Here is a 57,326-nt window from a genome sequence, read left to right on the forward strand (position 1 = left end):
CGTCGGGGCCGGGCGTGGGCACGTCGACGGTTTCCAGGCGATAGTCTTCCGGGCCATGGCAGACCACGGCCTGCATGGTTTTCGGGATGCTCGGGGCGAGTTGTTGCGGTGTGCGTTCGGTGACGGTGGACATGACAGGACCTCACGACATAAAGATGGAATTACTGAATGCTGTAGCCGCCATCGATCACCATGTTGGCGCCGGTGATCATCTGCGCGGCATCGCTGAGCAGGTACAACGCCAGCCCGGCGATTTCTTCAGGCAATGCAAAGCGCCCCGCCGGGATCTGCAATTTGGCCCGCTCGCCCACTTCACCAGCCCAGGCTTTTTTGCCCAGGGCGGTTTCGACGATGGTCGGGGAGATGGCGTTGACGTTGATCTGCGGCGCCCATTCCATGGCCAGGACCTTGGTCATGCCGACGATGGCCGCCTTGCTGGCGCAATAGGCGACGTGACGGTCCAGGCCGATGACGGCGGCCTGGGACGCAAGGTTGACGATGCGCCCGCTGCCCTGGGCGAGCATGTGCTTGGCGCACGCCTGGGCCACGAAGAAACTGGCTTTGAGATTAATATCCAGGGTGGTGTCCCAGGCGCTTTCACTGACCTCGATGGCCTTGTCCAGCAGCACCACGCCGGCGCTGTTGATCAGGTAATCCAGGCGTTGGAAGTGTGCGAATACGCGGTCGATGGCGGGTTGTATCTGGCCGGTCTGGCCGAGATCCACGGCGATGCCCAGGTGCCCGCTACCCAGGCTGGCGGCAACTTCAACCACCGCCGGGTCGCGATCCAGCAACGCCACGCGGGCACCGCGTTCCACCAGCAGGGTGGCACAGGCCAGGCCGATGCCGGCGGCACCGCCGGTGATCACCGCACAACGGCCACTGAGGTCGAAGGCTTGGTTCCAGAAACCAGACATGAATAACTCCATTTTCGAAAACGGTGAAGATCAAAATGTGGGAGGGGGCTTGCCCCCGATAGCGGTGTAACAGTGATAAATCAGGTGGCTGATACACCGCTATCGGGAGCAAGCCCCCTCCCACAGTTGACTGTGTTTCAAGCCACTGACTACTTGCCGCCGCTGACTTGCTTGTACAGAGCATCCGCATTGGCATTGGTCACCGGCACCCATGGCAGGATGTAGTTCTTGGCCGTACCGTCGCCCCATTTCACGTCCTTGGCATAGCGCTCCCAGATCACCGACTGCGGCTTGTAGTCCTTGCCGGCCAGGGCGCGCAGGGCCACGTCCAGCGCGCCTTGGGACTGGGCCTGGGCGTCCTGGAGGAAGGTGGTGACTTCATCTTTTTTCGCTGCCTGGATCGCATCCGGCATGCCGTCAATGGAGGTCACGGGCACGTCCTTGGCTGCAAGGCCGTGGGACTTCAGGGCCTGCACGGCGCCCAGGGCCATGTCATCGTTCTGTGCGATCACACCGTTGATGCCCTTGGGGTGAGCGTTCAGCCAGTCTTCGGTAAGGGTCAGCGCCTGGGCGCGGTCCCAGTTGGCGGTTTTCTTCTCGATGATCTTAATGTCCGGATGTTTGCCCAGCACTTCCAGCTCGCCTTTTTCCCGGTCGATCTGCGCCGATTGGCCAATCGGGCCCTGGATGATCACCACGTTGCCCTTGCCGTTGAGCTTGTCGACCATGGCCTGGGCCTGCAGGCGGCCGCCTTCCACGTCGTCATTACCGACATATGGCACGTTGGCATCGGCTACTTTCGTATTGGAGGCGATGACCACTACGTCGTTGCTCATGGCGGCCTTGACGGTGCCGACACCGGCCTTGGTATCGATCGGCACGAACAGGATCGCGTCGTAGCGTTGGGTCACCATGTTTTCGATCTGGTTGTTCTGGGTCAGGGCGTCGTAGTTGCCGTCAAACACGGTCAACTGCACGGTGCCATCCTTGACCGCCGGATGTTCCTTGAGCTCACGCACCCAGTTCTGCATGAACTGGCCCTTGAGGCCGTAGACGGCTGCGCCGATCTTGTAGGTCTTGCCATCGGCAGCCATGGCGATGCTGCTGGCGAGCAGGGAAAGGGCCGCCGCAGCGGCCAAGGTGGTACCCAGTTTCATAAGTCGAACTCCAGTTATTGTTATCGGTCGTTCTTCAGCGTTTTTTCTTGCGCCACACGTCGATCAGTACTGCGAACACGATGATCAGGCCCTTGGCGACCTGTTGGTAATAGGAGGACACACCGAGCAGGTTCAGGCCGTTGTTGATCACGCCGATCAACAGCGCACCGAACAAGGTGCCGACGATGCTGCCGGTGCCACCCGACAGGCTGGTACCGCCGATCACCACCGCAGCAATTGCGTCCAGCTCGTAGGAAACCCCGGCTTGGGGCAGGGCAGAGGTGGTACGTGCCGACAGCACCACGCCGGCCAATCCGGCGAGCAGGCCCGAGACCACGTACACCGAGAACATCACCTTGCGCACACCGATGCCGGAGGTGCGTGCGCTCTTTTCATTGCCGCCCACCGCGTACACATAGCGCCCGTAAGTGGTGTAGCGCAGCACCATCCAGAAGATCAGTGCGACCACGGCGAAGATGATGATCGGCACGCCTATCGGGCCGATCTTGCCGATACCCAGGGCCAGGTAGGCGTCGGGCAGGTCGGTGATAGGGCTGCCGTCGTTGAGGATAAAGGTCATGCCCCGGGCGATGCTGAGCATGCCCAGGGTCGCCACGAACGGCGGGATCGACAGGTTGGCCACCATAAAGCCATTGACCACGCCGAGCATCGCCCCGGCAAACATCCCGGCGCTGACCGCCGCCAGCAGGCCGTAACCCTGGGTGGCGACCATGGCGCTGCACAGCCCGGCAAACGCCAGGATCGAACCCACAGAGAGGTCGATGCCCTTGGTCAGGATCACATAGGTCATGCCCACGGCGAGGATGCCGTTGATGGAAGTCTGGCGCAGGATGTCCATCCAGTTGCGCCAGGTCATGAAGTATTCGCTGGAAAACGCCATCACCACGCAGAGCAGGATAAACACCAGCGGCAGGCCGAAGCGGTCGAGGGACAGGCGCAGGCGGCTGCGTGGGGCGGTAGTAATAGGTGCGGCGATGGTTTTGGCATTCATGAGGCAAGACTCAACAAGGCTTCCTGGGAAAGGGCGGTGTCGGTGCTGATGGTCACCAGCCGGCCACCCTTGAATACGGCGATGCGATCGCTCAGGTGCAGCAGTTCCGGGGCTTCCGACGACACCACGATGGCCGCGCCGCCAGCCCGTACGAACTGGTCGAGCAGGCGGTAGATCTCCTGCTTGGCGCCTTCGTCGATGCCGCGGGTCGGTTCGTCGCAGAGCAGGCACACCGGCTCGGTGGACAGGCATTTGGCGAGAACCACTTTCTGCTGGTTGCCGCCGCTCATGGATGCCACCGGCAAATCCAGGGAGCTGGTCTTGATCTGCAAGCGCTTGACCATGTCCTCGGCCAGCTGGGTTTCCTTGCGTGCATTGATCAGCGACCAGCTCGATAAGCGCTTGTAGGCCGACAGCGCAATGTTCGACAAGATACTGCCGGTCAGTACCAGGCCACTGTCCTTGCGGTCTTCGGTGACCAGGGACATGCCCGCGTCGATGGTGGCCTTGGGCATGCCGATCGGCATGGGCTTGCCTTGCAGGGTGACGCTGCCGGAGTCCGCCACGGTCAGGCCGTAGATGCAATTGAGGAACTCACTGCGCCCGGAGCCCATCAGCCCATAGATGCCGAGGATTTCGCCTTGGCGCAGTTGCAGGCTGATGTCGTGGAACTCGCCGTTGCGGCTCAGGCTGTCGACTTGCAGGCAGGTGTCGGCGGCGCATTCGCGGCCCACCTTGTGGTCGATGCGCGTCAGCTCCTGGCCGACGATGCCGCGCACCAGGTGGTCGCGGTCGATATCGGCCATGCGCCCGCTTTCCACAAACGCGCCATCGCGGAAGATGCTGTACTCATCGGCGATCTGCGCCAGTTCGCTCAGGCGATGGGACACATACACGATGCCGGCGCCACGGGCGGTGAGGCGGCGAATGGCCTTGAACAGGGTCTCGGCCTCGCGCTCGCCGATGGCCGAGGTGGGCTCATCCATGATCATCACCTGGCAGTCATGGCTGAACGCCTTGGCGATTTCCACCAGTTGGATCTGCGCCACGCTCAAGCGGTGCATGGGGCTGGTGGCGTCGACCTCGAATTCCAGGCTTTCCAGCAGTTCGCGGGTACGCCGATTGAGGGTCTTGCTGTCGACGATGCAGCCGGCGCGGCGTGGTTCGCGGCCCAGCCAGATGTTTTCGGCGACGGTCATGTAGGGGATGGGTTCCAGCTCCTGGGTGATCATCGCGATCCCCGCCGCCAGGGCTTCACTCGGGCGGTTGAACTGTACCGGCGCACCGTTGAGCAGGATGCTGCCGGCGTCACGCTGGGTGATGCCCATCAGGATGCTCAGGAAGGTCGACTTGCCGGCGCCATTGCCGCCGCACAGGGCGTGGACGCTGCCGGCCCGCAGAGAAAGGCGCCCGTCACGCAGGGCGGGCACCCCGGCGTAAGCCTTGGCGACGTGTTCAGCCTGGAGCAGTAATGGCGTGACCATCGGCGTGTCCTCGTGCTGTGAATTCTTATTAGGTCGCACAGTCATGTTTCGCTGTGAGCATATGTGTATCAAATGAAATTCTGATCAGTCAATCTCTTTCACTTAAAAGCGATGATTCTCATCTTTAGCGGCAATATTGGCTTTTAAAGCCGCATTGATTGGAAGGTCAGTTAAATGGCGCTTGACAGAAAGGGCAGATTGCCCGCGAAATGACTGAGCGAAATTTCAATGACTGATCATATGATCAGTCCCAAACAGGATTACGGCAGCGGAGCCAGACGCTATGAACGCACCTTTCCCGGTGGCTATCGGATGTGATGAAGCGGGTTTTGAGCTTAAAGAGCTGTTGAGGCGCCATATCGAAGCGCTGGGTTACCCGGTGACCGACTTCGGCACTCACTCCACCGCGCCGGTGCTTTACCCGGACATCGCCCTGGCTGTGGCCAATGCCATCAATGCCGGGCAGCAGCGCCTGGGCGTGCTGGTGTGCGGCACCGGGATCGGCATGGCCATTTCGGCCAACAAGGTCATGGGTATTCGTGCGGCCCAGGCCCATGACACCTATTCGGCGGAGCGTGCGCGCAAGAGCAACGATGCTCAGATCCTGTCCATCGGTGCACGGGTGATCGGTGCAGAACTGGCCAAGAGCATCGTCACTGCGTTCCTGGCCTCGGAGTTCGAGGTGGCGCGTTCGGGGGCCAAGGTCGAGCGCATCAACGCGATCGAACGCGATGGGCATCAGTAGTGGACGGCACGGGGCAAGAGTCGGGAGAATGCGCCTTTGACGCCGAAACGGAAGCCCGTCCCCATGAGTGACAGTACCCAGCGCATGGCCAGTGATATCGATCAGATGACCGAAGTGGCGATGCTCTATTACCTTGAGAACGTCACTCAGGAGGCCATCGCCAAACGCTTCGATCTGTCGCGGGCAAAAGTCAGTCGCCTGCTCAAGCGGGCCCGGGATGAAGGTATTGTCGAGGTGCGCGTGTTGCAGCACCCGGCGATGAACAACGAGCTGGAGAGGGCGCTGGTGGAGCGCTTCAAGCTTGACCGCGCCTTGATCGCCGTCGACCACAGCGACCCTGACACCCAGCGCTCGGCGGTCGCCAGCCTGGTGGCCAACTACCTGAACAAGACCCTCGGTGACGGCATGATCGTCGCCGTCGGCATGGGGCGTAACGTCGGCGCGGTGGCCGACAACGTCTTTCTGCCGGTGACGCGCAACTGCACGTTTGTGTGTGCCATTGGCGGTTCGCTCAAGGCCGGCGAGTACATGAACCCCGACCACATCTGCCGGCGCCTGGCCCTGCGCTTTGGCGGCGAGAGCGAAAGCCTGTACGCCCCGGCGCTGGTGGCCAATCCGGAACTGCGCGGCGTGCTGATCAATAACGACACGGTGCGCTCCACCCTCGACCGTGCGCGGCGAGCCGACATTGCCCTGATCGGCATCGGTGACATGAGCGAGAACAGCAACATGGTGCGCATGGGCTGGTTCTCGCCCCAGGAAATCGCCCAGGCGCGGTTATCCGGCACCGTGGGGGACATGATGGGCTATGACTTTATCGACATTCACGGCCAGCCCGCAGTCAACACCATCCAGGGCCGGGTGATCGGGTTGACCGTGCAGGAGCTGTTCCGTATCCCGGATGTGGTGGCGATTGCCAGTGAAAACACCAAGGCGGCAGCGACGCTGGGGGCGTTGCGCTCGGGGGTGATCAATACGCTGGCGACGACGGTCACCAATGCCCACACCATCCTGGCACTGGATGATGCCACCCGAAAGTCCTGATACCACACCGTTCCAAATGTGGAATGGGGGCTTGTGTGGGAGGGAGCAAGCCCCCTCCCACATTGGTTCTGCATCGGCTGGAAGACAGGTTTTGTAATAGTTTTGCCCTGTGGGAGTTTTATGTTTGGGCTGTAGGATTCAAGTCCTTTTGTCATTTCAGGACTTGCATGAACACCCTCTCGGAGCCTCCCAGTCGTCTTTCCCCAAGACAACCGCTGTCGCTGTTCCCGCTGAAGCACCCCGTATTCCGTCAACTAACCTTGTCCCGGTCGTATGACCGCACTTTGCCGTGCCCGGCGTTCTGAACACTTTAAAGACAGAGACTTTGTAAATGGAATGGTTAGCGGATCCAACGGCCTGGCTCGGCCTTGCGACCTTGATTGTGCTGGAACTGGTGCTGGGTATCGACAACCTGGTGTTTATCGCGATCCTGGCGGACAAGTTGCCGCCGGAACAGCGTGACCGTGCGCGGTTGATCGGTTTGTCCCTGGCGTTGCTGATGCGCCTGGGCCTGTTGGCGAGTATTTCCTGGTTGGTGACCCTCACCCAGCCGCTGTTCGAGGTGTTCGACAAGAGCTTCTCCGGTCGCGACCTGATCATGCTGTTTGGTGGTGTGTTCCTGTTGTTCAAGGCCACCATGGAATTGCATGAGCGCCTGGAAGGCCATGTGGCCCAGCACAAGGGCAGTGTGGCCTACGCCATGTTCTGGCCGATCGTGGCGCAGATCGTGGTGCTGGATGCGGTGTTCTCCCTCGACGCGGTGATTACCGCCGTGGGCATGGTGGACGAACTGGCGGTGATGATGATCGCGGTGATCGTCTCCATCGGCCTGATGATCGTGGCGAGCAAGCCGTTGACCCGCTTCGTTAACGCCCACCCCACGGTGATCATGCTGTGCCTGGGCTTCTTGATGATGATCGGTTTCGCCCTGACCGCCGAAGGCTTGGGCTTCCATATTCCGAAGGGCTACCTGTACGCGGCCATTGGCTTCTCGATTCTGATCGAGCTGTTCAACCAGATCGCCCGGTCGCGGCGCAAGAAGTCGGCGCAGGGTGTGCTCCCGGTGCGTGAGCGTACCGCCCATGCGGTGATGCGCTTGTTGGGTGGCCGCAGCCTGGCGGTGGAAGAGGTGGGCGAAGAGGTTGCCGACCTGCTGGGCGAGCCGGATGCCGCCCAAGGTCCGCTGTTTGACCGACGCGAGCGGGTGATGATCAGCGGTGTGCTGCAACTGGCCGAGCGGCCGATTCGCTCCTTGATGACGCCTCGGGCCAAGGTTGACTGCATCGACCTGGCGGATGATCCCGAGGCTATCCGCCTGAAGTTGATGCATTCGTCCTACTCGCGCCTGCCGCTGATCCGCAATGGCGCGGTGGATGAGCCCTTGGGCTTTGTGCACAAGAAGGAGTTGCTCAAGGAATACCTGGCCGGCAACGAGCCGAACCTGGAACACCTGGCGCGCCGGGCGATCAATCTGCTGGAGAGCTTTTCGATCCTCAATGCCTTGGAGCAGATGCGTCAGGAATCCACTCACATCGCCTTCGTGATCAACGAGTTCGGGGATTTCATGGGTGTGTTGAGCATGACCGATATTCTGGAATCCATCGCCGGTGAATTGCCCGATGCCAGTGAAATCGAAGGCCCGGACATTGTCGAGGAGGGCGCGGGCTTTCGTGCCAATGGTGCCTTGAATCTTAATCAGGTGAGCCGACGCACCGGCTTCAAGGCCGTGGCGACGGAAGATTACCAGACCCTGGCCGGCCTGGTGATGAGCCTGTTGGATCGCTTGCCGGTTGTGGGCGATAGTCTTGAATACGAGGGGTGGCGCCTGACTGTGGCCGCGGTGGAAGAGCGGAGGGTGACGCAGGTTTGTTTGTCGCCGCTTACGGCCCCTTGATCTGAAGGCGAGCGAACCGCTTGAACGCGTCTTCAAGCGCTTGTTCGCCGAGTCCGGGAACGGTTTCCTGAAGCTGTTGATCCTGGTAGATCAGCAGCATTGGAATCCGATCCACGCTTGGATGGCGCGGTGTTTCGGCGCAATCAAGGATCATGATCTTGACCTGGCCTTCGTACCTCTGGCTTATCCGCATGAAGCGTGGCATCGCATCAGTGCATGCCGCGCAACCATGGGAAATGAATACAACGAATACGGGCTGCTTCGTATCGAGTTCGCGGTCAAATTGCGCCTTATCTGCGATCACCGCATTGACGTAATCCATCGGGCATCTCCCTGTCACTCCTTGGCTTACGCTAAGTCGGAAAATCGTCCAGGTCTACTGTCAACCTTCACAGGTCTGTTTTCACGCGCCTTGCATCTGGGGCGTCATCCAGGCACCCAGATAGGTGCGCAGTAACACCGTTGTGGGGCGTTGCGTAGCAAAACCCTACGCCTTCGGCGCAACGCCGTTAAGCGCTTTAATACCTATCTTACTGAACCATAAAGAGTTTCCCGACAGCATATTTTTCCTCCCGTGGCTGTGGCACACTTTCTGCTGTCTATTCCGTTGTTACATACCAAGTTCCGGTATAGCGGAATACACAATCCCTGGAGTGCTTGTCATGCATCACCGACCTTCCGTATTCAAAGCGTGTGTTTTTCTTGTTGTCGCATCGGCTTCCTTCACAAGCATGGTGCAGGCGGCGGACAGCAAGCTCGATGACGTGCTCAAGCGCGGGCACCTTATTGTGGGTACAGGCAGTACCAATGCGCCGTGGCACTTCCAGGGAGCGGATGGCAAGTTGCAGGGCTTCGATATCGACATCGGTCGCATGGTGGCCAAGGGTTTGTTCAATGACCCGAGCAAGGTCGAGTTTGTGGTGCAGTCGTCCGATGCACGCATTCCCAACCTGCTCACCGACAAGGTTGATATGAGCTGCCAGTTCATCACCGTCACCGCCAGCCGTGCGCAGCAAGTGGCCTTCACCCTGCCGTACTACCGCGAAGGTGTTGGCCTGTTGCTGCCGAACAACAGCAAGTACAAGGAAATCGAAGACCTGCAGGCGGCGGGCGATGACGTCACCGTGGCTGTGCTGCAAAACGTGTATGCCGAAGAGCTGGTGCACCAGGCGCTGCCCAAGGCCAAGGTCGACCAGTACGACAGCGTCGACCTGATGTACCAGGCTGTGAACTCCGGTCGCGCCGATGCCGCCGCCACCGACCAGTCTTCGGTCAAATACCTGATGGTGCAGAACCCTGGCCGCTACCGCAGCCCCACGTACGCCTGGAGCCCGCAAACCTATGCGTGCGCGGTCAAGCGCGGCGATCAGGACTGGCTGAACTTCGTCAACACCGCGCTTCACGAAGCCATGACCGGTGTGGAATTCCCCACCTACAAAGCTTCATTCAAGCAGTGGTTTGGCGTGGACCTGCCAGAACCGGCGATTGGTTTTCCTGTGGAATTCAAGTGATCCGCAACTATAGGGGCGTGCCTGAACACGCCCCACTCAGGTACTGCTGACCATGAACTATCAGTTGAATTTTGCCGCCGTCTGGCGTGATTTCGACACCTTGCTGGCGGGGCTCGGCCTGGGCCTGCAGCTGGCCTTGCTGTCGATTGCCATCGGCTGCGTGATCGGCCTGCTGATGGCGTTTGCCATGCTGTCCCGGCACCGCGCGTTGCGCATCCTGGCCTCGGTGTACGTGACGGTGGTGCGCAATACGCCGATCCTGGTGCTGATCCTGTTGATCTACTTTGCCTTGCCGTCCCTGGGGATCCGCCTGGACAAGATCCCCTCGTTCATCATGACCCTGTCGCTATACGCCGGTGCCTACCTGACCGAAGTGTTCCGCGCCGGGCTGCTGAATATTCCCAAGGGCCTGCGCGAAGCCGGGCTGGCCATCGGACTTGGCGAGTGGCGGATCCGCGCCTATATCACCGTGCCGGTGATGTTGCGCAACGTGTTGCCGGCGCTGTCGAACAACTTTATCTCGCTGTTCAAGGACACCTCCCTGGCCGCCGCGATTGCGGTGCCGGAGCTGACCTATTACGCCCGCAAGATCAACGTCGAAAGCTACCGGGTGATTGAAACCTGGCTGGTCACGACTGCGCTCTACGTGGCTGCCTGCTACCTCATTGCCATGCTGCTGCGTTACCTCGAGCAGCGTCTGGCGATCCGTCGTTAAGGAGGGTTTCCATGTACGAATCCCCCAGTTGGCTGCATGAATTATGGGTCGCCCGCGATACGCTCTGGGCCGGCTTCCAGGCCAGTGTGTACGTGTCGGCCCTGGCGATTATCTTTGGCACCCTGATCGGCATCGTCGCCGGGTTGATCCTGACCTACGGCAAGTTCTGGATGCGCGCGCCGTTTCGCCTGTACGTCGATTTGATCCGGGGCACACCGGTGTTTGTGCTGGTGCTGGCGTGTTTTTACATGCTGCCGGCCCTGGGTTGGCACATCAGCGCATTCCAGGCCGGTGCGGTTGGGCTCACGTTGTTCTGTGGCTCCCATGTGTCGGAAATCGTGCGCGGCGCGCTGCAAGCCATTCCCCGTGGGCAGCTGGAAGCAGGCAAGGCCATTGGCCTGACGTTTTACCAGTCCCTGGGCTACGTGCTGTTGCCCCAGGCGCTGCGGCAGATCCTGCCGACCTGGGTCAATTCCTCCACGGAGATCGTCAAGGCCTCGACCTTGCTGTCGGTGATCGGCGTGGCTGAGTTGCTGCTCAGTACCCAGCAGGTGATCGCACGCACCTTCATGACCCTGGAGTTCTACCTGTTCGCCGGGTTTCTGTTCTTTGTCATCAACTACGCCATTGAATTATTCGGGCGCTACATTGAAAAGCGGGTGGCCTTGCCATGAACCAAGCTCAAACCAACCCAGCGTTGCTGGACATTCGCGGGCTGCGTAAACAGTACGGCGAAGTGGAGGTGCTCAAGGGCGTGGACCTGTCCATGCAGCGCGGCAACGTGGTGACCTTGATCGGCTCCAGCGGCTCGGGCAAGACTACCTTGCTGCGCTGCGTGAACTTGCTGGAAGAGTTCCAGGGCGGGCAGATCACCCTGGATGGCGAGTCCATCGGCTACCGCGAGGTCGGCGGCAAGCGCGTGCGCCATCCGGAGCGTGTGATTGCCCAGCACCGCGCAATGACCGGCATGGCGTTCCAGCAATTCAACCTGTTCCCGCATCTGACCGCGCTGCAAAACGTCACCCTCGGCTTGCTCAAGGTCAAGAAGATGGGCAAGGATGAAGCCGTGGCGCTGGCCGAGAAATGGCTGGACCGCGTCGGCCTGCTGGAGCGCCGTAACCACTTCCCGGGTCAATTGTCCGGTGGCCAGCAACAGCGCGTGGCGATTGCCCGCGCTATTGCCATGAACCCCAGCCTGATGCTGTTCGACGAAGTTACCTCGGCCCTGGACCCGGAGCTGGTGGGCGAAGTGCTCAGCGTGATCAAGGGGCTGGCGGAAGAGGGCATGACCATGTTGCTGGTCACCCACGAAATGCGCTTTGCCTATGAAGTCTCGGACCAGATCGTCTTCATGAACCAGGGCCGCATTGAAGAGCAGGGTACCGCCAAAGACATTTTCGAACGGCCGCAGTCGCCGCGACTGGCGGAATTTCTCAAGAACATTCGTTTTTAACAAGGAGCAACTTGCATGAGCATTACTCGTTACGGTACCGGCAGCACCGCAGGTGGCGGCCAGCCACGTCCCTTCGCCCGTGCGGTAGAGGCCGATGGCTGGCTGTATGTGTCAGGCCAGGTGCCCGCCGTGGACGGCGAAATCATCAGTGGCGGCATCGTTGAGCAAACCCGGCAGACCATGCGCAACGTGGTGGCGATCCTCGAAGAGGCCGGCTACGAACTCAAGGATGTGGTGCGCGTGGGTGTGTGGCTGGAAGACCCACGGGACTTCTGGAGTTTCAACAAGGTCTTCGGCGAATACTTCAGCCCGGAACACGCCCCGGCGCGGGCCTGTGTGCAGGCCAATATGATGGTTGATTGCAAGGTTGAGATCGATTGCGTGGCCTACAAGAAAAAGGGCTAAATCCCCCCACCCTTAAGCCCACAGCAAATCCAATGTGGGAGGGGGCTTGCTCCCGATGGCGGTGGTTCAGTGACAAATGTGTTGACTGACCCGCCGCCATCGGGAGCAAGCCCCCTCCCACAGGAGATCTCTGCTGGACCCTTGAATTCTGACGGAACCCGCCACTGCCATGACCGAAGACCTCATCAAGCGCCGCGCCAAAGGCCTTGACCGTGCGTTCGATATCCTCGATTTTCTCAAGGAGATCGGCCAGCCCCTGCGCCCGAATGACATTGCCAGCGGCATCGGCAGCCCCAAGTCCACGGTCTACGAGCTGGTCGCGTCTCTGCTGGAGCGGCGCATCCTGGAAACCGTGGGCAAGGACGGTCACGTGTATCTGGGGCGCCAGTTGTATTTTCTCGGCCAGGCGCACCTGCGCCACTTCGACCTGACCCGCGAGGCCGACCACGCCTTGCAGGACATCGTCAGCCAGACCCACGAAACCGCGCAGATGTGCCTGCTCAACGGGCGCAAATATACGGTGGCGCTGATGCGCGAGGGCCAGCGGCATTTCAGGATTTCTTCGGATATCGGTGAAAACGCACCGATCCCGTGGACCGCTTCCGGGCGCCTGCTGCTCGGGCATTTGAGCGACCAGCAGATCATCGACCTGATCGACCCCGACGATTTCATCCTGCCGGACGGCCAGCGCCTGCCGTTGCACATCTTCCTGGCGCAGATCCGCCAGGCCACCCTTGATGGCTTTTTTTCCTTCGACAGTGTGGCCGATACCTTTACCCATTGCTTTGCCGCCCCGGTGCGGGACGCCCAGGGCGTCAGCATTGCGACCCTGTGCATCGTCGCCCCCCGGGCCGATGCCAGCAAAAACTACCACGACTATCGCCGGGTGCTGATCGACAGCGCCAACAGCCTGGCCCGGCGTATCAACGAATAGGAGTTTTCCATGTCTGCCCTCAATGCCGTTGAAAAAGGCGCCGCCGCTATCGGTGCCCACTTGGTCCGCGACGTCAGCCTGCCGGCCCTGGTGCTGCACCGCGACGCCCTGGAACACAACATTCGCTGGATGCAGGACTTTGTCAGCCGCAGCGGCGCTGAGCTGGCGCCCCACGGCAAGACCAGCATGATGCCCGCGCTGTTCCAGCGCCAGATCAGCGCCGGCGCCTGGGGCATCACCCTGGCCAGCGCCGTGCAGACCCGCGCTGCCTACGCCGGTGGCGTGCGTCGCGTGCTGATGGCCAACCAACTGGTGGGCGCGCCGAACATGGCGTTGATCGCCGAGCTGCTGGCCGACAAGGATTTCGACTTCCACTGCATGGTCGATCACCCGGATAACGTCGCCGACCTGGGACTGTTCTTCGCCGCCCGTGGCCTGCGCCTGAACGTGATGATCGAATACGGCGTGGTCGGCGGCCGTTGCGGTTGCCGCAGCGAGCACGAGGTGCGCGAGCTGGCCAAGGCAATCAAGGCCCAGCCCGCGCTGGCCCTGACCGGTATCGAGGGCTACGAAGGGGTGATCCACGGTGAACATGCCATCAGCGGCATTCGTGACTTCGCCGCCAGCCTGGTGCGCCTGGCGGTGGACTTGCAAGACAGCGGCCTGTTCGACCTGCCCAAGCCGATCGTCACGGCCTCGGGCTCGGCCTGGTACGACCTGATCGCCGAGTCGTTCGAAGCGCAGAATGCCGCGGGGCGTTTCCTCAGTGTGTTGCGCCCCGGCAGTTATGTGGCCCACGACCATGGTATCTACAAACAAGCCCAGTGCTGTGTGCTCGAGCGCCGCAGCGACCTCGACGAAGGCCTGCGCCCGGCGCTGGAAGTCTGGGCCCATGTGCAGTCGCTGCCGGAGCCGGGCTTTGCGGTGGTTGCCCTGGGCAAGCGCGACGTGGCTTATGACGCCGGTTTGCCGGTGCCGCTCAAGCGCTACAAGGCCGGGATTGTGCTGGCCCAAGGCGATGATGTGAGTGCCTGCAAGGTCACGGCGGTGATGGACCAGCATGCGTTCATGACCGTGGCACCGGGGGTTGACTTGCGCATCGGCGACATCATTTCGTTTGGTACTTCCCACCCTTGCCTGACCTTCGACAAATGGCAGGTGGGTTGCCTGGTGGATGAGCAGTTGCAGGTGGTCGAAAGCTTGTGTACCCGCTTCTAGACCGAGTCGCTCCTATCGGGGGCAAGCCCCCTCCCACATTTGGAATGCATTCCCCTGTGGGAGGGGGCTTGCCCCGATGAGGCCATCAGCCCCACCGAGACCGCAGCCATGACCACCCAACCCCGCATCGCCCTTATCGGCGAATGCATGATCGAACTGCAACACCGCGCCGACGGCAGCCTGCACCAGAGCTTCGGCGGCGACACCCTGAACACGGCGGTGTACCTGCGCCGCGAACTGGGCGAAGTCGGCAGCGTTGATTATGTCACTGCCCTGGGCGATGACAGTTTCAGCGATGCCATGTGCCAGCAATGGCAGGCCGAGGGCCTTGGCCTGGGCATGGTCCAGCGCCTGCCCGGACGCCTGCCGGGCTTGTATTGCATCCAGACCGATGCAAATGGCGAACGCAAATTTCTGTATTGGCGCAACGAGGCGGCGGTGCGCGACTGCTTCACCACGCCGGCGGCCGAGCCGATACTGGCGGCGCTGCCGGATTATGACGTGGTGTATTTCAGCGGCATTACCCTGGCGGTGCTGGGAGCGGTGGGGCGCGGGCGCCTGCTGCAAACCCTGGTGCAAACCCGTCGTCGGGGTGGCAGGGTGGTGTTCGACAACAACTACCGGCCACGGCTGTGGGCTGATGCCGCAGCGGCCCGTGAGGCTTATAGCAAGGTGCTGGCCGAAGTGGATATCGCCCTGTTGACCGAGGACGACGAGCGCGCCTTGTTTGGCTATCAAGACAGCGAGCAGGTGTTTGCGGCGTATCCATCAATTGCAGAAGTGGTGCTCAAGCGTGGGGCGCATGCCTGTCTGATTCGTTGTGCGGGGCAGCGCTTTGCAGTGCCGGCACTGAAGGTGGAGAAGGTGGTGGATACCACGGCGGCGGGGGATTCGTTCAGTGCGGCGTATCTGGCCGGTCGATTTAAAGGTGAGTCGCCGCAAGAGGCTGCCATGGCGGGGCATCGGTTGGCGAGTCGGGTGATCCAGGTGTCGGGGGCTTTGATACCGAGGTGAATGGCCGCCTGTGGCGGATCGGGGGCAAGCCCCCTCCCACAGTTGACCCTGTTCCAACTGAAGCAATGCAGTCTAATGTGGGAGGGGGCTTGCCCCCGATGAGGGCTAAAAGGCAACCCATCAGTCCCGGTAAAACACCTGCACCAGGTGATACCCGAACTTGCTCTTGATCGGCCCGTGCACCACCTTCACCGGTTTCTTGAAGATCACCGCGTCAATTGCCCCCACCATCTGCCCTGGCCGCACTTCACCCAGGTCGCCGCCACGCTTGCCCGACGGGCAGGTGGAGTACTTCTTGGCCAGCACATCAAAGGCTTCGCCCTTGGCAATGCGCTGTTTGAGCTGTTCGGCTTCTTCGCTGGTTTTCACCAGAATATGACGGGCTTGGGCTTTCATTGGTCTCTACCAGCTGTGCGACGGCGCGCGATTATGCCTGAACTCATGTCTCGACGCCGAGCATGCTGCGGATTTTAGTGGCCAGCAGGTCGATGGAAAACGGCTTGGCCACCATGTCCATGCCGTCTTCCAGGAAACCTTGGCGTTCGGCGGCTTTCTCGGCGTAGCCCGTCATGAACAACACCCTCAGGCCCGGGCGATGCTGGCGGGCGATTTCCGCCAGTTGCCGGCCGTTCATGCCCGGCAGGCCGACGTCGGTCACCAGCAGGTCGACGCGCAGATCCGACTCCAGCAGCGGCAGCGCCGCGCGGGCATCCGCCGCCTGGTGGGCGGTATAGCCCAGCTCGTTGAGCACGTTGACCACCAGCATGCGCACCGCCGGGTCGTCCTCGACCACCACCACGGCTTCACCGGCCTGGGCCACGGGGGCTTCGGCCAGGCTGGCGGGCAGGTTGCTTTCCAGCGCGGTGCCATACAGGCGTGGCAGGTACAGGCGCACACAGGTGCCCTGGCCCGGTTCGCTCTGGATGGTTACATGGCCTCCGGACTGCTGGGCAAAGCCATAGATCATCGACAATCCCAGGCCAGTGCCTTGGCCGATGGGCTTGGTGGTGAAGAATGGATCGAAGGCCTTGGCGAGGATTTTCGGCGCCATGCCGCTGCCATTGTCGCTCACGCCGAGCATCACATAGTCGCCGGCCTTGACCGGCTCCAGGGTGGTGATGTCGGTGCCGTCCAGGTAGCTGTTGGCGGTTTCGATCAGCAACTCGCCACCATCGGGCATGGCATCGCGGGCGTTGATCACCAGGTTGAGCAGGGCGTTTTCCAGTTGGCTGGCGTCGGTGTTCACTGGCCAGATGTCCTTGCCCAATTGCACATTGAGTGTGATATGCGCGCCCTTGGTGCGCTGGAACAGCTCTTCCAGGGACGCCACCAACTGGTTGGGATCGGTGGGGCGCCGGTCCAGCGACTGGCGTCGCGAGAACGCCAACAGGCGGTGGGTGAGGGCCGCGGCACGGTGGGCGGAGGCGACGGCGGCGTCGGCAAAGCGGCCGATATCGTCGCTGCGTCCGGCGGCGATGTAACGTTGCATCAGGTCGAGGCTGCCAATAATGCCGGTGAGCATATTGTTGAAGTCATGGGCGATGCCGCCAGTGAGCTGGCCCACCGCTTCCATCTTTTGCGCATGACGCAAGGCATCTTCGGCGCGCTCGCGCTCGAACATCTCGTTTTGCAGGCGCTGGTTGGCTTCGGCCAGGGCCCGGGTGCGCTGGGCCACGCGTTCTTCGAGGTTCTCGTTGAGATGGCGCAGGGCTTCTTCGGTGAGTTTGCGTTCGGTCTCATCGATCACGAAGATGTAGAAGCCATTGACCGAGCCGTCGTTGCTGAAGCGCGGCAGGTACTTCATCAGCGCGTGGCGCGGGCGGCCGTCACGATGAGGCGTAATGGTCATGAAGCTGCACGCCTTGCCGTTGAGGGCGGCTTCAATCTTGTCTGCGCGCCCGGCATACACCTCGTCGCCGAGGACTTCGCGGATGGTCTTGCCGTACAGCTCCTGGGGGGTCATGCCGTACCAGTCGAGATAGGCGCTGTTGTTGAGGCGAAAGCGCTGCTCATGGTCGACATAACCGATCAGTACCGGCATGGCGTTGATGATCAGTTGCAGCTCGGTCTGGCTTTGGCGCAGGGCCTGTTCGGTATGCTTGCGCTCGGTGAGGTCCAGCGCCGCGCCGAGGAACCGCGCAGGGCGGCCCTGCTGATCCTTGTAGCAGCGGCCACGAGCGAACACCCAGCGCACTTGGCCGTCGGCTTGCAACAGGCGGTATTCCTCGGCGTATTCGGTGCCGAAGGTGATGCAATGCTTGATGCTGCGCGCCACCATGCCACGGTCTTCGGGGTGCACGCCTTGCAGGTAGGCGCTGATGGGCAACAGGCCGGCATCATTGGGGTCGACGCCATGCAGGTGGGCGAAATGGGCGTCGGCGATAAAGCGGTCTTCCCCGATATCCCAATCCCAGGTGCCTACCGCATCGGTGGCTGCCAGGGCCAGTTGCAGGCGCTGCTCGGTGCTGCGTTGGGCCTTGAGGCTCTCTTCGGAGCGCTGCTGCAGTTCGAGGGCTTTGCTGCGCCGTTCGTTGGTTTCGATGGCGGTGACCAGGATACCGGCCACCAGGCCGCTTTCATCGCGCACCGGGCTGTAGGTCAGGTCGAGCCAGATGTCGGTGTCGCGGCCCTGGCGTTGCACCATGAAGCGCTGCTCGCTGAAGGTGCGCACCTGACCGCTGAGGACCGCGTCGTAGACCGGCCCGGCGAAGCTCTCCAGCTCCGGCCAGGTATGATGTGCCGGCTGGCCAAGGGCGCCGGGGTGCTTGTTGCCCACCAGCATTGCAAAGGCATCGTTGTAGAGTTGCGTGAGTTGCGGCCCCCATAGCAGCACCATCGGCATCGGCGAATGCACGACGATATCGACGGCGGTGCGCAGGCTTTGCGGCCAATCAGTGGCCTCACCGAGTGGGCTTTGCGCCCAGTCCAGCCGCTTGATCAATGCAGCGGCTTCGCTACCGGTGGATGTTCCATTCATGAAAAAGCCCTGAGCATGACGCTTTGAAAAAATGACAACACCCATTGTCCCAAGGGATAACAGCGGGTGACTACCCCCGAAAAATAGCATGCCTTGAGGGTTTTTCTTCAAAACGCTGCGTCAGCGCTGAAACCTTTCATCTAATAATCCAGTTCAGCTCGATTGCGAAATTGCTCCAGCGCCTGGGGGTTGGCCAGGGCATCGGTGTTCTTCACCGGCTCCCCGTGCACCACGTTGCGCACGGCCAATTCAACGATCTTGCCGCTGATGGTGCGAGGGATATCCGTGACAGCAAGGATTTTGGCCGGTACGTGGCGCGGCGTGGTGTTGGCGCGGATCACCTGGCGGATCTGCTGTTGCAGCGCCTCATCCAGTTCGACTCCGTCATCGAGACGCACAAACAGCACCACGCGCACATCGTCCTGCCAGCTTTGACCGATGGCGAGGCTTTCCAGCACCTGAGGTAGTTTTTCCACCTGGCGATAAATCTCGGCGGTGCCGATGCGCACGCCGCCGGGGTTGAGCACAGCGTCCGAACGCCCATGGATCAACAGACTGCCATTGGGCCTTTGTTCGGCATAGTCCCCCTGGGCCCATACGCCGGGATACTGGCTGAAATACGAGGCGCGCAGCTTGGTCTGTTGCGGGTCGTTCCACAATCCGATGGGCATGGCGGGGAAGTGCCGGGTGCACACCAGTTCGCCTTTCTCTGCGACCAAGGGCCGGCCCTGGTCGTCCCATACTTCAATGGCCATGGCCAGGCTCTTGCACTGCATCTCACCGCGCCGCACCGGCAGTACCGGATTGCCAATCACAAAGCAGGAGACGATATCGGTGCCGCCGGACATCGACGACAGGCACAGCTCAGCCTTGATCTCGCGGTACACATAGTCATAACTCTGGGGCGACAGCGGCGAGCCGGTGGAAATCAGACCCTTGAGGCTGCCCAGGTCGTGGCTCAGGCGCGGTTGCAACCCGGCTTTCTCCAGGGTCGCAAGGAACTTGGGGCTGGTGCCGAACACACTGATTTTTTCCGCATCGATCAGGTCGATCAAGCGCTCAGGGCCGGGATGAAACGGTGAGCCGTCGTACAGCACCGCGGTGGCACCGAGCGCCAGCACCGACACCAGCCAGTTCCACATCATCCAGCCGCAGGTGGTGTAGTAGAACAGGCAGTCCTCGCGGCCGAGGTCGGCGTGCAGGCCGTGTTCCTTGAGGTGGGTGAGCAGTACGCCGCCGGTGCCGTGGATAATGCACTTGGGCACGTCGGTAGTGCCGCTGGAATAGAGGATATACAGCGGGTGATCGAACGGCACCGCGACAAATTCGGGCTCGCCACCGGCTTGGTAGAAGTCGTTCCACAGCGCGACCCGGGCTTGGGTGCGGTAGTCCCCGACCTGCGCCTGGGGCTGGGCGTAGGGCACGATGATCAACTGTTGCAGGGACGGCAGGCGTTCGAGGATGTCATTGAGCTTGGCGCTCTGGTCGATGGCCTTGCCGGCATAGCGGTAGCCGGCGCAGGTGATCAGCACCTTGGGTTCGATCTGGCCGAATCGATCGATCACGCCCTGGGTGCCGAAGTCCGGCGAGGAGCATGACCAGATCGCACCGAGGCTGGTGGTAGCCAGCATGCCGACCAGGGTTTGCCAGGTGTTGGGCATACACGCCGCGACCCGATCGCCGATGCCCACACCTGCCGCCCGCAGGCTGCGTTGCAGGCCGGCGACGTGGGCTGCCAGTTCGGCATAGCTCAGTTGTTCGCGCTGGCCGTCCTCGCTGATGGCCACCACGGCGGGGTGATCGTCGCGGCGGCGCAACAGGTGTTCGGCAAAGTTCAGGGTGGCGCCGGGGAACCACTGGGCGCTGGGCATTTCAGCGCCCTCGACCAGGGCCGTGGTGGGTGGGCTGCGAAATTGCACGTCGAAGAACGCGACAATCGCCTGCCAGAAGTCCGGGCGCTGGTCGATGCTCCATTGGTGCAGGGCGGGGTAGTCGCTGAGCTGCAGGCTGTGGCGATCATTGATAAAGCGCCGGAACTGGTCCATCCGCGTGTTGGCGATGCGTTCGGGGGAGGGTTGCCAGAGGATGTCGGACATAGCGAAATCTCTTGTTCTTGTATCGGTCTTCCAAACAATAGAGTTCCAATGTGGGAGGGGGCTTGCTCCCGATAGCAGTGTGTCAGGCAAACGTCTGTAACTGAACCACCGCTATCGGGAGCAAGCCCCCTCCCACATTTTGATCTCCGGTGTCTGGGAGGGTTATTGGGCCAGCCAGCCGCCGTCGATATTCCAGGCGGCGCCACGTACCTGGCTGCCAGCCTCGCTGCACAAAAACAACACCAGCTCGCCCAACTGCGACGGCGTGACGAACTCCAGGGACGGCTGTTTCTCCGCGAGCAAATCCTGCTGCGCCTGCTGCGGGTCGACCCCCGTGGCCACCCGATCGTCAATCTGCTTCTGCACCAACGGCGTCAGCACCCAGCCCGGGCAGATGGCGTTGCAGGTCACGTTGCTGGTGGCAGTCTCCAAACCCACCACCTTGGTCAGGCCAATCACCCCATGCTTGGCCGCCACATACGCGGCCTTGCCCACTGAGCCGACCTGGCCGTGCACCGAGGCGATGTTGACGATGCGCCCCCAGCCCTTAGCCTTCATGCCCGGCAAGCCCAGGCGTGTGCTGTGGAACACCGAGGACAGGTTGATGGCAATGATCGAGTCCCAGCGTTCCACTGGAAAGTCTTCCACCTCCGCCACATGCTGGATGCCGGCGTTGTTGACCAGGATGTCGACGCCGCCGAATTCGCGCTCGGCGTAGGCGAACATGTCGGCAATCTGCGCCGGGTCGCTGACGTCTGCCGGGTGGTGCCCGACCTTGCCGCCAAACCCCTGCACCTGGGCGATCACCGCGCTGGCGTCGCCGAAGCCATTGAGGATCAGGCTGGCACCGGCCTTGGCCAGGCTCAGGGCGATGCCTAAGCCGATGCCGCTGGTGGAGCCGGTGACCAGGGCGGTCTTGCCATTCAAAGTCGTCATGAGAACCTCACACAATGCCAGTGGCGTAGAAAGTACCGATCACCACGAACACCGCGAGGGTCTTGATGATGGTGATGCCGAAAATGTCCTTGTAGGCCTCGCGGTGGGTCAGCCCGGTGACCGCCAGCAGGGTGATCACCGCGCCGTTGTGGGGCAGGGTGTCCATGCCGCCGCTGGCCATGGCCGCGACCCGGTGCAGCACTTCAAGGGGGATATTGGCCGCGTGGGCCGCCGAGATAAAGCTCTCGGACATCGCCGCCAGGGCGATGCTCATGCCGCCGGAAGCGGAACCGGTGATACCGGCCAGCAAGGTCACGGTAATCGCTTCGTTGACCAACGGGTTGGGGATGCCCTTGAGCCAGTCCGCCAGCACCAGAAAGCCTGGCAATGAGGCAATCACCGCACCAAAGCCGTATTCCGATGCGGTGTTCATGGCAGCGAGCAAGGCACCGCTCACCGCGCTCTTGCTGCCTTCGGCCAGCTTGCTTTTGATTGCAGAAAAGCCGAACACCAACACCACGATAATCCCCACCAGCAACGCCGCCTGCACCGCCCAGATTGCGGTGAGCTTGGCAATTTCGGTGGTCACCGGCGTGCTCATGCCCGGCAGGCTGAGGCTGTGGGTCTTGCCGTACCACTGTGGGATCCAGTGGGTAAACAGCAGGTTCATCACCCCCACCAGGATCAGCGGCGACAGCGCGAGCCAGGGGTTGGGCAGGGTGAGGTTTTCAGCCGTCTCCGGCTCGTTACGCAGCTCGGTGCCATAGCCTTCGCCGGCTCGCTGGGCCTTGTTGCGCTGGCGCGCCAGGTAGAGCATGCCGGCGCAGAACACGAAGATCGTGCCGATCAACCCCAGCCACGGTGCGGCCCAGGCGGTAGTGTTGAAGAAGGTGCTGGGGATGATGTTCTGGATCTGCGGCGTGCCGGGCAGGGCGTCCATGGTGAACGAGAACGCGCCAAGGGCGATGGTCGCCGGGATCAGGCGCTTGGGGATATCGCTTTGGCGGAACATCTCCGCCGCGAACGGGTACACCGCAAACACCACCACGAACAGCGATACGCCGCCGTAGGTGAGCAGGGCGCAGACCAACACGATGACCAGCATCGCCTGGCGCGTGCCGAGCAAGCGGATCGCAGCGGCGACGATGGAACGTGAGAAACCCGACAACTCGATCAGCTTGCCGAACACCGCGCCAAGCAGGAACACCGGGAAATACAGCTTGATAAAGCCCACCATCTTTTCCATGAACACCCCGGTAAAGGCAGGGGCGACGGCGGACGGGTCGGTAAGCAGCACAGCGCCAAGGGCGGCAATGGGGGCAAACAGGATGACGCTATAGCCACGGTAGGCCGCCAGCATCAGCAGCGCGAGCGCGGCCAGGGCAATGATCACACTCATGGTGTGTCTCCATCGGATTGTTATTGTTGTGGGTGAAGCGGTGGGAGAGGCTATAGCTAGATGTGTGCCATGTTATTAACTTATTGAAAAACAACAATATTTTCAGGGATTTCAATAGCGCTTTGAAATTTTATCTCTATTTAGAGACAAACAATTACCTAATGTGGGAGGGGGCTTGCTCCCGATAGCAGTGTGTCAGGCTGAGCATCTGTACCTGACCCACTGCTATCGGGAGCAAGCCCCCTCCCACATGGGGTTGTCTTTGTATGGAGAATTTAGTCTCCATTTGGAGACGGGGTCAGGCCCAACGCTACCATTTTCTTGTACAGCGTCGACCGCCCCAGCCCCAACCGCTTGGCAGCCTCCACCACATTCCCCGCGCACGCCTGCAACGCTGTACCAATCACCTGCCGATCAAACCGCTCCCGCGCCGCGGCGAACGTTTCATCCTCGACCGCCGCCACCGCGCCACGGGCCACCGGGCTGAACGTGCCAATCGCTGCGCGAATCTCACTGGCGTTCAGTACCAGGTCGTCACTCAACAAAGCTGCACGCTCCAACACATTGCGCAGTTCGCGGATATTCCCCGGCCACGCATGCTGGGCCAACAACGCCAAGGCATCACGGTCAAGCTCATGCTGGCTGCGCAGCTCTTCGAGAATCGCCTCGCTCAGGGCCGGTATATCTTCCAGGCGCTCTCGCAAAGGCGGCACTTGAATAGGCAGTACATTGAGGCGGTAGTACAAATCCGCACGAAACTCGCCGCGCTTGATCGCGGCTTCCAAGTCCATGGACGTGGCAGCAATCACCCGCACATCGCTGTGCAGCATCTCGTTGGAACCCACCGGTTCGAATTCCTTTTCCTGCAATACCCGCAGCAGTTTGCTTTGCAGCGGCAGTGGCATGTCGCCGATTTCGTCGAGGAACAGTGTGCCGCCCTGGGCGATCTGGAACTTGCCGGGGCGGCCCTTGCGGTCGGCGCCGGTAAACGCGCCGGGGGCGGTGCCGAAGAACTCGGCCTCGAGCAGGTCATGGGGAATCGCCGCGCTGTTGATACTCACAAAGGCTTTGTGCGCCCGAGGTGACGCGCCGTGGATGGCCTGGGCGAGCAGTTCCTTGCCGGTGCCGGTCTCCCCCAGCAGCAACACCGGTGACTCGGCGCTCGCACTGCGCCGCGCCCGGCGCTTGACCTCAAGGCTGGCGGCGCTGGTGCCGATAAAGTGCGCGAAGTTGTATTTGCTTTGCCGCGAACGCAGCAGCGAGCGCGTCGAAGCCAGCTCCTGCTGCATGCTCAGGTAGCGCTCGATCAGCGGCGACAGGTTGCGCAGCTCATCGAACAGCGCAAAGCCAATCGCGCCGATGACCGCGCCGGCATCGTCGTGGATCGGCAGGCGCATCACCACCAACGGGCCCTTGGGGGTGTCCTGGATATCCAGCAGGATCGGCCGGTCGTTGCGCACCACCTGGCGCAACAGGCTGTTGGAAATCACCTGCTCGCAGGGCTGGCCGATGGCCTCATCGGCGCTGTGCAGGCCGAAACGCCTGGCGTAGCGCTCGTTCATCCATACGATGCTCGCATCGCGGTCGACGATGACCGTGCCTTCGCTGGACTGCTCGATGATCTCGAACAGCGACTGGATGGCCAGGCCGCGAACGTGTTGGTAGTCCTTGAGGCTGGTGCTCATGGAGGCAGAATCCTGTTGATCATCACAAAGGGATGTGCGCTGCAGCCAACAGCTCCTTGGTATAGGGGTGCTGGGGCGATTCAAACACAGCATGGCTGGCACCGCGCTCCACCACCTTGCCATCCTTGACCACGATCAGGTCATGGGCCATGGCGCGGACCACGGCCAGGTCATGGCTGATAAACAGGTAGGTCAGGCCGTATTTGTCCTGTAGTTCACGCAGCAGCGCCACCACTTGTTTCTGCACCGTACGGTCCAGGGCCGATGTGGGCTCGTCGAGCAGCATCAACGCCGGCTTGAGCACCAGGGCGCGGGCGATGGCGATGCGCTGGCGCTGGCCGCCGGAGAATTCATGGGGGTAGCGATGCCGGCTGGCGGGGTCGAGGCCCACATCCTTGAGCACCTGGATCACCTGCGCATCGCGCTCGGCCAGGCTGCAGGGTGCATGCACTTCCAGGCCTTCGCTGATGATCTGCTGCACCGACATGCGTGGGCTGAGGCTGCCATAGGGGTCCTGGAACACCACCTGCATCTGCTTGCGCCATGGGCGCATCTGCTGATGGTTAAGTGGGTCGAGGGCCTCGCCCTGGAAGCGGATGCTGCCGTTGGAGTCGAGCAAGCGCAGGATCGCCTGGCCCAGGGTGGACTTGCCCGAACCGGACTCGCCAACAATCCCCAGGGTCTTGCCGCGTTGCACGCTGAGGCTGATGCCGTCCACCGCATGCAGGTAGGTCTTGCGCCGAAACAATCCGCCGCCGAGGGGGAATTTCACGCTCAGGTCATCCACCTGCAACACCGTCTCGCGCTCATCGCCGCACAGCGCATCGCCCGCCGGCTCGGCGTCCAGCAGCAAGCGGCTGTAGGGGTGCTGCGGGGCCGTAAACAGTGTCTGGCAGTCGGCCTGCTCAACAATTTCGCCGGCATGCATCACGCAGACACGCTGGGCAATGCTGCGTACCAGGTTGAGGTCATGGCTGATCAGCAGCAGTGACATGCCCAGGCGTTGCTGCAAGGACTTGAGCAGCAGCAGGATCTTGCGCTGCACGGTCACATCCAGCGCCGTGGTGGGTTCGTCGGCAATCAGCAGCTCTGGCTCGCAGGCCAAGGCCATGGCGATCATCACCCGCTGGCGCTGGCCACCGGACAGCTGGTGCGGGTAGGCCTTGAGCCGTTCCTGGGGCTTCTGGATGCCCACCAGTTCCAACAGTTCGAGGATGCGCGCCTGTGCCGCCTTGCCGCCCAGGCCCTTGTGCAGCAGCAGGGTTTCGCCGATCTGCTTTTCGATGCTGTGCAGCGGGTTCAAGGAGGTCATCGGCTCCTGGAAGATCATCGCAATGCGGTTGCCGCGCAGCTTTTGCAGGGTGGCCGGCGACGCGCCCATCAGCTCCTGGCCGCGATACTTCACCGAGCCGGTGCTCAATGTGCCGGCTTCGGGCAGCAGTTGCAGGATCGAATGGGCCGTCACCGACTTGCCCGAGCCCGATTCCCCCACCAGCGCCAGGCACTCGCCTGGGCGCACGTCCAGGCTCAGGTTGCGCACCACGGTCTGGCCGCTGAACGCGACGCACAGGTCGCGGATTTCGATCAGGTTCATAGGCAATTACTCATGAGCGAGGGTCGAAGGCGTCACGCAACGCCTCGCCGATAAACACCAGCAGCGACAGGATCAGCGCCAGGGTAAAAAACGCCGTGAGGCCCAGCCACGGCGCTTGCAGGTTCTGCTTGCCCTGGGCGATCAGCTCACCCAGCGAAGCACTGCCGGCAGGCATGCCGAAGCCGAGAAAGTCCAGGGCGCTCAAGGTGGATATCGCCCCGGTCAGGATGAACGGCAAATAGCTCAAGGTGGCGGTCATGGCATTGGGCAGGATATGCCGGCGAATGATCTTGCCGTCGCCCAGCCCCAGTGCCCGTGCAGCCTTGACGTATTCCAGGTTGCGCCCGCGCAGGAACTCGGCACGCACTACGTCGACCAGGGCCAGCCAGGAAAACAGCGCCATGATCCCCAGCAACCACCAGAAATTCGGCTCCACAAACCCGGACAGGATAATCAGCAGGTACAGCACCGGCAGCCCGGACCACACCTCGAGAATGCGCTGTCCGAGCAAGTCCACCCAACCGCCGTAGTAACCCTGCAAGGCTCCGGCGGCGATGCCGATGGCGGCGCTGATGGCGGTCAAGGCCAAGGCAAACAGGATCGACACTCGCGCGCCAAATATCACCCGTGCCAACACATCGCGGGATTGGTCATCGGTGCCCAGCCAGTTCACCGCCGAAGGTGGGCTCGGGGCAGGGCGGGTCAATTCGTAGTTGGGCGTGTCATCGCTGAATGGAATCGGCGGGAACAGCATCCAGCCGCCGTCCTGCTTGATCAGCTTTTGCACGTAGTCACTGCGGTAGTCGGCCTGGAAGGGCAGTTGCCCGCCGAACTGTTGCTCGGTGTAGCGCTTGAACACCGGGAAGTACAGCTCGTTCTTGAAACTGAGCACCAGCGGTTTGTCGTTGGCGATCAACTCGCCGCCCAGGGTCAGGATAAACAGACCGATAAACAACCACAGCGACCACCAGCCGCGACGGTTTTTCTTGAAACGCTCGAAACGCCGACGGGCTACGGGAGACAGGTTAAGCATCAGGCGTTCCTCGCGGCGAAGTCGATACGCGGGTCCACCAGGGTGTAGCAGAGGTCACCGATGAGTTTTATCAGGAGGCCGAACAAGGTGAAGATAAACAGCGAACCGAACACCACCGGGTAGTCGCGGGACACCGCCGCTTCGTAGCTCATGCGGCCCAGGCCATCGAGGGAGAAAATCACCTCGATCAGCAGCGAGCCGGCAAAGAACACGCTGATGAACGCCTGGGGAATGCCCGAGATCACCAGCAACATGGCGTTGCGGAACACGTGCCCGTACAACACCCGGTGTTCGCTCAAACCCTTGGCGCGGGCGGTGACCACGTACTGGCGCGTGATTTCATTGAGGAAAGAGTTCTTGGTGAGGATGGTCAAGGTGGCAAACCCACCGATCACCAGCGCCGTCACCGGCAGCACCAGGTGCCAGAAATAGTCGGCAATCTTGCCCACCGTACTCAGCTCGGCAAAGTTTTCCGAGACCAGCCCACGCACCGGGAACCAGTTCAGCGAGGTGCCGCCGGCGAACACCACGATCAGGAACATCGCAAACAGGAACGCCGGCATCGCATAACCGATCACAATGGCGGTGCTGCTCCACATATCAAAGCTGCTGCCATGGCGCACGGCCTTGCGTATGCCCAGGGGGATCGACACCAGGTAAGTGATCAGCGTCGCCCACAGGCCAAGGGAAATCGTGACCGGCATTTTTTCCAGGATCAGGTCGGTCACCGTCGCGCCGCGAAAGAAGCTGTTGCCGAAATCCAGCTGGGCGTAGTTCTTGAGCATCAACCACAGGCGTTCCGGTGCAGACTTGTCGAAACCGTATTGTTTTTCGATGTCCTTGATCAGCTTCGGGTCCAGGCCGCGGCTGGCCCGCGAGCCGCTGATGCCTTCGCCGGATGCGCCGGCGACACCACCGCCGCCAATGCCTTGCAGATGGGCGATGGCCTGTTCTACCGGCCCGCCAGGGGCGGCCTGCACGATCACGAAGTTCACCAGCAGGATGATCACCAGCGTCGGGATGATCAGCAGCAGGCGCCGCAGGATATAGGCAAGCATCAGCGGGCCCCTCTACGTTTTTTCAGCTCGGCTTGCATTTGTTCATTGGTCAACGGGGTAGGGCTGACTTCCCACCAGGTTTCCAGGGCTTCGTCGTTCTTCGCCTCGATGGCCGGGCGGCCGAAACGGTTCCACCACGCGGCGGAGGTGCCAGGCGGGTAGTAGTTGGGGATCCACAGGTAATTCCATTGCAGCACGCGGTCCAGTGCATGGGCGTAGGTGAGCATCTGCGCCTGGGTATTGGCCTTGACCAGCCCATTGATCAGCGTATCGACGGCGGGATCCTTGAGCACGATGTAGTTGTTGGCGCCCGAATCGAATGCGGCGGCGGAACCGAAATAGTTGTATAGCTCCATGCCCGGCGAAGTGGTGACCGGAAAACCGGTGACGATCATGTCGTAGTCCCGGGCCATCAGGCGGTTGACGTATTGCGAGGAGTCGATGCGGCGGATATTGAGGGTGATGCCGATCTGCGCCAGGTTGCGTTTGTAGGGCAGCAACAGGCGCTCCAGGCCGTTCTGGACATTGAGGAAGGTGAACTCCAGCGGCTCGCCTTCGGCATTGACGAGCTTATCGCCAAGCGGTTTCCAGCCGGCCTGTTCCAGCAGGGCCAGGGCTTGCAGTTGTTTATCGCGGATCATACCGCTGCCGTCGGTGACCGGGGCCTTGAACACCTGGGTAAACACCTCGTCGGGGATCTGCCCGCGCAATGGCTCGAGGATCGCCAGTTCTTCCTGGGTCGGCAACTGGGTGGCCGCCAAGGGGCTGTTGGAGAAGTAGCTCTGCTGGCGGATGTACAGGTTGCGCATCATCTGCCGGTTGGCCCATTCGAAATCCCACAGCATCGCCAGGGCCTGGCGCACACGGCGATCCTTGAATATCGGTTTTTGCACGTTGAACACATAGCCCTGGGCCGGTTGCGGCATTTCCTTGGCCAGGTGCGCACGTTGCAGGCGGCCATCGTCCAGCGCCGGGCCGTTGTAGCCGATGGAGTAACCGGTGGCGGAAAACTCACGGTTGAAATCGTAGGCGCCGCCGCGCAGCACCTGGCGCGCTACCTCGGTGTCGCCGAAGTATTCCAGGCTCAGGTGATCGAAGTTGTACAGGCCACGGCTGACCGGCAAGTCCTTGCCCCACCAGTCGGGATCACGAGTAAAGGTGATGGTGCTGCCGGAATCGATCTTGCTGACCTTGTACGGGCCGCTGCCCAGTGGGGCTTCGTAGCCGCCACCATTGGCAAAGTCACGGGTCTTCCACCAGTGCTCGGGGAACACCGGCAAGGTGGCGATATCCAGGGGCAGGGTGCGGTTCTCGTTGCTGGAAAAATCGAAGCGCACCTGGCGCTCGCCTTCGACTTCGACCTGCTTGACGTCGGCGAACAATGTGCGAAAGCGCAGGCTGCCTTGGGTCATCAGCAAGTCGAAGCTGTAGCGCACGTCTTCGGCGGTAATTGGCGTGCCGTCGGCAAACCGTGCCTTGGGGTTCAGGTAAAAGCGCAGCGACAGGCCGTCGTCGGCGCGCTCCATCTTTTCTGCCACCAGGCCGTAGACGGTGTAGGGCTCATCCAGCGAGCGCAGGGCCAGGGGCGCATACACCCAGCCGTCGACCTGGGACACGCCGATGCCTTTGTCGATATACGGCAGCACATGGTCGAACCGCCCGACCTCCAGCGCCGAACGCCGCAGGCTGCCGCCCTTGGGCGCATCGGGGTTGGCATAGTCGAAATGGCTGAAACCGGCAGGGTATTTGGCCGGCTCGCCATAGACCGTCAGGTAGGTTTGCGGGGCCGCGATCACCGCAGTGCTGGTCAGCAGCAGGGCCAAAGTAGAAGAGAGTAGAGATGAAAAAGCCAATCGCATTATCAGCCTTGAGCGCCGGGTGAAGAAGAATAAGGATTTGTACGCTAACGGCCGGGGCATCGCCAGTCATCAGATGCACAACGGCCCACCAAGGGGTGGGCCGTTGTTTATAGCATCAGCGCGGATTGAATCAATCCTGGCGGCTGGTGACTTCCAGCAGGTGATAACCGAACTGGGTTTTCACCGGACCTTGCACGGTATTGACCGGTGCGCTGAAGACTACGGTGTCGAATTCCTTGACCATTTGGCCTGGGCCGAAGGAACCCAGGTCACCGCCTTGACGGCTGGATGGGCAGCTGGAATTGGCTTTGGCGATTTCTGCGAAATCAGCGCCGCCTTCGATCTGGGCTTTGAGTTCGTTGCACTTGTCTTCGGTGGCAACGAGGATGTGACGGGCGGTGGCTTTGGCCATGGGGAATAACTCCTAGAGTAAAAAACGGTGAGCCTACCGGATTCAGTCGATTATTTCCTGGCAAAGTTCCCGTCACTTGTTTGAGTCGCTCCGAACGCGTTCCAGGGTTCAGGGCAACACGATGTAGTCATTGCGCTGGACAATAGGGGCGTGCGGGCCTTGTACGAGATGGACATAACGTCCGTCCACCAGATCGATAGGCAGGCAATCGTCGATATCCATGACCGCGTCGGTGTGGGCCTGGGACCATTGGCGCAACATCTGCCGTTTGCCCATGCTCATCGCTTCGCGTTTGTTGCGGGCGACCACCAGCAGGTAGTGGTGATCTTCTCCGAAGCGCTTGGCCTCGTAGCCGCCGAGGTTGATAAAGTACAGGTGATGGGCATTGCCGTGGGGCGCCAATGGGCTGAGTTCGACCTTCCAGCCGTCGACGCCATCCACCGCCATCCATGAATCGATGTGCACGCCCTTGGAGCTGCCGAACCAGGCATCGCGCAATTGCGGGTAGGTGGCCTGCAAGGTGTCTGCCACTGCGAACACCACATCGTGCACCTCGATTTTGGCCCGTGGGTGCTTGCCCCCGAGCATGACGACAAACAGCATTGCGGGTGATTCCTGGCGACTGGCGAGAGGGCAACCATACTGGGATTGAACCCTTTTGTCCGCTCAGTGCCACAGTGTTAATCCGCGAACTCACCAGGAGGTTGTCATGCGTACCATTGATCTGGCCGGCGTTCCCGTCCCTGTCATCGGCCAGGGGACCTGGCGCATGGGCGAAGACCCGAGCCGGCGCCGCGCCGAAGTCGCCGCGCTGCAACTGGGTATGGACGAGGGCCTGACCCTCATCGATACCGCCGAGATGTATGGCGAAGGCGGCGCCGAAGAGGTGGTCGGCGAGGCCATCCGCGGCAAGCGCGACCAGGTGTTCCTGGTCAGCAAGGTCTACCCCCATAACGCCAGCCGCAACGGCGTGCCTCGCGCCTGTGAAGCCAGCCTTCAGCGCCTGGGCACCGATTACATTGACCTGTACCTGCTGCACTGGCGCGGCCAGTACCCACTGGAAGAAACCGTCGAAGCCTTCGAGCGTTTGCGCGAGGCGGGCAAGATCGGCCGGTGGGGTGTATCCAACTTTGACGTGGCGGACCTGCAGGAGCTCGCGTCCCCGGCGTGTGCGACCAACCAGGTGCTCTATAACATCGAAGAACGCGGAATCGAATTCGACCTGCTGCCATGGTGGCAACAGCACCATTTGCCATTGATGGCTTACTGTCCGATCGCCCAGGGCGGTGAACTGCTGTCGAGCCCGACCCTCAAGCAGATCGCCCTTCGCCATGAGGTGACACCGGCCCAGGTGTGCCTGGCCTGGGTCCTACGCCAGGATGGCGTGATCGCTATCCCCAAGGCGGTCAACCCCGAACACATACGGCTCAATGCCAGGGCGGCCACCCTGGTGCTGGATGAGCATGACCTTGACGCGATTGATCGTGTGTTTGGCGCGCCCAAGCGTAAGCACCCGCTGGCGATGGTTTAGGCCGTCAACAGGAAGGGCGCCCTCCCTGGCAGCCCTTCCGCTTCAAGCGCCGTTAGCCGGCTACCGGGCTACGCCAGTCGTCCGAGCCCGAAGTACCGGCTACTTCGTGGGTCCAGGTGATCTTGCGATAGGTGAAATATACCTCCTCCAGATGGGTGAAATGGGCGTTCTCCGGGTCCTGGCAACTGGGCATGCGCGACTGGATGTCCACGATGGTCGCGCCTTCCAGTTCAATGGTGAAGTAGTGCTCCTGGGTACCGGCCGAAGAAGTGCGCAGCCATTCCAGGCGGCATGAAACTTCTTCACCGGTGGTCAGCGCGCTGAACAGCAACGGTGATGATTTGTCGAAGACCTTGCTGATCATCATGGGTTTATGCACGCGTTGGCCGGTTGGCTGGCCCGATTGCGGGTCGCGTGGAATGATCACTTGGTGGGCGAATGCCTGCACCAGTATCTGGTCTTCGTGACCTTCCTGATAAATGTTGCCTACCGAGTCCTGGGTGAATGTACCTGCCGTGATCAAACCTTGTTTGACGCCGGTAATGGAGAGGTACGCGGGTGTTGGCATGATTGGTTTCCTTGCCTGGTTGAGTAGGTGTTGCCGAACGGTTAAGTTGCCAAATCGGCAACTGCCCTATTACAAGAAGCGTGCCTGAAAGTGTGAGTCTCAATGAAGCTGCAGGCTGCAAGAATAATAAGTAACCCGGTCGGGAAGTTGCCCGAAAATGATAGGCTTGTTTGCGAAGATAGTTGCGCAGGAGTGTGCAGTTATTTGCTCGCGCGATGGGCCAGCAAGTACAGGGTGCGAGCAGATTTTCCCTCGGCTGCACTGCGCAACTAACTGCGCAGCCCACTGTTTTGTGGCGGGCGTAGGACTATTCTTAAGTAGCATTCAGTCGCTTGCCGATCGCTTTTTTCATGACTAAGGTTCACAGGCTTCGGTGGCTTCGATGAAGGTTAAAGCCGCCCTGATATATTGTTTAATAATATTAAAAATTATTTGTCTTGCCCTGGAAGGTGATGTGTTCGACAAAATGGAATATTCAGAAAGGCTGTTCGATTATTATCAGGAAGTTGCGACAGTACCTTGTCGTCCTGAAAGTTTTGCCGGCAGCGACATGCGTTTCTCCGGGGAGTTTGAAGCCCTCGAGGACGAGCTGGGCAAGACTCGATCGATTCATACGGAAGGGCCACCAGACTGGCAGAAGGTCTGCCAGCTAAGCGAGTCTCTATTGCGCGAGCACTCCAAGGATCTGCGGGTTGCTGTCTGGTTGGCCTGGGCCCTGTATCAATGTCATTCATTCACCGGGTTACTGGCCGGTCTCGGGTTGCTGCGCGATCTCTGTGAGCGGCATTGGGCACAGGTCTACCCAAGCAAGTTGCGTACACGCGTGGCCGCATTGGGTTGGCTGGTGTTGCGCATTGAGCCACTGTTTGCGCAGAACCTCTGTGTTGCGGGGCAGCTGCCTGTGTTCCACGCCCTGCTTGAGCACCTCGTGCGGCTTGATCAGCTGTGGGGTCAAAAGCTTGGCAATGAGGCGCCCCAGCTGTTGTCGATCCGCAGGCAACTGTCGGAACGCCTGGCCTGCACCGAACAAGAGGGTGCCAAACCTGAGGTCGTCGTGGGCATCGCTCCCGTCAAGCCGGCAACCACCCAGTTGCCCCAACCCGGGCAACCCATTGACAACGAAAAGGACGCGCACAGGCTGCTGCGTTCATTGCAAGAGCAGGCCCGCCCTTTGTGTGCCTGGTGGTTGCGCCAGGACACCAGGGATCCGCGTGCCTTGCGCCTGGGCCGGACCTTGGCGTGGATGACGCTTATCCATTATCCCGATGCCGACGGTGAGCGGGTCACGGCGCTGCGTCCACTGGCCGCCGACAAGCTCAAGCGCTACCAGGAACGCCTGGGCCAAGGCCAATTTGCCGAGCTGTTGCTTGAGCTTGAAGTCAGCCTGACGGGCGCAATGTTCTGGTTCGACGGTTTACGCATGGCCTGGGAATGCCTTGAGGCCTTGCACGCAGACCTGGCCATGACCGAGCTGGAAATGCATTTCGCGCTGCTGCTGCAACGCCTGCCGGACCTGCCGGAGTACCGGTTCGACGATGGAACACCCTTTGCCGACCCTCTCACCTGTGAGTGGATTGCGCTCCATGTAAGGCCTCATTTGCAACGGAGCGAGTCTTTGGCCGTTGTGGCAGACCCCCCGTGCGAACCCTGGGAGGTCGCCCTGGAAGCGGTGCTGCCTTGCCTGCGAAAGAAGGGGCTCAAGGCTGCGGTCGCAGTGCTCAAGCAGGGCTTGCACGCCGCGCCCGGCGAGCGCGCGCGTTTTCACTGGCGTCTGGCACTGGCCAGGTTGTGTGCGAAAGCGGGCAAGCACGACCTGGCAAGGGTCCAGCTGGAGCAGCTGCAGGAGCAATTGCAGCGTAACGGCTTGGAGCGCTGGGAGCCGGAACTGGCCGTGCAAGTGGGCCAGCGCCTGTACCGATGTTATGACCTGTTGCCGCAAGGCCACGGCATACGCGAGTGCAAGGAGTCTCTCCATCGACGGTTATGCCAACTCGATCTCGAAGCAGTACTTGAATAAAGCCCTATCAAAAGGAGTAGCACCATGGCCAAAGACGGTTCGGTAGCCCCCAAGGAACGGATCAATATCACCTTCAAACCGGCCATCGGCGGCGCACAAGAGGACGTTGAACTGCCGTTGAAGTTGCTGGTGCTGGGTAATTTCACTCAGCGTGAAGATCTGCGCAAGCTCGAGGATCGCAAGCCCATTGGCATCGACAAGCACACCTTCGACGACGTGCTGGCCAAACAAGCGCTCGGCTTGACGCTGAGCGTGCCCAATCGCCTCCAGGAGCAAGCCAGCGTGGAGGAGTTGACGATCCAGGTTCGGATCAACGCGATGAAGGACTTCAATCCCGCGAACCTGATCGAGCAGATCCCCGAGTTGCAAAAACTGATGGCGTTGCGTGAAGCACTGGTAGCGCTCAAGGGCCCGCTGGGCAACACGCCGAACTTTCGCAAAGCCATTGAACAGGCCTTGGCCAACGGCGATTGCCGCGCCCGGGTCCTGGCCGAGCTGGGGCTTCCCAGTCCTCACGCCGGACATATTCAGTAAAAGGACACTGAGAGCATGACCACGATCCAACACGAACTGCAAACGGTACAGACCCCAGAAGCCGGCAGCATCCTCGATAACATCATTGCCCAGACATTGCTGAGCGCTGACGACGAGGCCTATGGCATTGCCAGGCGCGGTGTGTCGGCGTTTATCGCAGAGCTGCTCAAGCCGCACAACCGCGACGAACCGGTGAAGAAACGCCTGGTTGACCGGATGATTGCCGAGATCGATACCAAGCTTAGCCAGCAAATGGATGAGATCCTGCACCACCCCGACTTCCAGGCACTGGAGGCTTCCTGGCGAGGGCTGCAGTTGCTGGTCGAGCGCACGAACTTTCGCGAAAACATCAAGATCGAGCTGCTGAATGTCTCGCGCCAGGACCTGCTGGACGATTTCGAGGACTCCTCGGAAATTACCCAGTCGGGACTCTACAAGCATGTGTACAGCGCCGAATACGGACAGTTCGGCGGCCAGCCGGTGGGCGCGATCATTGCCGACTACTTTCTTTCTCCCAGTGCCCCCGATGTGAAGCTGATGCGATACGCATCCAGTGTCGCCAGCATGGCCCACGCGCCCTTTATCGCTGCCGCGGGGCCGAGTTTCTTTGGCCTCGAAAGCTTCACGGGGCTGCCAGACCTGAAAGACCTGCGGGATCATTTCGAAGGGCCGCAGTTTGCCAAGTGGCAAAGTTTTCGCCAGAGCGAAGACGCCCGCTACATCGGTCTCACCGTACCGCGCTTTCTGCTACGCACCCCGTACGACCCCCTTGAGTGTCCGGTCAAGACTTTTACCTATCAGGAGAACGTGGTCAACAGCCACGAGCACTACCTGTGGGGCAATACCGCCTATGCCTTTGCTACGCGCCTGACCGACAGCTTCGCGCGTTTTCGCTGGTGCCCGAATGTCATCGGTCCGCAAAGCGGAGGCGCCGTCGAGGATCTGCCGCTGCACCATTTCCAGAGCATGGGAGAGATAGAAACCAAGATTCCTACCGAGGTACTGGTGTCGGACCGGCGCGAGTATGAGTTGGCACAAGAAGGCTTCATCGCCCTGACCATGCGCAAGGGTAGCGATAACGCCGCGTTCTTCTCCGCCAGCTCGGTGCAGAAACCCAAGTCCTTTGGTACCAGTGAAGAGGGCAGGGCTGCAGAGTTGAATTATCGGCTGGGTACCCAGTTGCCTTACATGATGGTGGTCAATCGCCTGGCCCATTACCTCAAGGTGCTGCAACGCGAGCAATTGGGTGCGTGGAAGGAGCGCACGGACCTGGAGCTGGAGCTCAATAAATGGATTCGCCAGTACGTGGCGGACCAGGAAAACCCCAGTGCCGAAGTGCGCGGGCGGCGCCCATTGCGCGCAGCGCGTATCGTCGTCAGCGATGTCGAGGGCGAGCCTGGCTGGTATCGGGTCAACCTGAGCGTGCGCCCGCATTTCAAGTACATGGGGGCGGACTTCACCTTGTCCCTGGTCGGTAAGCTCGATAAAGCATGAGCAGAGGCCAGGGGATGCCCCACCACAACAGCCTGTTCGAACGCCTTGACCCCGATGCGTCGACCCACGCGTGCCCCGTTGCGTCCGTCGCCGCACATTTGGGCAGGATGCTCAGTACTCGCGCGGGCAGCGTCCAGGCGCTGCCAGATTATGGTTTGCCTGACTTCAATGATATGCAGCTGAGCCTGCATGAGTCCCTGACCCAGTCACGCCTGCTCATCGAACGGTTCATCCAGGCCTACGAGCCTCGGCTGGCGAATGTACGTGTGAGGCTGTTGCCCGTCGCCAGCGGGACTTTAGCCTTGGCATTTGCCATCGATGCCGGGATGGTCATCGACGGTACTACCCAGCCGGTCGTGTTCCAGGCGCGCCTGAGGGATGCCGGACAAATCAAGGTCTGTGTCGATGACCATTAACCGTTATTTTCAGCACGAGCTCAGTGCCCTGCGCCAACTCGGGCGGCGCTTTGCCGAGCGCAATCCTGCCCTGGCACCGTTTCTCGCAGAGGCCGGCCAGGACCCGGACGTCGAGCGCTTGCTGGAGGGCTTTGCGTTTCTGACCGGGCGCCTGCGCCAGAAGCTCGATGATGAACTGCCGGAGTTGACGCATTCGTTGATGCACTTGCTGTGGCCCAATTATATGCGGCCAATCCCGGCCTTCAGCATCCTGCAGTTTGACCCCTTGAAGCGTGCAGGCCCCAGCGTCCGCGTGGCGCGGGACACTGCGGTGGAAAGTACGCCGATCCAAGGTGAGCGTTGCCGCTTTCGCACCTGCTATGCCACCGACGTAATGCCCCTGCAACTCAGCGGCCTGGAGTACCGGTGCCAAGGCGAAGACGCGTGGCTGGACCTGTGCGTGACCATGAGCACCGAAGGCAGCTTCAATGACCTGGCGTTTGATTCGTTGCGGTTGCACCTGGCCGGCGACCACTACGTCAGCCAGGGCTTGTACCTTGGCCTGCTGCGCCATCTTGACGGTATCCAGGTGTTGCTGTCGGGCCACGACGGCTTGCCGCTCAACACCGCCGATGGACATCCCGTGACGCTACGCCTCAGCGCCAGCCAGGTTCAGCCCGTGGGTTTTGCCCCGGAACAGGCGCTGATGCCTTACCCGCAAAATACGTTCGGTGGTTATCGCCACCTGCAGGAGTACTTTGCCTTTCCCGAGAAGTACCTGTTTGTCGATGTTGAAGGGCTTAATGTACTGCACACACTGCCTTGCGAGCTGCTCAAGCAGGCGCACGGGATGGTCGTGCGCTTCCAATTGCACACGCAGGGGCGCGATGACCTGCGCCCAAGCCTGGATAACGTGAAGCTGTACTGCACGCCTATCGCCAACCTGTTCAATCAAGACGCGATTCCCATTCGCCTGGACGCCAAGCAGGATGAGTACCTGGTGATGCCCGGTGGATATGCGCCGGGGCACGCCAGTGTGTTCTCAGTGGACCGGGTCACCGGGTGGCGCCCTGGTGGGTTGGGTCACCAAACCTACGTGCCGTTCGAGTCCTTTGAACATGATGCACGCCACGAATCGCTGGCTGCGCCCCCCAGCTACAGCATTCGCCAACGCTCGTCGGTGCAGCATGGGGGGCTGGACACCTGGATGGGCTTTGGCACTCGGCGCGCACAGGGCCAGGAAACGTTGTCGATCGAACTGACCTGTACCAATAGCAACCTGGCGCAACAGGTCCGTCTAGGCGAAATCAACCAGCCCGGCGAGCAGACACCGGAGTCGTTGACGTTTCACAACATCACGACGCCTACCGCGAGCTTCACGCCGCCCTTGGAACAGGACTTCCTGTGGAGGCTGGTCAGCAACATGTCGCTCAACTACCTGTCGTTGACCGATATCAACGCCTTGAAAGTGGTTCTCGAAACCTACGACCTGCCGCGCTATCACGATCGGCAGGCACTCAAGGTCAGCCAGAAAAGGCTGGGCGCGTTGCGTTCCATCCGCCACGAGGCGGTGGACCGGCTGCACCGTGGGCTGCCCATCCGGGGGCTGCGCATCGACCTGACCGTCGATTCCCAAGGCTTCGTCGGCCAGGGCGACCTGTTTCTGTTCGCCTCTGTCATCAATCAGTTCTTTGCACTCTATGCCAACCTCAATTCGTATCACGAGTTGCGGGTCCTCAGCACACAAGGAGACGTGTATCTATGGCCATCCCGGACGGGCCAGCAACCCCTGCTCTGACCCGGCTTTGCCGTGTTATCCGCGAGTACACGCTGTTCCAGGCGGTCTTGCAGGTGACCGAACGGTTGCGCGAAGCGCATCCGCTGCTGGACGAAGATGCGTTGTACGACCAACTGGAATTCCAGGCCAACCCGAGCCTGGGGTTTGCAGCACATGATATTGACCGGGTGGAGTTCTTCATGGACCACGGGGGTTTGCGTGCCCGCCTGCGCCTCAACGTGCTGGGGCTATTTGGTGCAGGGTCACCACTGCCGGCGTTTTATGTTGAGCAGGCGCTTGCCGAACAGCCAGGAGGTAATCCTACCCGCGACTTCCTGGATATGTTTCACCACCGCCTGCACCGTCTGATGCTGCCGATCTGGCGTAAGTATCGCTATTGGGCGTGTTTCCAGACGGGTGCCAACGATGCGTTCTCCGCACAGATGTTTGCGCTGATCGGCCTGGGCGGCGACGCGATACGACGGGCATCCCAACTGGACTGCAAACGCCTGCTGCCTTACCTGGGGCTGTTGAGCCTGCGGGCGCGCTCGGCTGCTGTGATCGAGTCCGTGCTGCGCCACTACTTCAAGCACGACGCGTTGTTTATCGAGCAATGGGTCGAGCGCAGGGTTGATATCAACCCTGTGCAGCGCAACGGCCTGGGTCGCGCCAACTGCGCACTCGGTGAGGATCTGGTCCTGGGGCAGCAGGTTGCGGACCGCTGCGGCAAGTTCAGGGTGCAGTTGCAAGCGCTGGGCTGGCAACGGTTTCACGACTTCCTGCCGACAGGAAAGGCCCATCAGCCGCTGTGTGCACTGGTGCGCCTGGCTACTGGCAGTCCTTTGGACTATGACCTGCGCCTGGTGATGGCGCGCAGCGAAATCAAGGCGCTGCACATTGGCCAGGACAACGTTTGCCGCCTGGGTTGGACCAGTTGGCTGGAACATGAGCGAGCCGATGGCGTGGTGACGCTCGCCGGCAATCTTTATTAGGAACTGATGACCATGCTTAATGAAGACGTGCAAGTGCTGATCGGCACGTGTGCATTCACTGTCGATGCGCTGTCCGCCTGCTTCACCCGCCTGGGGTTTGAACATGATGAACACGTGCTGCCTGGGAAATGCGTTGCGGACGTCGCGCAACTGACCCAGTGCGAGCTCAGCCAGTTGTATCTGTTCGATGAAACGACGGATCGACTGGAGCTTGTCGCCCAACATTTTCCCGACGGCCCTTCACTGGACTCGGCAGGCTCGCACGCCGACCTGCGCAATCAACAACTGCTGCACTACACCTTGAACCAGCGCGCCGCCCTCAGCCTCGATGAGGTACAAGGCAGTTGCTATGACACCCGCTTCCTGCCTGTGTCGCCGGCACCGTGGCGTGCACTACTGAGCGTGCCGCTGTTCAGTGGGTCTGAACGGCTTACCGGCGTGTTGTTGTGTGCCAGTCAACGTCCGATCCAGTTACACAGCTATGCAAAATCCCTGGGCCAACTGGGCAGTTTTGCCGTGCACCGGCTGCACGTGCTGCGCGGCAGGCACACCAGGGTTGGCGCGCCGCCGAGGCAGGCTATGCCGTTGGCCGGGGCATATGGCTTGATCGGCAACAGTGCAGCCATGGCGCAGACGCGCCAGTTGATCAGCAAAGTACTGCGTACCCCTTACACCGTCCTGCTGTTCGGCGAGACCGGCACCGGCAAGGAGGTGGTGGCCCGGGCCATTCACGCAGCTGGCCCGCGCAGTGCCAAGGCCTTCGTCGTGCAGAACTGCGCGGCATTTGCCGAAGGGTTGCTGGAGAGTGAGCTGTTCGGCTATCGCAAAGGCGCGTTTACCGGTGCGGACCGCAATCATGCTGGGCTGTTTGACGCTGCCGACGGCGGTACGTTGCTGCTTGATGAAATCGGTGACATGCCGCTGCTATTGCAAGCCAAGTTGTTGCGGGTTCTGCAGGAAGGCGAGATTCGTCCGCTGGGCGCCAGTGCCGCGCACAAGGTCGATGTGCGCATCATCGCCGCGACTCATCGCGACCTGGCGGCCATGGTCGCCGAGGGGCGCTTTCGCGAGGACCTGTATTACCGGCTTGCGCAGTTCCCCCTCCAATTGCCCGCTCTGCGTGAGCGCGACGGCGATGTGCTGCAACTGGCCCGGCATTTCACCGACCAGGCCTGCGCGCAGTTGGGCAGGACGCCGGTTGAGTGGTCGAACGCTGCCCTCGATCAGCTGTCGAGCCACAACTTTCCCGGCAATGTGCGCGAGCTCAAATGCCTGGTCGAACGCGCCGTGCTGCTGTGTGACGACAATCTGATTCTACCGGTGCACCTGTCGATGCCACTGGCGCCGGCACCGACTGCTGACGACGTGACGCTACGCCAGCGTATGGAACGGGTAGAGCGGGTATTTCTGCTCGATTGCCTGCACAAGAACCAGGGCAACCGCACCCGTACCGCACGGGAGTTGGGGGTTGCGCGACGCACGCTGCTCTACCGGCTGGCGCGCTTGAATATTCCCGTTGGCAAGGCCAGGGAAGAGCGCTGAATGGCGTACTTGATGTTCACTGAGGGAGAAACCTGATGCCTGATCGTTCGTGGCAAGCCGTCTTGCTGGTGTTGTGTTTGTTGGGCGGCTGCAACGCCAACACCGTCTTTGACGATGCCGAGTATCGTCCTTTGGGCGACCCGCAGGCGGTCACCCGTGGCCGATGAATAGAGGGAGCCAAAGGATGCAACTGGTGTTTGAGGCCTGTGCGGTCGAGGGTGCGCAAAACGTAGCCCCGGCCCGCAAAGTATTTGACGGTAGAGGCGGTGTGATCGGCCGCGGCTCCGGGTGTGACTGGGTAATACCCGATCCGAGCCGCGTGCTCTCCAGCCATCACGGCTTGGTCGGCTATCGTGAAGGCCGCTATTTCCTGACAGATATCAGCCGCAATGGGACCGGGGTATCGGGCAGTGCCGAACGCCTGCGCAAAGGGCAGGCGCGCTTGATCAGTGATGGCGATGTATTTGACCTTGGGCCAGTGACGATACGGGCGCAATTGCTGGAAGCGCCGCGCCACGGCAGCGAGCAGCGCGTTATCACGGGGGTGCCGATTCCAGATGATGCGTTCCTGTCTTTGGATCCTCTGCATGTGCTGGACCATGAGCACCCGCGACAAGCCCGCTCGGAGGACCTGGAGGCATTGAGCGAGATAGTCGATGAACCCGGCACGTGGGTTGACAGCCAGGGTGCCGAGCGGGAACACCTCATAGTGCCTGGCCCGGTCGATCCCGTGGTGGCGTCTGGCGCAGTGGACCCGATAGCGGTGGCGGCGCCTTCCGATGAGCTGTTCTGGGGGCAGTTTGCAACAGCGTTGGGCATCGACCCGAATACCCTCGAGAGGTCTGACCTGGAGGCCCTGGCAATCAAGGTGGCGCGCCTGTTCCACCTGGGAGTGAACGGCCTGCAACAGACGCTGCGCACCTTTGACGACCTGAACAGCGAGTTGGCCTCGGCACCAGGCGCCAGCCTGGACCTGGCCCAGAACCCTTTGAAAATGTGCCCCGATACAGGGGCTGCAATAGCCGCAATGCTGGGTTCGCAGGTACTGGGCCAGCTGTCCGCTGAACGGGCGATCATCCAGGCCCATCGGGACCTGCAAGTGCGTCAAGCCGCCCTGCTGGCTGCATGCCGAAGCGCGCTGCGTAACGCCAGGGCCGCCTTCGAGCCCAGCTACCTGCTGGGTTGCTTTGAGTCCCAGGGCAGGCCGCCCAGGTTTTTCGCGGATGCGTGGCATTGGCGGGCTTACCAGCGTTACTACCAGTGGTTGGCGGCGGATGAACAGTTGAGTCGGCGTGCGCTGGAAGGTGATTTTGCCAAGGCCTACGAGGAGCAGGTTCGCTTGATCGGCGCCTTGCATAGGGATTTCCCAGGATGAGAGTCATGTATCGAATTACCCTTGCAGCCCTGCTGCTCCTGCTCGGCCTGTTGGCTGGCTGCAGCGCGATTTCGCCTTTTTCGACGTTGACCAAGTTGGACCTGGTGCTGACCGCCAGCGAACAGGTCAACCCTGACTTGCACGGTCGACCCTCTCCAGTGGTGGTCCACCTGATTGAATTGCGCCATGGCGTAGCCTTCGAGAACGCCGACTTCTTCAGCCTGTATGGTCATGCTGAGCAGGTGCTGCCGAAGGACTGGGTGAGCAGTGAGGAAGTTGAACTGCGCCCCGGTGACCGCCTGGCGCTCAAACTCAGGATCGGCCCTGATAGTCGCTTCGTGGGGGTGCTCGCGGCTTATCGAGACTTGCCCCATGTACGCTGGCGGATGCTGGTGCCCGTCACCGCCCAGAAAGTGACACGGGCCGAGCTGGTGCTGGACCAGGCCGGCATTCGGGTGGCCGGCCATTTGTCTGACCTGGAGATGCGCTGATATGCCTATTCATAAAGTCATCTGGCAGGAAGGCATGTTGTTGCGCCCACAGCACTTGCAGCACAACGACCGTTATTACCACCAGCAACTTGACCAGACGCGCCTGCTGGGCAGTGACGCCTGGGGTTTCCTGACGTTGGACCTCAACGTGCAGTACCTGAACCTGGGCAAACTGGTGGTCAATCAGGCCAGCGGCGTCTTGCCGGACGGCAGCCTGTTTGAGTTGAGCGCAGCCATGGAACCCTTGGTATTGCAGGTGCCGCCGAATACGGAACAGCAAGGGATTTACTTGGCGCTGCCCCTGGCGACCGGCAATCAGGTCGAAGTGCGCCAACCGCAGCACAGCGATGTCCTGGCGCGTTACCTGAGCTGTGAAGTGGAAGTGGGGGATAGCAACGTGGGGGTGGATTCGCGTTGCAAGGTGCACTGCGCACGCCCCGATTTGCGTCTGCTGCTGGGCGAGCGCCAGAGCGACCAGCGCTTTGTCAAACTCAAGATTGCGCAGGTGCTCAATTCCAGCGCTGAGGGAGGCCTGAGCCTGGATACGGACTTTCTCCCGTCGTTCATTTTTGTGCAGGCGCATGGCTATGTGGCGTCGTGTCTCAAGGAAGTGATCGGCCTGCTTGCCAGCCGAGGCGACGCCATTGCGGCGCGGATCCGCGCCGGAGGCACCGGCGCTGGCGCGCAAATCGGTGACTTGTTGATGCTGCAAGTGATCAATCGCACGGAGCTGGAACTGCGTCACCGCCTGAGCCAGCCCCAGGTGCGTCCGGAAGCGGTGTTCCGCGCGTTGGTGTCGATGCTTGGCGAGTTATCAACCTTCGCCAGCGACAGCAAGCGTGCGCAACTGGAGGTGCATTACCGGCATGGCGACCAGGGCGCGAGTTTTCGTGGGCTGATGGAGCCGGTGCGAGCGGTGTTGTCGGTGGTGCTGGAGCAGCATGCTATCGAATTGACCCTGCAGCAACGCCAGTACGGCGTGCTGGTATGTCCGGTGAGCGAATTGAAGTTGCTCGGTGCGGCCACATTCATCCTGGCCGCCACGGCGCAGTGTGACGCAGAGGAACTGCGCCAGCGCCTGCCGGCTCATCTGAAGATTGGGCCGGTAGAGCGCATACGGGAGTTGGTCAACCTGCACCTTGCCGGGATCAAGGTCAAACCGCTGCCGGTGGCGCCGCGGCAGATTCCGTTTCATGCCGCCAAAACCTATTTCATGCTCGACATGAGCGCCCGCGATATCGCGCAGCTGGAGCAGTCCGGTGGTTTCGCTTTCCATGTGGGAGGTGAGTTCGTCGGGCTTGAACTCGATTTTTGGGCTATCAGGAACTGAATGCCATGGACAGCGACTACTCACAAGATGAAAAAACCGTCCTGCTCGACCGAGAGAGCCATGGGCCTGTACAGGGACCGCTGACGGATTTCCCGTCGCCGCCGCGCTACGAGCAACTTGAGGACCGCATGATCTACGCGGGCCATCTGCTTGAAGCGCAGAGTTTCGACGCGGGGCTCAACCCGGTGGTCGCCGCAGCCGGAGAGTTATTGTCGGAAATTGTGCGACTCAAAGTCAGCGCCGAGCGTGAAGACCTGGGCATGCTCAACGACCGGTTGACATTGGCGATGACTCAATTCGAAACCCGTGCCTTGCAGGGTGGTATTGAAAACAACCAGGTCATGTCCGCGCGCTATGTGTTGTGCAGTGTCCTTGATGAGGCGGTCGTCACCACCCCTTGGGGCGCGCAGAGCGACTGGTCGAAGATGAGCTTGTTGAGCCGCTTCCATAACGAGACCTTCGGGGGCGAGAAGGTTTTCCAGCTGCTGGAGCGACTGTCCCGTGATCCGCTCAAGCACCTGGCCATGCTCGAGCTGATGTACCTGTGCCTGTCCTTGGGTTTCGAAGGGAAATACCGGGTCATGGAGCGAGGTGTGTTGCAAGTCGAAGCCGTTCGCGATGCCTTATATCGGCAGATCAGGCATGTGCGTGGGGATGCGCCGACAGGGCCCGTATTACCGACTCCCCTTGGACAGTCGAGGCGCAGACGGTTGTGTGTGATCCCGACAGCCTGGTGGGTGGCCTCCACGTTGGCCTGTCTGCTGGCGATGTATACGGGGTTCGCCTGGCTGCTGAGCCAGGAGCGTACTGATGCGTTGCGACCCCTTCAATTCCTGGCGTCGGACCTGATCCCCACGCCCTTGTAAACGCTGGAGCAATCAATGAGCGCATTTTTCAAGGGCGTTGGCGCCGTGCTGGGTCGGGTTTGGGTCTGGAGCCTTCTGTTGGTGCTTTGCAGCGCTGTATCGGTGTGGCGTTTCGGGCCGCTGCTGGCGGTGGCTGACCATCGCTTCTGGCAAGGACCGACTGCCCGCCTGGCCAGCATCAGCGCGTTATTCCTGCTGTGGGGGTTGGCGATGGTGGTGGTCGGCGGACGACGGGCCGGTGGGCGCGAACGACCTGAACGCCTGGCGGCCCCTCAAGCCTTGAAATGGGTGGAGGACGAGCAGAAACACCTGCGCAGTCGGTTCAAGGAAGCGCTCCAGGTGCTCAAGACTTCTCGCCGTTATGGGATGCACAACGCACGCTGGCGCCATGATCTGCCCTGGTACCTGATGATCGGCGACCAGGGCAGTGGCAAGACGCAACTGCTGGCAGCAGGCGGCTTGCAGTGGCCTCTCGATCACCTCGACACGCGGGCACAGGGCAACCACTGTGACTGGTACTTCGCCGATGCCGGCGTGTTGATCGATGCCCCTGGACGCTACCTGAGCCAACCCGACAGTGCCGTGGATGCAGCAGGGTGGGCGACGTTGCTCGACAGGCTCCGGTGGCGGCGCAGCGTGCGCCCGCTCAGTGGCGTGGTTGTGACGCTCTCGGTGGATGCGTTGCTGGCCACCACCGAGTACGACTTGGATCAGCATGCGCGGCATGTACAGTCGCGCATGCAGGACATTCAGCAGTCATTGCATGTGGACGTACCGATCTACCTGGTGCTGACTCAGGCTGACCGACTGCCGGGCTTCACCGAGTTTTTCGACGTGCCGCTCAGGGAGGCGCCCGATGATGTGCTGGGCCAACCCCTCGATGGCAGCTGCGCGACTGACGTCACGCAGGTTCGCCAAGCCGTCGAGCAATTTTTGCGGCGTTTGAACGCTGAACTGATCAGTCGCCTGCACCAGGAGCGCAATGTCGAGCGCCGCGGCTTGATGCTTGAATTCCCGCAACAGGCTGCGCGGATAGGTGAGCGTATTTGCCTGTTCATTGAGTCGGCTTTTTCGGCTCATCGCTACCAGCGCGTCAGCGGTCTGCGCGGCTTCTACCTGACCTGTGCCGGTGACCAGCAGGCTCGTTTTGTCCAGGGGCTGTTCAGCCGGGTGATCTTTGCCGAGGCCGACCTTGCAGGTTTGCAGGCTCCGGAGCAGCAGCGTATCCGGCGACGCCAGGGGCTGCTGGCAATGGCTGTGGCGCTGGTACTCGGTTGTGCCGCAGCGCTATGGATGCACAGTTATGCCGTCAACCATCAACGGCTGACGCAAATGGCGGCGCTGACAACCGCCGTCTTGCCGGTCCCGCAGGGCCATGATGATGCGTCGTCGCTATTGCAGCTATTGGATGCACGCCTGGCGGCGACCCAGGTTTTTCCTGCGTCGGCAGAGGTGCGCCTGATTGAACGCGCCGGCTTGTACCAAGGGGAACCGAGCCGCCCATGGGTCACCCAGGCTTATGATCAGGCGCTGCGACAGCACATGCTGGCATGGATAACGGCCCAGCTGGAAGAGCAGGTGCATGCCAGCCTTGGAGACCGCGAGCAGTTATTGGATCACCTGCGCGCATATCTGATGCTCAATGCACGTGAGCGTCGCGATAACAGTTGGTTGGCACAACACCTGACGAACAATTGGGCAGTACGATTTGCCGCAGACATGTCGACCCGCAAACGCCTGGGCCAACACTTGGCGCGGTTGCTTGAACGGCCATTCGTAACCCCCCTTGATGACGACCTTGTGGCCCAGGCCCGGGAAGCCCTGAGGGGGGAGTCATTGGCCGATGTGGTGTATCGGGTGCTGCGCGAGCAGGCACGCGACCTGGAGCCCTTGCGCCTGGCCGAAGGCAAGGTATTTGCTGCGCTCGACCCACCGATTCCCGGTTTCTATACCAAGCGCTATGTGCAGTTCCTTGATACTCAAGGCCCGAGGCTGGTGAATGCCATCGCCCAGGACAACTGGGTGCTGGGGGAGGCCACCGACTTGGGCTCCGAGGATTTGCGCCGGCTGATGATCCAATTGCAGCAGCGTTACTTCGGTGAATATGCCGATGCCTGGAGTGCGGCGCTCGGCCGGGTCAGGCTGCGGCAAACTGACAACCTGCGCGAAGATGCCGAACAACTCACGGCCCTGACATCGGCCCAGTCACCCCTGATCCAGCTATTGCAGCAACTGCGTGAAAACACCCGCCTGCTACCGGGTCACGAACTTTTGGATCAGGTGGCCCAGCGCTCGGCTGAGCTTGGGGTGATAGCCAAGGGGGCGCTGGTGCAGGCGGGCATTCCCGACGCCGGACGGCGAGCGTTGCAACGGCGTTTTGAACCCTTGCACCAGTTGCTGGACGAGCGGCAGGAGCCCGGTGCGGCGCTGTCCCAGGCGTTGCGGCTGCTGGATGAGCTACACCTGCAACTGACGGCATTGAACCGTGATAGCGCACCGGAGCAGGCAGCGTTCCTGAGGGTAAAGGGTCGTATGGAGGGGCAGCAGGATGTGATAGGGAACCTGCGTGATGCTGCCGTGCGCTTACCGTTGCCACTTGCGGGGTGGTTTGAAGGGGTGGCAGATGTCAGTTGGCGGCATTTGTTGGAGCAGGCTTATGTGCACGTCAACCAGCGTTACCAGAGCGAGGTTTATAGCCTGTACGCCAAGGCGATTCGCCAGCGATACCCATTCCATGCCCATGCGGCCAGCGAAGTTGCCCTTAATGACTTTCATGAGTTTTTCAAACCGAATGGGGTCATGGCACGCTTTTACGACGGGTATCTGCGGCCATTCGTCAGTGTCGACGGTGCCCGCTATCGGCTGCGTGGCCTGGATGGTCAGAGCTTGCCAGTGTCGCGCTCGCTGCTGGATCAACTGCTGAAGGCCCAGATTATTCGCCGTGGCTTCTTCACCCCGGACCAGGGTGACCTGTCGGTTCGGTTTACCTTGGCGCCCTATAGCCTGGATCAGTCAGTCAGCCGGGCGATCCTGCGGTTTGGCGACCAGCAGTTGGAGTATCGCCACGGCCCGATCGTGCCCATGGCGTTCCATTGGCCAACCGATGCAGATAATGGGCGCAGCAGCCTTGTCCTGGAGAGAGGGGTGGACCAGCGGCCACTGGGAATCGAGAAGAACGCAGGCGCGTGGTCGTTGTTCCGCTTTTTGGATCTGCTGCAAAAAGAGCCCGCAAACGGGCGAAACACCCAGATTTTCAAGGCGAACCTCGCCGGCCTGCGTGCCAATTACCTGCTGACAAGCCAGCGTACACCTGGCCCGTTTGACATCGGCACCTGGCGCGCCTTCCGACTGGCGCAGCAACTATGAGCCAGGGGCCTGGTCGGTGGCGCAGTGCCGGGCGCACCCAGCGCGGGCAGGCTCGGTTGCGCAACGAAGACGCGTTCCTGGACTGCCCGCAACATGGCTGCTGGGCAGTGGCCGACGGGATGGGCGGGCATCGACATGGAGATGTCGCCAGCCGCTGGGTGGTCAGCAGCCTTGCTTCAGTGTCGGCCCGGGGCAACCTCGATCAACGCATCGACGCGGTCCGCAAGAGCTTGCAAAGCGTCAATCAGCGCTTGAGAAGTTGCCGCGCCGGGCCTGACACAAGCGCTGATACCACCATGGGCAGTACGGTGGTGGCCTTGTTGCTTGAGAACGGGCGTGCGGCCTGTCTATGGGCGGGGGATAGTCGCTGCTATCTATGGCGTGGGCAGCGCCTTTACCAGTTGTCGAGAGATCATTCGCTGCTGCAAGGCCTCATGAACGAGGGGCAAGTCAGTGCGACCCAAGCCCGGGCTTATCCTGGCGCCCGGGCCCTGACCCGGGCCATTGGTGCACACTCGCCACTGCATCTGGAGGTACTGGAACTCAGTACCCGTCCAGGCGATGTGTTTTTGCTGTGTAGTGATGGCCTCTACCAGGCGCTCAGCCATGCAGACCTGGGACGAGCGTTGCGCCTGGGCGCGCCGCAGCAGGCGGTGGAGCGGCTGTTTGCCGGGGCGTTGCGTGGGGCGGCACGGGATGACCTGACCGCCGTAGTGGTGCAGCCTTGAGCTCGACGGGCGAGCCCCCTCGGTTGCTGGGCGGGCGCTATCACCTTGAGTCCGTACTGGGCAAAGGTGGGATGGGTGTGGTGTATCGTGCGCGTGACTTGTTGCACGAACAATTAGGCGAGGCGGGTTCGCCTATGGCACTCAAGCTATTGGCCGAGCCTTTTGCCCAGTGCCCGGATGCACATGTGTTGTTGTTCAGTGAATTCGCATTGGCGCGCAGCCTGCGGCACCCGCGTGTGGTGCGGATGTTTTCGTTTGAGGTCGATACCCAGAGCCAGATCGCGTTTTTCACCATGGAGTGGCTGCAAGGCGTGACCCTGGACCGGCTGCTCCTGGAGTGTCCCGACGGCTTGCCCTGGCGGGAGCTGCAACCCATGGCCCTGCAGTTGCTGGATGCCCTGGCCTACACCCATCAACAGAATGTGCTGCACGGCGACGTTAAGCCGGCCAATGTCATGGTGGGACAGGAGGGGGTGTGCTTGTTCGATTTTGGCCTGGGGTACGCACAAGCGCAGGTGGCGAGCCTGTCGAGCCTGAGTCGCAGCCGGTTCAATGCCTGGACGCCCGTTTATGCAGCGCCGGAGTTGCGCGAGGGCGGTGCGTTGAGCGCTGCCGCCGACGTGTATGGCGTGGCCTGCATCATCTACGAATTGGCCCATGGCAAGCGTCTTGGCAAGCACGCGCCAATGGATAGATTGACCTGCCCGAGGCAACTGCCCAGGCGCTGCTGGTCTGCGTTGCGTGTGGCGCTGGCAACAGACCCGCAACAGCGAACCATCACGGTCGCCGAATTAGGCACGGTGATGGGTTGCAAACAGTCGCGTTGGTATCTGTAGGGCGAGGGTCAAACCATCAAGTCATGCAACTGGCAGTATTCGACCCAGTCCATGCCGGCCATCTGTGCGACTTCTTTATGCACCTCGCGGCGTTGCGCCTCGAAGGCTTCGCTGGACTCGGCCGTCAGCTTGAGCGTCAGCTCCCAGGCGAACAGATGCTGTTGTTCAGCTTGTGCTTCGAACGCTGCGTGCAGGCGTTCGGCGCGATATTGCGCCAGGGTCTCGCCCCTGGCCTGAGCCGCCAGCGGATTGAGGTTGTCCAGCTCACTGGCGATGTGCGGGTGTTCGCGCAGGAATCTGTCCAGTGCAAGCTGGTAGGTATCACTGGGTGTTGACAACGCTATGCACCTTAATTGGAGGGCCGGGTCTCGGCATCGGACGTATGGCTGCTGACCTGGCGCCGAACACGTTTGCGCGCCCTGCGCTGCATCCAGTTCTGCAACGGCGCGAGCAGAAAGAACGTCAGGTAGGCGACCAGCACCAATGCCAAGTCTACCCAGGTCTCGGCAACGGGTCCGGTAAACAATTCGATGACGTTTTTGATCACGAACAGCAGTACCACGCTGCACAACCACAGCAGGATGGTGACAAATAAGGGACGCATGGTGCTTGGTCGCTTGTCTTGCATAGTAAGGCTCCTTTGTGCCTGTTGTCGTTCCAGGCTAGATTCCCTGAGCGCGCCCGCTGTTACGCAGGTTGTAACATCCTTTGACACGCAGAAAGGCGCGGATGATACCGACTCAGACAGCCTTAGGGGATGACTCAAGTCAGAAAGTTCGATAATTCATTGGAGAATTCGTGTAGTAACCCAGCAGATAGTGCCGAAAAAGCCTGAGAACCGTGGGCAAAAGGCTTTCACTCCCACCATCAGGACGTGTAGCGTTAGCGAGGGTCTCCGGCCCTGGTTTCCAGCGGCAGTAAGGTGACGGGCAGAGGATGGCTCATGGCACAAACGCTGTTCAGACTTTTCCTTACCCAGCGCCTGGCAGTCTTGGCCAGCGCCGAATCGTTGCGTGCGATTCGTGAAGGACTGCTATGGATCCTGCCTTGCCTGCTGGTATCCGCTGGTTTCCTGATCCTTTCCGAATGCGCCCGGGTGCTGGGGTTCAGCCCGCAGGTGGTAGCGTTCCTGGCAGGGCTGCACAACCAGATCAGTTCGGTGATTCCCCTGCTGGTCGCGGCCTCCATCGGTTACATGTTGGCGATCCAGCACCGCCTTCCACAGTTGCCGGTCGCATTCCTGTGCCTCGCCCATGTGGTGGTTGCCACCTTTGTGCTGCGCGAATACCCCAGGGCTTCGGCCACTTTCTTGCTGTTTATAGCTATCGCCTCACCCTTGGTCAATGTGCCCGCCATCGCCTGGCTGCACCGCTTTCGTTGGACGCGACTGGTCAACGAAGACCTGGTCGGGCATAACCTCAAGGGCACCATCAATATGGTACTCCCCGGTGCGATCACGGCGGTGTCGTTGGTGGTGCTGCTGTCGTTGCTGCTGCTGATCCCTTGTGTGGCGCAATTGCAGGGGCCCCAGGTGCTCGATGCATTGCAAGCGCCCTACGGCAGCGGACTCTTTGTAACGCTGATGAATTCGCTGCTGTGGTTCTTCGGCATTCACGGCGTGTATGCCATGCAGCCGCTGTTCGACGTGCTGGACAAGGCCGTGGTGCTCAACGGCGCGGCGCAGGCCGCGGGGGAGCCAGTCCTGTACCTGCTCAACAGCGGCCTGCTGGGTAGTTTTGCGTTTATCGGCGGTTCCGGCGCCACATTGTGTCTGCTGCTGGCGATCCTGCTGTTTTCCAGGAGCCAGTCCATGCGGTTGCTGGCTATTGCCAGTTTGCCGCTGTCGTTATTCAACGTCAGCGAGGTGCTGTTGTTCGGGTTGCCGATCATTCTCAACCCGCGTTTGTTCATCCCCTTTGTGCTGGTGCCGGCGTTCAACACGGTGGTAGCGCTGACGGCAGTGCAGTTGGGCTGGGTCTCACCGGCGGTGGCCAGCGTGCCATTTACCGCGCCGGTACTGCTCAATGCCTACCTCAGCACCCATGGTGATCTGGCGGCGGTGCTGCTGCAACTGGCGCTGCTAGGTGTGGGCACGCTGGTGTATGCGCCCTACGTGCGGGCAATCCATCGCCAAACCGCCGAGGGTGGCACGGTTTACCTGAAGTCCCTGGACATGACCTTTCGCGGTCTCGAAGAAAAAGGCCGCCTGCTGGAGTTCGACCCGGTGCTGGCCTCCCACAGGACTTCGGCGCGGCAGGCCGTTGAGTTGAGCCGCATTCAGCAAATCAGCGATTACGAGTTCTACCTTGAATTCCAACCCCAGGTATCCACCCTTACTGGCCTGTGCACCGGGTGCGAGGCGTTGATGCGTGCCCGGGACAGCCAAGGCACGGTGCATTCTCCTTGGGAGTTCCTGCAATGGCTGGCGCAGGCCAGGCTGATGCCGGATGTGGACGTGTGGGTGGCGTCCCAGGCTGTGCGCCAGTATCAGAAGTGGCAGAAGGGCGGTTTTCACTTGCCGATGACCATTAATATTTCCAGCGCCACCCTGAAGGACGCAGCCTATGGCGATCGTCTGGTGGACATTCTTGCCCAGGCCCATGGCTGGGTCTCGGTGGAGATCACTGAGGACGCACTGGTCAGCGATATCCCGGCTACGCGCCAGACCATCGAGAAATTGCAGGCCATGGGGGCCAAGGTGTACCTCGATGATTTTGGCACTGGATTTTCTGCATTGAGTTACCTGCACCAGTTTCCCGTGGACTTTATCAAGATTGACCGCAGTTTTGTGATTGCCCAGCGCGACCCCAAGGGCGCCCAGGTGCTGACCGGCATGTTGCGTTTTTGCGAGGCCTTGAAGCTGGGGGTGGTGGTGGAGGGGGTGGAAACTGCCGAGCAGTTGGGCTTTCTGAGTACGGGGCCCGAGGTGTTTATTCAGGGGTGGTATTTCAGTAAGGCACTGCCGGGGGATCAGTTGCCGGGGTTTGTGCGTGAGCGGGCGGCGTTGGCTTGATCCATATGTGAGGGGGACCTGCCTCCTCTGGGCCCTGACAGCTGACCGCTATCTAATTGACGCCCCCTGATCCAATGTGGGAGGGGGCTTGCCCCCGATGGCGGCCTGCCAGCCGACCAGAATGTTGGATCAGACCAAGTACATATCCATTGACACGTACCGAGAGCGCCAAAAGTAACCAAAAACGCTTCGCCCCACCACTTGGCACCTCGCCCAGGCTCGGTGTGCCCGTAATCCGACAGGGATTTGGGGGGCCGCCGCCACGCGCCATCCATGGCGCGGGGCGGCTAAACCGGCATCCTTGCCGGTTTACCCCCCAAATCCCTGTCGAATTCCGGCCAGCGTGGTTTAACGGGGCGCCTGAGATCAAAAGCAGATCAAGATCAAGATCAAGAGCGGCTCGCTGCGCATCGTGGTTACCATCGTGGTTACGTTCGGCTCCTACGCCGACTCATACCCGCGGCGCGTCCGCTCAATCTCTTCTATCAACCCGTCTATCCCCGCCAGGCGTGCCCGGTTGTCATGATCCCAAGGATGAAACCCCGGTTTGAAATAATGCAGCCACGGCCGCAGCATGCGCGGGAACACGCCCTTGGGCCCATACAAATACTTGACCATGCGCCACAGCCCCTTGAGCTTGCCGCCCGAGGTGCGGTCGGCAATCAACAGGCGTACGTGGAAATCCAGTACCACCAGCCAGAACATCAGGGTGGTGGTCAGCATGGTTCCGGTGCGCAGCAGATAGCGTGCAGGGCCGGGCGTGATTACGCGGTTCCAGACATCGAACGCCACGGCTTTATGTTCGGTTTCTTCCAGGGCATGCCAGTACCACATTTGCTGGTAACCCTTGAGCGAGTCGCCAAAGCGCGACGGGTCGCTCAGCAGGATTTCCGCGAGCATAGCGGTGTAATGCTCAAGGGCAATGGTCACTGCCAGGTTGAACGCTGGCGGCAGGTGCTTTTTCTGCAGGTCGAGGAAGAATTTCAGGCGCCGGTCGAGGGTGTGCGCCGGCAGCCCGGCCGCTTGCAGCAGGTCGTTGTAGACCACATGTTCGCGACTGTGCATGGCCTCTTGGCCGATAAACCCCTGGATTTCTTTTTTCAGTTCTGGATCGTCGATCTGCCCACGGTAGTGGCGCACGCTGTCCATGAAAAACAGCTCGCCCTGGGGAAACAACAGCGACAGGGCATTGAAGAAATGACTGATGACTGGTCCTTGTTCATGCCAGTCCTTGATGCGCTCGGCAGGCAAGGAAAAACGAATATCGCGACGGATCGGCAACATGGTGCGTCCTCCTGTTCAGAGACGGGACTCGTCGTTGGTTTCAAATACCGGCCTGCGTGGCTTGGGCGCCATGCGCTTGCTGGCCAGCACCACCAGCGCTTGATAGGCCGATGGCAGGCAACGGGCGAGCAGGTCGAGAAAATAGGCGTCGCGGCCGATCAGCACGCGGCGCTTGTTTTTGCGCACGCCTTGCAGGATCACCTTGGCGGCCTGGTCGGCATCGGTGATGAACAGCTTTTCAAAATCGGCGCGGGCTTGTTGCTCGCTGTGGATGAGGAACCCGGTCATATTCGCGTCGATGCGGCTGCTGCGGCAGATATCGGTGCGAATGCCGCCGGGGTGTACACAGGTGGCCGAGACGCCGCAGCGTTGCAGGTCGAGTTCCTGGCGCAGGGCTTCGGTAAAGCCGCGCACGGCAAACTTGGTGGCGTTGTAGCCGCTCATGCCGGGCTGGGCAAACAGGCCGAACACGCTGGAGGTGTTGACCACATGCCCGTCGCCGCTGGCCTTGAGGTAGGGCAGGAATGCCTTGGTGCCATGCACTACGCCCCAGAAGTTGATGCCGACGATCCATTCCAGGTCGGCGTAATCCACGCCTTCCACGGTGCTAGACAACGCCACCCCGGCATTATTGAAGACCAGGTTGACTTGGCCATGTTCGGCGGCACAACGGGCCGCCCAATCCTGCATGGCTTGGCGGTCGGAGACGTCCAGCACCTGGGTGGTGACGGTCACGGGTGCCAAGGTCGAAGCACGGACCAGTGTCAGGGTCTGCTCCAGTCCCTGGCTGTTCTTGTCTGCCAAGGCCAAGTGGCAACCTTCCCGTGCCAGGGCCAAGGCCAGTGCGCGGCCCATGCCGGAGGCCGCACCGGTGATCGCCGCGACGCGGCCGTTAAATGACTTCATGACAGACTGCCTTCTGTGGCGGAGTGGGGCGCGGGTAGCGGGCGCGGTGTGGCGGGCGTCGGCAGCGGGCTGGCGAGGTAGTCCTTGAGGGCAAAATGCCGGGTGACCTGCTTGAAGCGCCAGGTCGAGCCGGGCCACAGCGTGGTGTTCTTGCCGGTGCGTGGGTCCAGGTACCAGCTCTGGCAGCCGCCGGTGTTCCAGATGGTGCGCTTGAGCTTGTCCTGCAACTGGCGGTTGTAAGCCTGCTCCACGGCGGGCTTGACCTCTAGCGTGGCGATGCGCTGGCGCTGCATTTGTCGCAATGCATCGAAGATGTAGGTGACCTGGGCTTCGATCATCAGGATCATCGAGTTATGCCCCAGGCCGGTGTTGGGCCCCACGATCAGGAAGAGGTTGGGATAGCCCGGCACGGTGGTGCCTTTGTAGGCATGGGCGCCATCGCCCCAGGCATCCATCAGGTCGATGCCGTCGCGGCCGATGATGCAGCCGCGGGGCAAGGGGTCGCTGGCCTGGAAACCCGTGCCGAAGATCAGGCAGTCAGCGGGATGCTTGATGCCGTCGGCGGTGATCACGCCGTCGGCTTCGATGCGCAGCACGCTATCGGTGACCACCTCGACATTGCTGCGCGAGAGGGCCGGGTAGTAGTCGTTGGAGATCAGCACGCGCTTGCAGCCAATGGTGTAGTCCGGCGTCAGCTTCTTGCGCAAGGAAGGGCGTGCCACTTGTCTGCGCAGGTGACGCAGGGCGATTTTCTGCACCATCTTCATCAGCCGTGGGTGCAAGGCGAAACCCACCACACGGCCTTCGAGCGCCCAGTAGAGGGCGCCGCGCACCAGCTTTTGGGTGAACGGCAGGTGCTTGAACAGCCAGCGCTCGAGGGGTGAAATCGGCCGGTCGGGCTTGGGCATGATCCACGGTGGTGTGCGCTGGAACAGGTCCAGGTGCGCCACTTGCGGCGCGATCTGCGGCACGAACTGAATGGCGCTGGCGCCGGTGCCGATCACCGCCACGCGCTTGCCTTTCAAGGCGTAGTCGTGGTCCCAGTGCTGGGAGTGGAAGCGCTTGCCCTTGAAGCTGTCCAGGCCTGGGATGTCCGGCATCGCCGGGCGCGACAAGCCGCCCATGCCCGATACCAGCACCCGTGCACTGACCTGGCGGCCATTGCTGAAGGTCAGATGCCAGCGTTGCTGCTGCTCATCGAACACCGCGCGTTGCAGGCCCATGCTGAAACGCAGGTAGGGCGCCAGCTCGAAGCGCGTGGCGCATTGTTCCAGGTAGGCGCGGATCTCAGGCTGCGCCGCGAACTGCCGCGTCCAATCCGGGTTGGGCGCAAAGGAAAACGAATACACATGGGACTGCACGTCACAGGCGCACCCTGGGTAATGGTTATCGCGCCAAGTACCGCCGAGGGTCTCGGCCTGCTCAGCGATAAAGAAGTCGGTGAGCCCGGCTTCCTTGAGTTTGATCGCCATGCACAGGCCCGCGAACCCCGAGCCGATGATGGCGATGTCGATTGAATCACTGTAGGCATTCATAAAGGCTGCCTCATCCGTAGAACGCGCTTGGGCATCGAATCTGCTCCTGTTTTTGTTTTGTCTTTTAGATAGAACACCATTGCAAAGGAAAATTGAATTATTTATTTTAAAAAAGATTTTAAATAATCTACCTGAAAAAATCGCCTACGCTAGGTTCCGCATGTGCCATTTGTCCGACGGGCTAACACGCCATG

The 57,326-nt window shown here is 61.2% G+C and carries 52 protein-coding genes (1 of these 52 cut by a window edge); 28 read left to right on the top strand and 24 right to left on the bottom strand.

Annotated features, from left to right (window positions below; translation table 11 throughout):
- The 5 genes from BLU48_RS08480 to BLU48_RS08500 form a co-directional block, all read right to left on the bottom strand.
- Positions 1–133, bottom strand: partial view of an MDR/zinc-dependent alcohol dehydrogenase-like family protein gene (locus BLU48_RS08480; RefSeq protein ID WP_057025089.1) — the 5' end (the start) only. 983 nt of this gene lie to the left of the window's left edge; only the first 133 of its 1,116 coding nucleotides appear in the window; its start codon is at positions 131–133; its stop codon lies beyond the left edge, outside the window.
- Positions 134–161: 28 nt separating this feature from the next.
- Positions 162–917, bottom strand: a complete 756-nt coding sequence (locus BLU48_RS08485) for an SDR family oxidoreductase (protein ID WP_057025090.1) — start codon at positions 915–917, stop codon at positions 162–164.
- A gap of 149 nt (positions 918–1,066) precedes the next feature.
- Positions 1,067–2,074 carry a substrate-binding domain-containing protein gene (locus BLU48_RS08490; RefSeq protein ID WP_057025091.1) on the bottom strand — a complete coding sequence of 336 codons (1,008 nt, stop codon included), beginning with the start codon at positions 2,072–2,074 and terminating at the stop codon, positions 1,067–1,069.
- Between the two features lie 34 nt (positions 2,075–2,108).
- Complete coding sequence (locus BLU48_RS08495) at positions 2,109–3,086, bottom strand: ABC transporter permease (protein WP_043051434.1); 978 nt, start codon at positions 3,084–3,086, stop codon at positions 2,109–2,111.
- Positions 3,083–4,570: a sugar ABC transporter ATP-binding protein gene (locus tag BLU48_RS08500; protein ID WP_057025092.1), complete on the bottom strand. Its 1,488-nt coding sequence runs from the start codon at positions 4,568–4,570 to the stop codon at positions 3,083–3,085. Before BLU48_RS08500 ends, BLU48_RS08495 begins: the two co-directional genes overlap by 4 nt.
- A 283-nt stretch (positions 4,571–4,853) precedes the next feature.
- Here BLU48_RS08500 and rpiB point away from each other — a divergent pair, with 283 nt between their 5' ends.
- The 3 genes from rpiB (at position 4,854) to BLU48_RS08515 (ending at position 8,253) form a co-directional block, all read left to right on the top strand.
- Entirely contained in the window at positions 4,854–5,315 is a 462-nt protein-coding gene (rpiB, locus tag BLU48_RS08505; RefSeq protein WP_057025093.1) for a ribose 5-phosphate isomerase B, read from the top strand.
- Between the two features lie 63 nt (positions 5,316–5,378).
- Positions 5,379–6,359, top strand: a complete 981-nt coding sequence (locus BLU48_RS08510; RefSeq protein WP_057025094.1) for a sugar-binding transcriptional regulator — start codon at positions 5,379–5,381, stop codon at positions 6,357–6,359.
- A gap of 331 nt (positions 6,360–6,690) precedes the next feature.
- The gene (locus tag BLU48_RS08515; RefSeq protein WP_057025095.1) at positions 6,691–8,253 is read left to right on the top strand and encodes a TerC family protein; all 1,563 of its coding nucleotides are present in this window, start codon (positions 6,691–6,693) and stop codon (positions 8,251–8,253) included.
- On the opposite strand, the gene BLU48_RS08520 is transcribed toward BLU48_RS08515, so the two are convergent.
- The gene (locus tag BLU48_RS08520; RefSeq protein ID WP_057025096.1) at positions 8,240–8,575 is read right to left on the bottom strand and encodes a thioredoxin family protein; all 336 of its coding nucleotides are present in this window, start codon (positions 8,573–8,575) and stop codon (positions 8,240–8,242) included. The two genes, BLU48_RS08515 and BLU48_RS08520, sit on opposite strands and share 14 nt — an antisense overlap.
- 340 nt (positions 8,576–8,915) lie before the next feature.
- Here BLU48_RS08520 and BLU48_RS08525 point away from each other — a divergent pair, with 340 nt between their 5' ends.
- The 8 genes from BLU48_RS08525 to BLU48_RS08560 all read left to right on the top strand — a co-directional run bounded on the left by BLU48_RS08525 (position 8,916) and on the right by BLU48_RS08560 (position 15,503).
- On the top strand, positions 8,916–9,764 hold the full coding sequence (locus tag BLU48_RS08525; RefSeq protein ID WP_057025097.1) for a transporter substrate-binding domain-containing protein: 849 nt from the start codon (positions 8,916–8,918) through the stop codon (positions 9,762–9,764).
- A 52-nt stretch (positions 9,765–9,816) separates the two neighbouring features.
- Positions 9,817–10,479, top strand: coding sequence for an amino acid ABC transporter permease (locus BLU48_RS08530; protein WP_057025098.1), 663 nt, complete (start codon positions 9,817–9,819; stop codon positions 10,477–10,479).
- Positions 10,480–10,490: 11 nt separating this feature from the next.
- A complete protein-coding gene (locus tag BLU48_RS08535) occupies positions 10,491–11,153 on the top strand; it encodes an amino acid ABC transporter permease (RefSeq protein ID WP_046068496.1) in 663 nt (220 codons plus the stop codon).
- On the top strand, positions 11,150–11,932 hold the full coding sequence (locus BLU48_RS08540; protein WP_043051427.1) for an amino acid ABC transporter ATP-binding protein: 783 nt from the start codon (positions 11,150–11,152) through the stop codon (positions 11,930–11,932). The genes BLU48_RS08535 and BLU48_RS08540 overlap by 4 nt, the downstream gene beginning before the upstream one ends.
- A gap of 15 nt (positions 11,933–11,947) precedes the next feature.
- Positions 11,948–12,337 carry a RidA family protein gene (locus BLU48_RS08545; protein WP_057025099.1) on the top strand — a complete coding sequence of 130 codons (390 nt, stop codon included), beginning with the start codon at positions 11,948–11,950 and terminating at the stop codon, positions 12,335–12,337.
- Between the two features lie 169 nt (positions 12,338–12,506).
- Positions 12,507–13,271, top strand: a complete 765-nt coding sequence (locus tag BLU48_RS08550) for an IclR family transcriptional regulator (RefSeq protein WP_046072489.1) — start codon at positions 12,507–12,509, stop codon at positions 13,269–13,271.
- 9 nt (positions 13,272–13,280) lie between these two features.
- A complete protein-coding gene (locus tag BLU48_RS08555) occupies positions 13,281–14,489 on the top strand; it encodes an amino acid deaminase (RefSeq protein ID WP_057025100.1) in 1,209 nt (402 codons plus the stop codon).
- Positions 14,490–14,597: 108 nt separating this feature from the next.
- A complete protein-coding gene (locus BLU48_RS08560; RefSeq protein ID WP_057025101.1) occupies positions 14,598–15,503 on the top strand; it encodes a sugar kinase in 906 nt (301 codons plus the stop codon).
- 120 nt (positions 15,504–15,623) lie between these two features.
- Here the strand turns inward: BLU48_RS08560 and BLU48_RS08565 are convergent, their stop codons facing one another.
- The 12 genes from BLU48_RS08565 to BLU48_RS08620 all read right to left on the bottom strand — a co-directional run bounded on the left by BLU48_RS08565 (position 15,624) and on the right by BLU48_RS08620 (position 31,155).
- On the bottom strand, positions 15,624–15,899 hold the full coding sequence (locus BLU48_RS08565; RefSeq protein WP_003174397.1) for a peptidylprolyl isomerase: 276 nt from the start codon (positions 15,897–15,899) through the stop codon (positions 15,624–15,626).
- 43 nt (positions 15,900–15,942) lie between these two features.
- Positions 15,943–18,480, bottom strand: a complete 2,538-nt coding sequence (locus BLU48_RS08570) for a PAS domain-containing hybrid sensor histidine kinase/response regulator (protein ID WP_057025102.1) — start codon at positions 18,478–18,480, stop codon at positions 15,943–15,945.
- Positions 18,481–18,620: 140 nt separating this feature from the next.
- On the bottom strand, positions 18,621–20,576 hold the full coding sequence (locus tag BLU48_RS08575) for an acetoacetate--CoA ligase (protein ID WP_057025103.1): 1,956 nt from the start codon (positions 20,574–20,576) through the stop codon (positions 18,621–18,623).
- A gap of 162 nt (positions 20,577–20,738) precedes the next feature.
- Positions 20,739–21,512: a 3-hydroxybutyrate dehydrogenase gene (locus BLU48_RS08580; RefSeq protein WP_057025104.1), complete on the bottom strand. Its 774-nt coding sequence runs from the start codon at positions 21,510–21,512 to the stop codon at positions 20,739–20,741.
- Positions 21,513–21,519: 7 nt separating this feature from the next.
- The gene (locus BLU48_RS08585; protein ID WP_057025105.1) at positions 21,520–22,911 is read right to left on the bottom strand and encodes a GntP family permease; all 1,392 of its coding nucleotides are present in this window, start codon (positions 22,909–22,911) and stop codon (positions 21,520–21,522) included.
- A gap of 275 nt (positions 22,912–23,186) precedes the next feature.
- Complete coding sequence (locus tag BLU48_RS08590; RefSeq protein WP_057025106.1) at positions 23,187–24,596, bottom strand: sigma-54 interaction domain-containing protein; 1,410 nt, start codon at positions 24,594–24,596, stop codon at positions 23,187–23,189.
- Positions 24,597–24,618: 22 nt separating this feature from the next.
- Positions 24,619–26,190 carry an ABC transporter ATP-binding protein gene (locus BLU48_RS08595; RefSeq protein ID WP_057025107.1) on the bottom strand — a complete coding sequence of 524 codons (1,572 nt, stop codon included), beginning with the start codon at positions 26,188–26,190 and terminating at the stop codon, positions 24,619–24,621.
- A 10-nt stretch (positions 26,191–26,200) separates the two neighbouring features.
- On the bottom strand, positions 26,201–27,223 hold the full coding sequence (locus BLU48_RS08600) for an ABC transporter permease (RefSeq protein WP_043050504.1): 1,023 nt from the start codon (positions 27,221–27,223) through the stop codon (positions 26,201–26,203).
- Positions 27,223–28,281: a microcin C ABC transporter permease YejB gene (locus tag BLU48_RS08605; RefSeq protein ID WP_057025108.1), complete on the bottom strand. Its 1,059-nt coding sequence runs from the start codon at positions 28,279–28,281 to the stop codon at positions 27,223–27,225. Before BLU48_RS08605 ends, BLU48_RS08600 begins: the two co-directional genes overlap by 1 nt.
- Positions 28,281–30,140, bottom strand: coding sequence for an extracellular solute-binding protein (locus BLU48_RS08610; RefSeq protein WP_057025109.1), 1,860 nt, complete (start codon positions 30,138–30,140; stop codon positions 28,281–28,283). The genes BLU48_RS08605 and BLU48_RS08610 overlap by 1 nt, the downstream gene beginning before the upstream one ends.
- Before the next feature lie 130 nt (positions 30,141–30,270).
- Positions 30,271–30,552, bottom strand: a complete 282-nt coding sequence (locus tag BLU48_RS08615) for a peptidylprolyl isomerase (protein WP_044274278.1) — start codon at positions 30,550–30,552, stop codon at positions 30,271–30,273.
- 108 nt (positions 30,553–30,660) lie between these two features.
- A complete protein-coding gene (locus tag BLU48_RS08620; protein ID WP_057025110.1) occupies positions 30,661–31,155 on the bottom strand; it encodes a DUF1543 domain-containing protein in 495 nt (164 codons plus the stop codon).
- A gap of 106 nt (positions 31,156–31,261) precedes the next feature.
- Between BLU48_RS08620 and BLU48_RS08625 the strand changes: the two genes are divergently transcribed.
- A complete protein-coding gene (locus BLU48_RS08625) occupies positions 31,262–32,083 on the top strand; it encodes an aldo/keto reductase (protein ID WP_057025111.1) in 822 nt (273 codons plus the stop codon).
- A 52-nt stretch (positions 32,084–32,135) separates the two neighbouring features.
- Here the strand turns inward: BLU48_RS08625 and BLU48_RS08630 are convergent, their stop codons facing one another.
- Positions 32,136–32,651: an Hcp family type VI secretion system effector gene (locus BLU48_RS08630; RefSeq protein WP_057025112.1), complete on the bottom strand. Its 516-nt coding sequence runs from the start codon at positions 32,649–32,651 to the stop codon at positions 32,136–32,138.
- Positions 32,652–33,117: 466 nt separating this feature from the next.
- On the opposite strand from BLU48_RS08630, the gene tssA reads away from it, so the two are divergent.
- The 15 genes from tssA to BLU48_RS08705 are packed head-to-tail and all read left to right on the top strand — an operon-like array spanning position 33,118 to position 50,394.
- On the top strand, positions 33,118–34,668 hold the full coding sequence (gene tssA, locus BLU48_RS08635) for a type VI secretion system protein TssA (protein WP_057025141.1): 1,551 nt from the start codon (positions 33,118–33,120) through the stop codon (positions 34,666–34,668).
- 24 nt (positions 34,669–34,692) lie between these two features.
- Positions 34,693–35,202 (top strand): type VI secretion system contractile sheath small subunit, encoded by a 510-nt coding sequence (tssB, locus tag BLU48_RS08640; RefSeq protein ID WP_057025113.1) that lies wholly within the window; start codon positions 34,693–34,695, stop codon positions 35,200–35,202.
- Between the two features lie 15 nt (positions 35,203–35,217).
- Complete coding sequence (gene tssC / locus BLU48_RS08645) at positions 35,218–36,696, top strand: type VI secretion system contractile sheath large subunit (RefSeq protein ID WP_057025114.1); 1,479 nt, start codon at positions 35,218–35,220, stop codon at positions 36,694–36,696.
- A 14-nt stretch (positions 36,697–36,710) separates the two neighbouring features.
- Positions 36,711–37,112 (top strand): type VI secretion system baseplate subunit TssE, encoded by a 402-nt coding sequence (tssE, locus tag BLU48_RS08650; RefSeq protein WP_057025115.1) that lies wholly within the window; start codon positions 36,711–36,713, stop codon positions 37,110–37,112.
- Positions 37,102–38,889: a type VI secretion system baseplate subunit TssF gene (gene tssF / locus BLU48_RS08655; RefSeq protein WP_057025116.1), complete on the top strand. Its 1,788-nt coding sequence runs from the start codon at positions 37,102–37,104 to the stop codon at positions 38,887–38,889. The genes tssE and tssF overlap by 11 nt, the downstream gene beginning before the upstream one ends.
- Positions 38,853–39,860 (top strand): type VI secretion system baseplate subunit TssG, encoded by a 1,008-nt coding sequence (gene tssG, locus BLU48_RS08660; protein ID WP_057025117.1) that lies wholly within the window; start codon positions 38,853–38,855, stop codon positions 39,858–39,860. Before tssF ends, tssG begins: the two co-directional genes overlap by 37 nt.
- A 12-nt stretch (positions 39,861–39,872) precedes the next feature.
- A complete protein-coding gene (locus tag BLU48_RS08665) occupies positions 39,873–41,402 on the top strand; it encodes a sigma-54 interaction domain-containing protein (RefSeq protein ID WP_057025118.1) in 1,530 nt (509 codons plus the stop codon).
- A gap of 35 nt (positions 41,403–41,437) precedes the next feature.
- Entirely contained in the window at positions 41,438–41,569 is a 132-nt protein-coding gene (locus BLU48_RS08670) for a hypothetical protein (RefSeq protein WP_043050517.1), read from the top strand.
- A gap of 17 nt (positions 41,570–41,586) precedes the next feature.
- Entirely contained in the window at positions 41,587–42,777 is a 1,191-nt protein-coding gene (gene tagH / locus BLU48_RS08675; RefSeq protein ID WP_057025119.1) for a type VI secretion system-associated FHA domain protein TagH, read from the top strand.
- Positions 42,778–42,782: 5 nt separating this feature from the next.
- Entirely contained in the window at positions 42,783–43,268 is a 486-nt protein-coding gene (gene tssJ / locus BLU48_RS08680) for a type VI secretion system lipoprotein TssJ (RefSeq protein ID WP_057025120.1), read from the top strand.
- A 1-nt stretch (position 43,269) separates the two neighbouring features.
- Positions 43,270–44,598, top strand: a complete 1,329-nt coding sequence (gene tssK, locus BLU48_RS08685; RefSeq protein ID WP_057025121.1) for a type VI secretion system baseplate subunit TssK — start codon at positions 43,270–43,272, stop codon at positions 44,596–44,598.
- Positions 44,599–44,603: 5 nt separating this feature from the next.
- Positions 44,604–45,464: a type IVB secretion system protein IcmH/DotU gene (gene icmH, locus BLU48_RS08690; RefSeq protein ID WP_057025122.1), complete on the top strand. Its 861-nt coding sequence runs from the start codon at positions 44,604–44,606 to the stop codon at positions 45,462–45,464.
- Between the two features lie 15 nt (positions 45,465–45,479).
- Positions 45,480–48,830, top strand: a complete 3,351-nt coding sequence (gene tssM, locus BLU48_RS08695) for a type VI secretion system membrane subunit TssM (protein WP_057025123.1) — start codon at positions 45,480–45,482, stop codon at positions 48,828–48,830.
- Positions 48,827–49,558, top strand: a complete 732-nt coding sequence (locus BLU48_RS08700) for a PP2C family protein-serine/threonine phosphatase (protein WP_057025124.1) — start codon at positions 48,827–48,829, stop codon at positions 49,556–49,558. Before tssM ends, BLU48_RS08700 begins: the two co-directional genes overlap by 4 nt.
- Positions 49,555–50,394, top strand: a complete 840-nt coding sequence (locus BLU48_RS08705; protein WP_057025125.1) for a serine/threonine-protein kinase — start codon at positions 49,555–49,557, stop codon at positions 50,392–50,394. Before BLU48_RS08700 ends, BLU48_RS08705 begins: the two co-directional genes overlap by 4 nt.
- 8 nt (positions 50,395–50,402) lie before the next feature.
- On the opposite strand, the gene BLU48_RS08710 is transcribed toward BLU48_RS08705, so the two are convergent.
- Positions 50,403–50,732, bottom strand: a complete 330-nt coding sequence (locus tag BLU48_RS08710; RefSeq protein WP_057025126.1) for a DUF6388 family protein — start codon at positions 50,730–50,732, stop codon at positions 50,403–50,405.
- An 11-nt stretch (positions 50,733–50,743) separates the two neighbouring features.
- Positions 50,744–51,022: a hypothetical protein gene (locus tag BLU48_RS08715; protein WP_057025127.1), complete on the bottom strand. Its 279-nt coding sequence runs from the start codon at positions 51,020–51,022 to the stop codon at positions 50,744–50,746.
- Between the two features lie 315 nt (positions 51,023–51,337).
- Between BLU48_RS08715 and BLU48_RS08720 the strand changes: the two genes are divergently transcribed.
- Positions 51,338–53,407, top strand: a complete 2,070-nt coding sequence (locus tag BLU48_RS08720) for an EAL domain-containing protein (RefSeq protein ID WP_057025128.1) — start codon at positions 51,338–51,340, stop codon at positions 53,405–53,407.
- Positions 53,408–53,848: 441 nt separating this feature from the next.
- Here BLU48_RS08720 and BLU48_RS08730 read toward each other — a convergent pair whose 3' ends face one another.
- From BLU48_RS08730 to BLU48_RS08740, 3 genes are read right to left on the bottom strand one after another with little or no spacing between them, the layout of a single operon-like run.
- Positions 53,849–54,691 carry a metal-dependent hydrolase gene (locus tag BLU48_RS08730; protein WP_057025129.1) on the bottom strand — a complete coding sequence of 281 codons (843 nt, stop codon included), beginning with the start codon at positions 54,689–54,691 and terminating at the stop codon, positions 53,849–53,851.
- A gap of 15 nt (positions 54,692–54,706) precedes the next feature.
- The gene (locus BLU48_RS08735; RefSeq protein ID WP_057025130.1) at positions 54,707–55,597 is read right to left on the bottom strand and encodes an SDR family NAD(P)-dependent oxidoreductase; all 891 of its coding nucleotides are present in this window, start codon (positions 55,595–55,597) and stop codon (positions 54,707–54,709) included.
- The gene (locus BLU48_RS08740; RefSeq protein WP_057025131.1) at positions 55,594–57,132 is read right to left on the bottom strand and encodes a flavin-containing monooxygenase; all 1,539 of its coding nucleotides are present in this window, start codon (positions 57,130–57,132) and stop codon (positions 55,594–55,596) included. The genes BLU48_RS08735 and BLU48_RS08740 overlap by 4 nt, the downstream gene beginning before the upstream one ends.
- Between the last annotated feature and the right edge of the window lie 194 nt (positions 57,133–57,326).

The organism is Pseudomonas synxantha, assembly GCF_900105675.1.
In the GTDB taxonomy this organism is placed as follows: domain Bacteria; phylum Pseudomonadota; class Gammaproteobacteria; order Pseudomonadales; family Pseudomonadaceae; genus Aquipseudomonas; species Aquipseudomonas synxantha.

Coding starts and splice junctions, on each gene's coding strand:
- BLU48_RS08730 (WP_057025129.1), bottom strand. CDS start 54,691: ATGTTGCCGATCCGTCGCGATATTCGTTTTTCCTTGCCTGCCGAGCGC.
- BLU48_RS08540 (WP_043051427.1), top strand. CDS start 11,150: ATGAACCAAGCTCAAACCAACCCAGCGTTGCTGGACATTCGCGGGCTG.
- BLU48_RS08700 (WP_057025124.1), top strand. CDS start 48,827: ATGAGCCAGGGGCCTGGTCGGTGGCGCAGTGCCGGGCGCACCCAGCGC.
- BLU48_RS08595 (WP_057025107.1), bottom strand. CDS start 26,190: ATGAACCTGATCGAAATCCGCGACCTGTGCGTCGCGTTCAGCGGCCAG.
- BLU48_RS08560 (WP_057025101.1), top strand. CDS start 14,598: ATGACCACCCAACCCCGCATCGCCCTTATCGGCGAATGCATGATCGAA.
- BLU48_RS08530 (WP_057025098.1), top strand. CDS start 9,817: ATGAACTATCAGTTGAATTTTGCCGCCGTCTGGCGTGATTTCGACACC.
- BLU48_RS08590 (WP_057025106.1), bottom strand. CDS start 24,596: ATGAGCACCAGCCTCAAGGACTACCAACACGTTCGCGGCCTGGCCATC.
- BLU48_RS08555 (WP_057025100.1), top strand. CDS start 13,281: ATGTCTGCCCTCAATGCCGTTGAAAAAGGCGCCGCCGCTATCGGTGCC.
- tssB (WP_057025113.1), top strand. CDS start 34,693: ATGGCCAAAGACGGTTCGGTAGCCCCCAAGGAACGGATCAATATCACC.
- BLU48_RS08515 (WP_057025095.1), top strand. CDS start 6,691: ATGGAATGGTTAGCGGATCCAACGGCCTGGCTCGGCCTTGCGACCTTG.
- BLU48_RS08620 (WP_057025110.1), bottom strand. CDS start 31,155: ATGCTGTTTGTCGTCATGCTCGGGGGCAAGCACCCACGGGCCAAAATC.
- BLU48_RS08630 (WP_057025112.1), bottom strand. CDS start 32,651: ATGCCAACACCCGCGTACCTCTCCATTACCGGCGTCAAACAAGGTTTG.
- BLU48_RS08510 (WP_057025094.1), top strand. CDS start 5,379: ATGAGTGACAGTACCCAGCGCATGGCCAGTGATATCGATCAGATGACC.
- BLU48_RS08545 (WP_057025099.1), top strand. CDS start 11,948: ATGAGCATTACTCGTTACGGTACCGGCAGCACCGCAGGTGGCGGCCAG.
- tssJ (WP_057025120.1), top strand. CDS start 42,783: ATGTATCGAATTACCCTTGCAGCCCTGCTGCTCCTGCTCGGCCTGTTG.
- BLU48_RS08615 (WP_044274278.1), bottom strand. CDS start 30,552: ATGGCCAAAGCCACCGCCCGTCACATCCTCGTTGCCACCGAAGACAAG.
- tssF (WP_057025116.1), top strand. CDS start 37,102: ATGACCATTAACCGTTATTTTCAGCACGAGCTCAGTGCCCTGCGCCAA.
- BLU48_RS08525 (WP_057025097.1), top strand. CDS start 8,916: ATGCATCACCGACCTTCCGTATTCAAAGCGTGTGTTTTTCTTGTTGTC.
- BLU48_RS08490 (WP_057025091.1), bottom strand. CDS start 2,074: ATGAAACTGGGTACCACCTTGGCCGCTGCGGCGGCCCTTTCCCTGCTC.
- tssA (WP_057025141.1), top strand. CDS start 33,118: ATGGAATATTCAGAAAGGCTGTTCGATTATTATCAGGAAGTTGCGACA.
- BLU48_RS08600 (WP_043050504.1), bottom strand. CDS start 27,223: ATGCTTAACCTGTCTCCCGTAGCCCGTCGGCGTTTCGAGCGTTTCAAG.
- rpiB (WP_057025093.1), top strand. CDS start 4,854: ATGAACGCACCTTTCCCGGTGGCTATCGGATGTGATGAAGCGGGTTTT.
- icmH (WP_057025122.1), top strand. CDS start 44,604: ATGGACAGCGACTACTCACAAGATGAAAAAACCGTCCTGCTCGACCGA.
- BLU48_RS08570 (WP_057025102.1), bottom strand. CDS start 18,480: ATGAATGGAACATCCACCGGTAGCGAAGCCGCTGCATTGATCAAGCGG.
- BLU48_RS08740 (WP_057025131.1), bottom strand. CDS start 57,132: ATGAATGCCTACAGTGATTCAATCGACATCGCCATCATCGGCTCGGGG.
- tssC (WP_057025114.1), top strand. CDS start 35,218: ATGACCACGATCCAACACGAACTGCAAACGGTACAGACCCCAGAAGCC.
- BLU48_RS08665 (WP_057025118.1), top strand. CDS start 39,873: ATGCTTAATGAAGACGTGCAAGTGCTGATCGGCACGTGTGCATTCACT.
- BLU48_RS08735 (WP_057025130.1), bottom strand. CDS start 55,597: ATGAAGTCATTTAACGGCCGCGTCGCGGCGATCACCGGTGCGGCCTCC.
- BLU48_RS08585 (WP_057025105.1), bottom strand. CDS start 22,911: ATGAGTGTGATCATTGCCCTGGCCGCGCTCGCGCTGCTGATGCTGGCG.
- BLU48_RS08500 (WP_057025092.1), bottom strand. CDS start 4,570: ATGGTCACGCCATTACTGCTCCAGGCTGAACACGTCGCCAAGGCTTAC.
- BLU48_RS08610 (WP_057025109.1), bottom strand. CDS start 30,140: ATGCGATTGGCTTTTTCATCTCTACTCTCTTCTACTTTGGCCCTGCTG.
- BLU48_RS08580 (WP_057025104.1), bottom strand. CDS start 21,512: ATGACGACTTTGAATGGCAAGACCGCCCTGGTCACCGGCTCCACCAGC.
- BLU48_RS08535 (WP_046068496.1), top strand. CDS start 10,491: ATGTACGAATCCCCCAGTTGGCTGCATGAATTATGGGTCGCCCGCGAT.
- BLU48_RS08485 (WP_057025090.1), bottom strand. CDS start 917: ATGTCTGGTTTCTGGAACCAAGCCTTCGACCTCAGTGGCCGTTGTGCG.
- tssK (WP_057025121.1), top strand. CDS start 43,270: ATGCCTATTCATAAAGTCATCTGGCAGGAAGGCATGTTGTTGCGCCCA.
- tssE (WP_057025115.1), top strand. CDS start 36,711: ATGCCCCACCACAACAGCCTGTTCGAACGCCTTGACCCCGATGCGTCG.
- BLU48_RS08520 (WP_057025096.1), bottom strand. CDS start 8,575: ATGGATTACGTCAATGCGGTGATCGCAGATAAGGCGCAATTTGACCGC.
- tagH (WP_057025119.1), top strand. CDS start 41,587: ATGCAACTGGTGTTTGAGGCCTGTGCGGTCGAGGGTGCGCAAAACGTA.
- BLU48_RS08565 (WP_003174397.1), bottom strand. CDS start 15,899: ATGAAAGCCCAAGCCCGTCATATTCTGGTGAAAACCAGCGAAGAAGCC.
- BLU48_RS08715 (WP_057025127.1), bottom strand. CDS start 51,022: ATGCAAGACAAGCGACCAAGCACCATGCGTCCCTTATTTGTCACCATC.
- BLU48_RS08495 (WP_043051434.1), bottom strand. CDS start 3,086: ATGAATGCCAAAACCATCGCCGCACCTATTACTACCGCCCCACGCAGC.
- BLU48_RS08670 (WP_043050517.1), top strand. CDS start 41,438: ATGCCTGATCGTTCGTGGCAAGCCGTCTTGCTGGTGTTGTGTTTGTTG.
- BLU48_RS08550 (WP_046072489.1), top strand. CDS start 12,507: ATGACCGAAGACCTCATCAAGCGCCGCGCCAAAGGCCTTGACCGTGCG.
- BLU48_RS08605 (WP_057025108.1), bottom strand. CDS start 28,281: ATGCTTGCCTATATCCTGCGGCGCCTGCTGCTGATCATCCCGACGCTG.
- tssM (WP_057025123.1), top strand. CDS start 45,480: ATGAGCGCATTTTTCAAGGGCGTTGGCGCCGTGCTGGGTCGGGTTTGG.
- tssG (WP_057025117.1), top strand. CDS start 38,853: ATGGCCATCCCGGACGGGCCAGCAACCCCTGCTCTGACCCGGCTTTGC.
- BLU48_RS08625 (WP_057025111.1), top strand. CDS start 31,262: ATGCGTACCATTGATCTGGCCGGCGTTCCCGTCCCTGTCATCGGCCAG.
- BLU48_RS08720 (WP_057025128.1), top strand. CDS start 51,338: ATGGCACAAACGCTGTTCAGACTTTTCCTTACCCAGCGCCTGGCAGTC.
- BLU48_RS08575 (WP_057025103.1), bottom strand. CDS start 20,576: ATGTCCGACATCCTCTGGCAACCCTCCCCCGAACGCATCGCCAACACG.